Origin of the sequence: Prevotella conceptionensis 9403948 (assembly GCF_000312305.1) — a bacterium.
Lineage (GTDB): Bacteria > Bacteroidota > Bacteroidia > Bacteroidales > Bacteroidaceae > Prevotella > Prevotella conceptionensis.
Map to the genome: position 1 here is coordinate 243,505 of NZ_HE999447.1, position 43,573 is coordinate 287,077.

The 43,573-nt window shown below is 46.4% G+C and carries 31 protein-coding genes, 1 tRNA gene and 2 pseudogenes; 15 read left to right on the plus strand and 19 right to left on the minus strand.

Annotated elements, in window-relative coordinates; all coding sequences use genetic code 11:
• The 6 genes and pseudogenes from BN93_RS17950 to BN93_RS08905 form a co-directional block, all read right to left on the minus strand.
• Positions 1 to 268: pseudogene (locus tag BN93_RS17950) on the minus strand (hypothetical protein); the annotation flags it as partial.
• Positions 243 to 983, minus strand: coding sequence for a nucleotidyltransferase family protein (locus BN93_RS08885; protein WP_019187988.1), 741 nt, complete (start codon positions 981 to 983; stop codon positions 243 to 245). The pseudogene BN93_RS17950 and the gene BN93_RS08885, both read right to left, overlap by 26 nt.
• A 779-nt stretch (positions 984 to 1,762) precedes the next feature.
• Positions 1,763 to 4,078: a cytochrome c biogenesis protein CcsA gene (gene ccsA / locus BN93_RS08890; protein WP_019187989.1), complete on the minus strand. Its 2,316-nt coding sequence runs from the start codon at positions 4,076 to 4,078 to the stop codon at positions 1,763 to 1,765.
• Between the two features lie 90 nt (positions 4,079 to 4,168).
• On the minus strand, positions 4,169 to 5,884 hold the full coding sequence (locus BN93_RS08895) for a di-heme oxidoredictase family protein (protein ID WP_019187990.1): 1,716 nt from the start codon (positions 5,882 to 5,884) through the stop codon (positions 4,169 to 4,171).
• Positions 5,885 to 6,021: 137 nt separating this feature from the next.
• Positions 6,022 to 7,305, minus strand: a complete 1,284-nt coding sequence (locus BN93_RS08900) for an imelysin family protein (protein WP_019187991.1) — start codon at positions 7,303 to 7,305, stop codon at positions 6,022 to 6,024.
• Between the two features lie 82 nt (positions 7,306 to 7,387).
• Entirely contained in the window at positions 7,388 to 8,695 is a 1,308-nt protein-coding gene (locus BN93_RS08905) for a hypothetical protein (protein WP_044260249.1), read from the minus strand.
• A gap of 384 nt (positions 8,696 to 9,079) precedes the next feature.
• On the opposite strand from BN93_RS08905, the gene BN93_RS08910 reads away from it, so the two are divergent.
• From BN93_RS08910 to BN93_RS08925, 4 genes are all read left to right on the plus strand, one after another.
• Positions 9,080 to 10,036 (plus strand): helix-turn-helix transcriptional regulator, encoded by a 957-nt coding sequence (locus BN93_RS08910; RefSeq protein WP_044260250.1) that lies wholly within the window; start codon positions 9,080 to 9,082, stop codon positions 10,034 to 10,036.
• A gap of 11 nt (positions 10,037 to 10,047) precedes the next feature.
• Positions 10,048 to 10,668, plus strand: coding sequence for a response regulator transcription factor (locus BN93_RS08915; protein WP_019187994.1), 621 nt, complete (start codon positions 10,048 to 10,050; stop codon positions 10,666 to 10,668).
• Positions 10,669 to 10,931: 263 nt separating this feature from the next.
• Entirely contained in the window at positions 10,932 to 11,642 is a 711-nt protein-coding gene (locus BN93_RS08920; protein ID WP_019187995.1) for a tRNA1(Val) (adenine(37)-N6)-methyltransferase, read from the plus strand.
• Between the two features lie 17 nt (positions 11,643 to 11,659).
• The gene (locus BN93_RS08925) at positions 11,660 to 12,346 is read left to right on the plus strand and encodes an alpha/beta hydrolase-fold protein (protein WP_019187996.1); all 687 of its coding nucleotides are present in this window, start codon (positions 11,660 to 11,662) and stop codon (positions 12,344 to 12,346) included.
• Between the two features lie 1,425 nt (positions 12,347 to 13,771).
• Here BN93_RS08925 and uvrB read toward each other — a convergent pair.
• Positions 13,772 to 15,805, minus strand: coding sequence for an excinuclease ABC subunit UvrB (uvrB, locus tag BN93_RS08930; protein ID WP_019187997.1), 2,034 nt, complete (start codon positions 15,803 to 15,805; stop codon positions 13,772 to 13,774).
• A 112-nt stretch (positions 15,806 to 15,917) separates the two neighbouring features.
• On the opposite strand from uvrB, the gene BN93_RS08935 reads away from it, so the two are divergent.
• The 3 genes and pseudogenes from BN93_RS08935 (at position 15,918) to BN93_RS08945 (ending at position 17,567) form a co-directional block, all read left to right on the plus strand.
• Positions 15,918 to 16,742, plus strand: coding sequence for an outer membrane protein assembly factor BamD (locus tag BN93_RS08935; RefSeq protein WP_019187998.1), 825 nt, complete (start codon positions 15,918 to 15,920; stop codon positions 16,740 to 16,742).
• Positions 16,743 to 16,776: 34 nt separating this feature from the next.
• Positions 16,777 to 17,112 carry a DNA-directed RNA polymerase subunit omega gene (locus tag BN93_RS08940; RefSeq protein ID WP_009229423.1) on the plus strand — a complete coding sequence of 112 codons (336 nt, stop codon included), beginning with the start codon at positions 16,777 to 16,779 and terminating at the stop codon, positions 17,110 to 17,112.
• 27 nt (positions 17,113 to 17,139) lie between these two features.
• Positions 17,140 to 17,567: pseudogene (locus BN93_RS08945) on the plus strand (DUF4293 domain-containing protein).
• Between the two features lie 97 nt (positions 17,568 to 17,664).
• Here the strand turns inward: BN93_RS08945 and BN93_RS08950 are convergent.
• On the minus strand, positions 17,665 to 19,182 hold the full coding sequence (locus BN93_RS08950) for a DUF4301 family protein (RefSeq protein WP_019187999.1): 1,518 nt from the start codon (positions 19,180 to 19,182) through the stop codon (positions 17,665 to 17,667).
• A gap of 305 nt (positions 19,183 to 19,487) precedes the next feature.
• On the opposite strand from BN93_RS08950, the gene BN93_RS08955 reads away from it, so the two are divergent.
• The 6 genes from BN93_RS08955 (at position 19,488) to BN93_RS08980 (ending at position 28,250) form a co-directional block, all read left to right on the plus strand.
• Positions 19,488 to 21,698, plus strand: a complete 2,211-nt coding sequence (locus BN93_RS08955; RefSeq protein WP_019188000.1) for a RelA/SpoT family protein — start codon at positions 19,488 to 19,490, stop codon at positions 21,696 to 21,698.
• A 133-nt stretch (positions 21,699 to 21,831) separates the two neighbouring features.
• On the plus strand, positions 21,832 to 22,815 hold the full coding sequence (gene fmt / locus BN93_RS08960) for a methionyl-tRNA formyltransferase (RefSeq protein ID WP_019188001.1): 984 nt from the start codon (positions 21,832 to 21,834) through the stop codon (positions 22,813 to 22,815).
• A gap of 101 nt (positions 22,816 to 22,916) precedes the next feature.
• Positions 22,917 to 23,486 (plus strand): L-threonylcarbamoyladenylate synthase, encoded by a 570-nt coding sequence (locus tag BN93_RS08965; protein ID WP_009229418.1) that lies wholly within the window; start codon positions 22,917 to 22,919, stop codon positions 23,484 to 23,486.
• Positions 23,487 to 23,524: 38 nt separating this feature from the next.
• Positions 23,525 to 25,330 carry a chloride channel protein gene (locus BN93_RS08970; protein WP_019188002.1) on the plus strand — a complete coding sequence of 602 codons (1,806 nt, stop codon included), beginning with the start codon at positions 23,525 to 23,527 and terminating at the stop codon, positions 25,328 to 25,330.
• A 222-nt stretch (positions 25,331 to 25,552) separates the two neighbouring features.
• Positions 25,553 to 25,813, plus strand: a complete 261-nt coding sequence (locus tag BN93_RS08975; protein WP_009229416.1) for a SemiSWEET family transporter — start codon at positions 25,553 to 25,555, stop codon at positions 25,811 to 25,813.
• A 1,483-nt stretch (positions 25,814 to 27,296) separates the two neighbouring features.
• Positions 27,297 to 28,250, plus strand: coding sequence for a hypothetical protein (locus BN93_RS08980; RefSeq protein WP_232211150.1), 954 nt, complete (start codon positions 27,297 to 27,299; stop codon positions 28,248 to 28,250).
• 109 nt (positions 28,251 to 28,359) lie between these two features.
• Here the strand turns inward: BN93_RS08980 and BN93_RS08985 are convergent, their stop codons facing one another.
• From BN93_RS08985 to kdsA, 11 genes are all read right to left on the minus strand, one after another.
• On the minus strand, positions 28,360 to 30,360 hold the full coding sequence (locus BN93_RS08985; protein ID WP_019188004.1) for a fructose-bisphosphatase class III: 2,001 nt from the start codon (positions 30,358 to 30,360) through the stop codon (positions 28,360 to 28,362).
• The gene (locus tag BN93_RS08990; RefSeq protein WP_019188005.1) at positions 30,361 to 31,485 is read right to left on the minus strand and encodes a glycosyltransferase family protein; all 1,125 of its coding nucleotides are present in this window, start codon (positions 31,483 to 31,485) and stop codon (positions 30,361 to 30,363) included. It lies immediately after the preceding gene.
• Positions 31,486 to 31,490: 5 nt separating this feature from the next.
• Complete coding sequence (locus BN93_RS08995) at positions 31,491 to 32,669, minus strand: glycosyltransferase (protein ID WP_232211151.1); 1,179 nt, start codon at positions 32,667 to 32,669, stop codon at positions 31,491 to 31,493.
• 10 nt (positions 32,670 to 32,679) lie between these two features.
• Positions 32,680 to 33,843, minus strand: a complete 1,164-nt coding sequence (lysA, locus tag BN93_RS09000) for a diaminopimelate decarboxylase (protein WP_019188007.1) — start codon at positions 33,841 to 33,843, stop codon at positions 32,680 to 32,682.
• A gap of 131 nt (positions 33,844 to 33,974) precedes the next feature.
• On the minus strand, positions 33,975 to 35,294 hold the full coding sequence (locus tag BN93_RS09005; protein WP_019188008.1) for an aspartate kinase: 1,320 nt from the start codon (positions 35,292 to 35,294) through the stop codon (positions 33,975 to 33,977).
• 35 nt (positions 35,295 to 35,329) lie between these two features.
• Complete coding sequence (locus tag BN93_RS09010) at positions 35,330 to 36,040, minus strand: cell division ATP-binding protein FtsE (protein WP_019188009.1); 711 nt, start codon at positions 36,038 to 36,040, stop codon at positions 35,330 to 35,332.
• Positions 36,041 to 36,287: 247 nt separating this feature from the next.
• Positions 36,288 to 36,818: an FHA domain-containing protein gene (locus BN93_RS09015; protein WP_009229408.1), complete on the minus strand. Its 531-nt coding sequence runs from the start codon at positions 36,816 to 36,818 to the stop codon at positions 36,288 to 36,290.
• 42 nt (positions 36,819 to 36,860) lie between these two features.
• Positions 36,861 to 37,973, minus strand: coding sequence for an HU domain-containing protein (locus BN93_RS09020; RefSeq protein WP_019188010.1), 1,113 nt, complete (start codon positions 37,971 to 37,973; stop codon positions 36,861 to 36,863).
• A 540-nt stretch (positions 37,974 to 38,513) separates the two neighbouring features.
• Positions 38,514 to 39,785, minus strand: coding sequence for a phospholipase D-like domain-containing protein (locus tag BN93_RS09025; protein WP_019188011.1), 1,272 nt, complete (start codon positions 39,783 to 39,785; stop codon positions 38,514 to 38,516).
• Positions 39,786 to 39,809: 24 nt separating this feature from the next.
• The gene (locus BN93_RS09030; protein ID WP_019188012.1) at positions 39,810 to 40,796 is read right to left on the minus strand and encodes a KpsF/GutQ family sugar-phosphate isomerase; all 987 of its coding nucleotides are present in this window, start codon (positions 40,794 to 40,796) and stop codon (positions 39,810 to 39,812) included.
• Between the two features lie 40 nt (positions 40,797 to 40,836).
• Entirely contained in the window at positions 40,837 to 41,622 is a 786-nt protein-coding gene (gene kdsA, locus BN93_RS09035) for a 3-deoxy-8-phosphooctulonate synthase (RefSeq protein WP_084768745.1), read from the minus strand.
• A gap of 571 nt (positions 41,623 to 42,193) precedes the next feature.
• Between kdsA and BN93_RS09040 the strand changes: the two genes are divergently transcribed.
• Together BN93_RS09040 and BN93_RS17580 are read left to right on the plus strand one after the other, a co-directional pair.
• Positions 42,194 to 42,267: transfer RNA gene (locus BN93_RS09040), tRNA-Thr, on the plus strand.
• Positions 42,268 to 42,849: 582 nt separating this feature from the next.
• Positions 42,850 to 43,026, plus strand: coding sequence for a hypothetical protein (locus tag BN93_RS17580; RefSeq protein WP_157462784.1), 177 nt, complete (start codon positions 42,850 to 42,852; stop codon positions 43,024 to 43,026).
• The last annotated feature ends 547 nt before the right edge of the window (positions 43,027 to 43,573 follow it).

Consider the following 43,573-nt stretch of genomic DNA (forward strand, 5'->3'; position numbering starts at 1 on the left):
GCGAAAAGCGTTCTAACGCTGCGGCTTTGTTAATTACCAGGGCGTGATCTTGCTGCTCGCGCGCCCTCAAAAGCTGTATTGTGCGAGGAAGTCGGCCCATAGATAGAAACAAGTCTGCACGATGTTGTTCGCCTAGTTCGTGTTCGGCGATGGCCAACACTTGGTGTTGACTTAGTCGGTCTATCGTTGCATCCATTATAGAACGATCTGCCACTACCGAATTGGGCGAGAAACGCACGTCTCTATAAATGGCAATTACGCTGCTCATAAAGGAACCTCTCTGCTTTGTTGATGTCTGAAACGTGGTCGATGTCCAACACTTTGCCCATTACGTAAGCCTTTAATTTCATACCATTGGCAACCAATGCCCGCTGGAAATTGCGCATACGGCTTTCTCCACTCTCGATGCAAGCCTTCAACACGGGCAGACATTGGGGAGTTAAGCCATAGATACCAGCCGAGATATAGTGGCAGTTGGGGGCAGATTCGTCGTAAAAGCCCGATATATATGGTGGGTTGTTGGTTTGCACATACAATGGCTTTTCGTCGTCGACAAAGCCTGTTACAGCCATCATTCCGTTGTCGCCGGCCGCTAATGCCGTGTTCATCGAGTTGACGAAAAGGGCAAATTCGTCTTCATTAAAGACGGTATCTACCGTTGTAAGGACGAAAGGCGAAGCCTGAAGATAAGGGCTTAACTCGTAAAGGCTGTGCATTGAGCTGGGCGTACGCTTAACGATTATCCTCAACGGTACGCGTTTTCCCGCCAAGCCCTTGCGCTGCACATCCTTCAAATGGGCGGCAACGTCGGTCATCTGCTCGTTACAAATAACCACAATCTCGTCGGCTTTGTTGGCCAAGAATATTCTGATAAGCCTGTCAACAAGGTGTTCGCCCCCCACTCTGACCAGCGGTTTGGGCAATTGCACGCCTTCTTGCATAAGGCGCGAGCCTTCTCCTGCGGCTATAATTGCATACTTCATAACGTACTTTGCGTTGTAAAAACGAAGTTCGAGACTTATGGAAAAGCCCCTATAAATGCAGTTTACCACTGCATAAAAACATCGACTAGCCCTCTAACTTAACGTGTTTGGGAATACGATGAGTGGTTAGAACCAACTACAAAGATAAGTAATTGTTGGCGAACACGGAAACTTTTCAATCGCAAATCGCCACACCAGATGCAAACAAGAACACTGCTTACGAAAAAATAGGCCAAACAAAAGGGAGAGAAAAGCCTCAACGAAAAAGCCATGTATAAGGGAGAAATACAGAGATTGAGGAAGAAAACAACGACACCGAGGGGCTTTAAACGTACGCGTAACTTCATTTAACACCACACAGTAAAACTTAAAAGAGAACTTTTTCGTTGAGCAAAATGAACAACGTCGAGCTTGTTCGGACATTGTCATGGCGAGAAAACGCACTTTTCCTGGAACGAGAAAAGAACGTTTTCGTTAAGCCAAATGAACAACGTCGAGCTTGTTCGGACTTTGTCATGGTGGGAAAACGCACTTTTCGAGGAACGAAAAGAACGGCTAAGTGCAGCAAAGCACAAACGTCATAGGTACAAAAAAGCGACGACCTTCGCAGGCTATCGCTTCAGATCTTCAATAGGTATCAGTCCTCTTCTAAGGTAAAAAGATTGTTTTCAGGATAACGTGTGCAAAGATAATTCTTTTTTGGCAGCCGCCCAACTTTTAATAGAAATTTCCTCGATATTGTCCTATTAAAGTATTATAAATTGGTTTCTCTATAAAATTTAAGCATAACTATGCATTCCACCAAGAAAGAAGTTTACGCCCAAATAGGTCATTAACACCGTGAGAAAGGCAACAACCATGTACACATGGTAAGCCATGGCGTTGTTCAGGAAGGGTAACGAGCGGTTGTGAACAGCAACGGCATACACCATGAGGGTGATAAGAGCCCACACCTCCTTAGGGTCCCAACTCCAATATTGCCCCCAGCTAATGTTCGCCCATACGGCCCCGACAAATGTCCCAACAGACAATGTGACGAGGCCCGGATAAAGAAAGATGTGCGAAAGTACCCTTAATGCCGAAATCTGATTGACATACACCCCAGGCGACTGCTGCTTTGCCCGTTGAATAGAAGATAGTTTATCCACCAAGTACAGTACGATGGCACCTACCCCGCAAATGAATGTCAGCGAGAAAAGGGCGTAGCTCATCATGATAACACTTACATGCAGGCTTAACAATGGGCTGTTGAGTACGGGCATAATGTGGGTTATGGCAGGATTCATCTGCCCGATGTGGCTTACGAGTAGGAAAAAGCCACTAAGTAGAAAGCCAAAGAGCAATACGATGGAGGCCTTGCGTTGCATGACTATTACCAAAATCTGAACGAACCAGGCAACAACCAGCATGGTTTCGTATCCATTAGACATGGGTATATTGCCCGATATTATCCACCGGATAGCGAGGACAGCAGTTAAGACAATGAATGAAAGCCACATGAAACCAAGGCTCAGACGGCGAACCAGTTCTCCGCAAGAAAAGGAATTAACACGCTTGCCACCTTCTTCCCTCTCCTTCAACGAGGAGAACTGCTGCTTGTGCGATATTCTGTAAACAAACCAAGCCAACAAGAACAATCCCAGCGTGAGGTTGAAGACAAAAAGAATGGTGGTGAAAGGTATGGCATTGTATATTCGCTCGGCTCTTGTTCGAAACAAGGAGGGGATGCTGGAACCTCCATTGATTGCTTGGAACTTACGCAATCCGGTTACAAGTTCCTCTATGTGTGTATTGTTGCCTACCATTAGGTCTGCGTTCAGAACGTTAAACAGTTCGGCTATGTAGCGTTGATGAAGCGAGTCTATCATGTTCGGCAGTCTGTCGGTCGGTGCGTACCATCGGACTCCACCTTTCCCATCACTAAATGGAAACACTCTCAGCAACTTGCCCTGTCGCAATTGTAAGATAAGTTGTATCCGGTCGTCGATGTCACCCGCCTGTTTGTGAAACGCGTCATTGTTTCCTTTGTAGAATTCTTCAACATAGTGGGCTAGTCGATAAGAGTTGCCAAATTTGAAAAAGTCATTGGCCGAGCAGTAGTCTGGCAGCTGTAAGGTCGTCTTCAACTCGCCATGCTTAACTTTTATTATTGGCTCGTTGCTCCATTCTCGTCCCCAAAACACAAACCCCAGCAGAACTTGTTCGGCAGAATAGTCCCTATACTTGGCTTTACCATACAGTTTCTTGGTGAAATCAATGGCCAAGGTTTGTAGGGGGCAGATACGATTGTTATAGTTAACGTAAACTCTTCCGAACTTCTCGGCCAAAGGTTTAGGAAAGCTGTGCGGTGAAGTTTGGCTGTAAACAGGGTGAGCGACAATGAAAACTGCCGCAACGGCTAAGGCTTTGTTGATAAGCGGATTGCGGAGAGCCTGCCTGAATGTCCCCTTGGGATTAATCAGGAGCCAGAATAAAGAAACAAACAGCAGCGCATATCCCATGTAAGTAACAGGAATACCGTAAGGGTCGCTGTTAACAGCAAGCGTACATCCCTTTTGGTCGTTATCGTAAGTGCTTTGGTAAAGGCGTACTCCGCGGAAAGTCTTAATCTTGTTCATAGCCACAATAGCCTTCGATGTGTCGTTGTCGGTCCATAGGGTGATGTACGAGTGGTAGTCGGCAGCAGCCTCTGTGCCTTCATGGTTAATTACCTTGAAAGCGTTTAGCCGCACACAAAAAGGTAATTGGTGTTGGCCTCCGTCTTCGGACTGGACAACAAATGTGTTCGAGGTCTCACCAAGCCGGAGATGCATCGCACCCGTGAAAGCGAAAGTTCTAGTGAGCCATGCTCCACATAATATCACTACGAATGAGAGGTGAAGCAAGAGCAAATGCCAACGGCGCATACGGATACGAACGATGTAAGCTGTGCCCATTGCGGCCAAAATTGCCCATAGAAACGTGAACCATTGCGAGCCATAAATTGCCGAATGGGCATCTGCCGTGCCTCTGAGCCTTTCGTAAAATGTGGCGTAACCCATTACAACAACGAGAAGCGAATAAACGAAAATGATGATGTGTTTGTGCCTTGACATATTATACATAATAGGTGCAGCACCCGGGGTTGCCAAGATCCAGGGGCCGCACCTTGATTGAGTTGGTGTGTGAAATGTTGTGTTAGAGAGTTATATCGAGCGAAGGAACTTCACCACAGCGTCCCTATCGGCCTTTTTGAGGTGATAGAACCGCTCCGCCGACTTGTAGGCATCGCCCTCTTTACTGTAAGCATGCCACATAATGGCCTCTATCTCATTGCGTGCACGGCAGTCGTGCAGGCGGTCTTCGGCCCCCGTGTTGGCTCGTGAGAGTCCTCTACCCCACAGCGGTGTGGTACGACACCAAGAGCCATGAATGTCGTTCTTCATCTTCAGTCGATGTTGCACAAGGTCGGTGTAGGGATAAATAGTTTGGTTGGGATACTTAGGCAAGCTTAGATTATGGCTAACCAGCACTGCGGGTCGCCACATATTGTCATTTCCCGTCTTCCATTGTGGGCGATGGCAATGTGCGCAGCCGATAGCCATGAACACCTGCTTACCCCTTTGCACCACGGGGTTATGCAGATCACGTGCACGCGGAACGGCTAGTCCCCTGTGCCACACCATATACTGCCAGAAGTTGTTGTCGGTCATGTCGGGCTTAAAGTTGTGGTAGGGGTTGTTAAACTGGTTAGTTTTGGGGTCCAACAAGTTCCTAACGGCTTTCCTTATTCCCTCTTCTGTACCATCGGCATAATAAGGCGACTTCGGATCTCGCTTTATCGCGTTGATAACGCTTTGCGTCCTCGACATGGCCTCGGCCCAAGCAGAAGTGGTGTAAAGGTAAGGCCTGTCAGAACGGCTTACGTTAGTTATATTCCACATCGCATTTGCACCAGGCCCATCTTGTAACGAAGCGCGCGTCATGGCATAAGTAAATCGTTTAACTTTCATCGTTCCATCTTCCAGCCTGTAGTAGGCACCATTAGACTTGTCTAACGTAGGGTCACCGGCCCAAGTGTTCTTATCCTTGTTCCACATGGCGGGATTAAGTTCAACACCATGACTAGCCTCCAATTGGTATTGCTTCTTAATCTCTTCTTCAGGGATGGCATCTATCAAGCCCGTGCCGTAAAGGCCGATGGTAGATTCAAGTCGGAAGGCCAAGTTTGAGGGTTTGGGATATGTTCGAAATGCTGAGATGTCTACATTAACTTCAGGATAGATAAGGCTATACCTCTCCCCATCCTCGAATTGCATCTTCAAGCCGCTCTCCATAGCCGTTATTTCCTTCCATTCAATTTTAACGGCATCCTCATCGATGGGCGCAAGGAATGGTGACGTGGCATTGGTCTGAGGCATACCGGTAACTTCCGTGATGTAAGGCCCGTCGTTACTGTTAGCACCACCTGTCGGATGGTAGATTACAAGCAAGTAACCATTACCACTTTGTTTTGTGTAATAGCTATTTACACGTTTTCCATGTCCATATCCAGGATGACAATCAATACATTGAGAGCGCACGTAAGCAGGACCGAGACCCGTCAGAATGGGTGTCTTGCTGTTTAGTTGAAATCGGTGTTCAAACATATATTCACCTTTAAGAAAGGCTTCAACTAAGTCTGCTGCATCAATGGCGGGCGACTGGTCCTGGTAACAGGTGCTACCCGTGTTGTCCGTTGTGCCTAATCTTCCGCCAGGATACCACTCATCTGCCGACATATTGCCAATGGCTTGGCCTACATACTTGTAGTCGTCTTTGTCGTAAGCAACATCCACTTCATCGTCCTTCGAACATGAAGCAAACAAGGTGCACGTCAATGCAGCACCAATAAGCAGCCCATTTAGGCTAATTCGTTTCATAATGTTTCTCCTTTATCCCTAAGAATTTGTTGTATTTCACCTTATTCTGGCAGAAAACTCGTTATGTCAGAACAAACCATGACGTTGTGCAACCGCATTAAGCGATGGCACAACGTTCAAAGTTCGGGGTATTGTGTTTAGTTTTTCAGTATCCAGCTGCTGGCTTCGTTAAGAACCTTTGAAAGTTCTTCAATCTTGTCCATTGCAATTTTAACTTGCTGGTGAGAACGGTTCTTGACGAACGGATGAATGTTTTGCTGGCAATATTTCAATTGATCAAGAGCAGCCTTCAGCTTGGTTTGCAAGTTAGTGGCTAACTCAGGATTGTACTTCACAAGGTAGGCCATTATTGATGCACTCGAATAGTTCGTTTGATTCAAGTTGCCATAGAGTGCATTCTGAATGCTCATGATGTTGCCATAGAAGTCGATGAAAGAGTTGTAGCTATAAGGCGACTCTATATAGTTTTCGTCATCATCATACACCTTATTTCCCTTTTCGTCGATATGAAACTTTGCCTGCCCAGTGGTAGCACGATAAGCTTGTCCCATCTTTTGATCGTTAACCTCATCACAAATGTTGACACAACCTGAAACAAGAATGTCTTCAATCACTTTTCGCCATGTCGCGTAGTTACTCTTTGCTTCTCCCTTTCCTGCAGAAAGCATGTTTTCGCCGAAGCTCAACCCCGTTGCGGCAACGGTAGTTTTGAATATTCCCGGATATGCCTTTGCGCATTCAGCAACACGAGCGACGTGTGCTGCGCTAGCCTTATTACCTAGCCAGGATACTTCAAGCTGGAAACAGCGGTCGCGAAGATAAGCGGCAGCGGCTGTAGCAAAGACAAGTTCCTTATCGCCCGTTACAGGGTTTGCCTTAAATTCTTCTGCCGTTTCCACAGCTCCCTTCTTCAAAAGAGTTGCAATACGAGGCTGTCCGTCACGGGAGAACACAAACTCAATGCCATGGAAACCCTTGTTTGCATCCCCTAATTTATTTACTGCCTCAATGAATGCGGTTCCTTCCACATTCGATAACACTGCAAGTTTTTCTGCATCGTTGAGATCTTCAGCCAGAACATTTAGGTCAAGCGGCCATGTGTCAATGCTAGGGTCAATTTCAAAATTATCTGCCGGGCCATAAAGCCATGCCTCACTCTCTTCCCAATGCGCCCGAGCGCGCTTGTAAGTGCTGCAAACGTCATCCACTTCTTTTTGAGTGATGTCCTCCCCTGCCACCGATTTCTTTTTCAGAGCAGAGATTTGTTTGAACAGAACCTCCGTCTCGTTTGCGAGGTTTGTATAGGTCTTGGTAACCACCTCGTTGACATAGGTCTTCGTTAAAGCCTCTAGTGCATCATCTTTGCTCATGTTCACTGGCTCCGGATCTTCCTCGCTACAAGCCGTGAAGCCAGTAGCCATAATGCTTGCTGACACAAAGCACAGAGCAAATTTAAATAGTTTTTCATCGTTTTGTCTTTATAAAAATTTGGGTTCATTTAGTTTAAAGGAAAAAGCCCTCATAGGCGATGCCTATGTTGATGCTGGGCTCGTTGTTATATCCGCTCTTGAACATCCGGTTGGCATAGTTGGCCTTAATGGCAACCTGCGGAATGGGGAAATAATTTACCCCAAACACCATGCGCTGGCGGGCCGTATAGGCGTAAACGGGTTGCGACGGACCTTCAACATGCGAGTCGTAGGCTTCGTAACGGCCGAAAAGATAAAGTTTCTGATTTTCTGCACGCAACTTGGCAACTTGCGAAAACAGGTCGTAACCGGCCTCAATGCCGATGGCGTAGGCATTCTTACCCACGTTGGTCTTGTCCCAAGGAGAGTTCTTGTGCATGTTTGCCTTGGCCACGCTCAGCCTCTGGGCTCCCGAAATGTAACCGTAATCGGCCTGGCCGCGCACAATCCAATTGAAGCGATTAAAGGTAAAGTCAAACGAACTGATGTAAGTCATGGCCTTCACACCATCATAGGGTTTTCCCTTACCTTCCATCTCGTTGGGCGACGAATTGTGCATGGCCTGCCCAACATAGCCCGAAAGCCCAATGCGAAGGCCGGGAACGGAGTAATTGTCTAGCCTCAGAACAAAGCCGTACTTGTTGGCAGGCTTAAATTCGTACGCCGAACCAGCCCCTTTGTGCACCCAACTGTCTCGTCCGAACAACAAGGCGTTAAGTCCGGCAACCACTTGGAACTCGTATCTGAAATCCTTAGTGCGTCCCCAAAAGCTAATCCCTGTGTCGTGCCAAGTGCTTGGCAAAATGGTGTTTTCGCCTTCGGGGCGATATACGGTGAAGAAATGGAGGGGTTCGTTGTGGGCGTTGTTAAGACCAACTGGCACAACGATGTGGCCTAACCTAATGTTAGCCCATTTTGCAAACGACTTTTGTATCCAGAATTGTTCCAGTTCCACTTCGCCACCTTTTTCTATTTCAGTTTCATATTCGCCCCCTTCGTCGGCTTCCATTTCAACAGCACTGCCCGTACCAGTGTGTTCGAACTCGACTTCCGTACCCATTGTCCAGCCTTTCCCAAAGTCGTATCCCAGGTTAATCACGGCATGGGGAATGTCGAAACGCCCATTGCTAGGATCGTTTGAATAAAGATTGGGCCGCCTATAACGGTATTGGTTGTCGCTATAGAAGTTGCGCGAATACGCCACCTCGCCATAACCGCCAAGGCTTAAACGATTACCCTTGGCGTGGTTCATCACACTGTCTGCCGCATTGACCTGCGCCCGCACAGAAAAAGACGAGCAAGCCATTGCCAAAGCGACAAGCATGGAAGTAGAATTTCCCATAAAAATGTTTGCGATATATTAGTTTAAAGTAAAGGCGGCGCAGATTTCTGGTTACGTTCTTGTCTCCAATGTCCGGTGTAACTTGTAAGAATTGAATTGGGGATAACCAAATCCTTGACGATCAAGAGATGCAATCATCACCACGCCGCCTTATTTATCTGTGTGCAAAATTAAATGGTTTTCGATTATAAAGCAATACTTAAAAGTTGGTAATTATGGTTTCATCAGTAATAGGTATGTACACTGCTTATCTTTACATGCCCACAAAGTATTATTTGGTACGCGCGTGTAAAATACCTATAAATAACTATTGGCCGTCTCGTTTTTTTTTATTACTTTGCAAGTCGTTATAGCCCACATAATAACAAATAGGTAATCATTGGTATGAAGAATCATAAGATGTACGAACCCGACGATAAGATGATATTGCTTATCAAAGACAATTACAGCATCTTGCAGACGCTTAGCGCCTTCGGCATTAGCTTGGGTTTCGGCGACAAGACGGTGCGCGACGTGTGCGAAAGCCAAAGCGTAGACACCTATACCTTCTTGGCGGTGGTGAATTTCGCCATAAACGGCTATCGCGATTACGATGATGCCGATAAGCTTTCTATACCCACGCTTATCAAATACTTAAAGGCAAGCCACGAATACTTCCTCGATTTCCAACTACCCTTTATGCGTAAGGCTCTCGTTGCGGCCCTGGATGAGAAAGACAACCTAGCCCGACTCATACTTAAACTGTATGACGAGTATGCGCACAGCATACGTTCGCACATGAAGTACGAAGAGAAAATGGTTTTCCCATACGTAGACTCGCTGCTCAACAACAAGGCGCAGAACAACTACGACATCGAAACCTTCTCCAAACACCACGGCCAAACGGACGTGAAATTGCGCGAATTGAAGAACATCATCATCAAGTACCTGCCTTCCGACGGTCTTCGCAACAACCAACTGACTGCCGTTCTCTACGACATTTACAACAACGAGGAATGGCTTTTGCACCACGGGCAGGTGGAAGACGAAATATTTGTGCCTGCCATACGCCGCTTAGAGGCCAAGTCGAAACAAAACGACGTGTCGGTGAAGATTTCAAACATGATTAACCAAACCAACGACAACGTTGACAACCTAAGCGAACGCGAAAAAGAAGTAATTATCAGCTTGGTGCAAGGAATGACCAATAAGGAAATTGCCGACCACCTTTGCATATCCATCAATACGGTGATAACCCATCGGCGAAACATTGCGCGCAAGCTGCAAATACACTCGCCAGCTGGGCTGACCATCTACGCCATTGTGAACAACCTGGTAGACATTTCCGCCGTAAACCTCTAAAACGCCCGCAAATGATGCACAACAAACCTGAGCACATGCTCAAAGAACGCCCACGCATTGCCATCGTCGACCCAAACACGCTGGCCATTTTGGGACTGAAACAGATATTACAAAACGTGTTGCCCATCATGCAGGTAGACACTTTCAACACATTTGCCGAACTGAAAAGTGCCAATCCCGAAGTGTTTTTCCACTATTTCGTGGCCACTAGCGTTGTGATTGAAAACCGAACGTTCTTCCTTGAACATAAAAACAAGACCATCGTGCTGACCGCATCGACTGAGCCAAACAGTCAGATGGCGGGTTTTAACAGCCTTTGCATCAATGTCCCCGAAGAACAGTTGGTGCGTTCAATCCTACAATTAGAGCAATACGCCCACGCTCATGGGCGCAACTTGCCTCCCCTCCCCCATGCCTTGCAGATGAAAATACTATCCGACCGCGAGATTGAAGTGCTTTCGCTTATTGTGCAGGGGCTTATCAATAAGGAAATTGCCGACCGTTTGAACATCGGCTTAACAACGGTTATCACACATCGCAAGAACATTATGGACAAGCTAGGCATGAAAAGCGTATCGGCACTTACCATCTACGCCGTGATGCACGGCTATGTAGACATCAGCAAAATCTGATGTCGGCCACTTCCTTCTCATTTCCCTCTTCAATCCCATCGCATTTAGGCAGATTCTAAAATTACCTTTGCTGTATTTTTAGCTTTTAGCAGAGCTGGTTTTGCTTACTTCTTGAAGGAGCATAGTGAACTATGCTACTGAACAGAGAAAGCAAAAAATGCCAGATAAAAGCAAAAAGACAGTGAAGAGCAATACAAAGAACAACAATTGAATCTTTGCGGGGAATTTTTAGAACATCCCTTTAATACAACAACGTGTAAGCCATGCCCGACTTCTTCCAATTCAAGCAATTTACGATACACCAAGACCGCTGCGCAATGAAGGTGGGCACCGATGGCGTGTTGCTTGGAGCATGGGCCGAAGGCGGAAAGCACATTCTCGACATAGGAACAGGAACAGGACTTATCGCGCTGATGCTTGCACAACGATACCCCGATGCTGAAATTACGGGGGTTGAACTTGACGAACAAGCCGCACTGCAAGCACAAGAAAACGTTGTTGGCTCGCCGTTTGCCCACCAAGTAACGATAAACAACGCGCCGATACAGCGTTTTTCGCACCAACCACTCCTGCATGGGCGTTTTAGTTCAATCGTATCTAACCCGCCCTTTTATCACTCGTTAAAAAGCAAAAGCCACGAACGCACGCTGGCCCGACATACCGAAAGCCTTACTTTTACCGAACTCTTCCAGTGCGTTAGCCTGCTCCTCGCTCCCGATGGTTGTTTCAGTGCGGTTATTCCCACCGAACAGATGGACAGCTTTTTGGCCGAGGCTTGCATCAAAGGCCTTTTCGTCAGCCGACTTATAAAGGTGAAAACGGTGGAAACCAAGCCCGCCAAACGCTGCTTATTGGCCTTTTCCAAACAACGTCCCCCCCACTTCACGGAAGAAGAAGAGGCCACAATAAGAGATGCCCTTGGGCAATACACGGCCTGGTATTTGCAACTTACAGGCGACTTCTACTTAAAGTAATTGTCCACCCGTACACAATGAAACAACAAAACTACCGCATTTTGGGCGACAAGGATGCCGACTATTGCTTGATACAAGCCGTTGACGAGCACGACGAACAGCTGCTTGAAAAAGAGTTCGACGCCATTCGCCAACGCTGCAACGATAAGAAAGTGATGCTCGCTGCCTTTCTTGTAGACGATTGGTTTCACGACCTTAGCCCGTGGAAAGCCCCTGCTGTGTTCGGCAAAAATCATTTTGGCGACGGCGCTACCAACACATTAAATTTCGTTGTCAACACCTTTATCCCCCATCTTACGAACAAGGTATTGGCGAAACCCACCGAAACGCACTTCATCATCGGCGGTTATTCGCTCGCAGGTCTGTTTGCCCTTTGGACCGTTACCCAAACAAAGCATTTCAAAGCCTGTGCCGCGGCCTCGCCTTCGGTTTGGTTTCCCAACTGGACTACATACGCATCGACATGCCATTTTCATGCCGACACCATTTATCTAAGCTTAGGAAATAAGGAAACCAAGGCCAAAAATCAGCTGCTAGCCCATGTGGGCGAAGACATGGAGAGCCTTATGCACATACTTGAAAACAAGAAAACAACGTTTGAATGGAACGAAGGAAACCACTTCGCCGAAACGGATGTGCGCACAGCCAAGGCCTTTGCTTGGTGCATCAACCAATTAGAGACCAATTTGCCCAAAACAATTTGAGGCAAGTTCTAAAAATTACCTTTGCTGTATTTTTAGCTTTTAGCAGAGCAGGTTTTGCTTACTTCTTGAAAGAGCATAGTGAACTATACTACTGAAAGAGAAAGCAAAAGATGCCAGACAAAAACAAAAAGGCAGTGAAGAGCAATACAAGGAACATCAATTGAACCTTTGCGGGGATTTTTTAGAACATGCCTTAAACTTCCCCTTCACTGCTAGGCATGTAAACCAAACCGATTTGTTAGAACCATCTTTCAACCATTTTTCAACGGCTTGTTTTAGTTCAATACAGCATAAAGTCGTCCAGACTTTTAGTATCTCTACAAGTTGTGAGGTGCTTGTTATCTTTGGGATGCCAACACAAAATAAAAATAACTCTCATATACGAAGTGCAGGACAAAACAACTCACTGGCTTACAAACGCGCGAAAGCCCAACAACTCCCGAATGCAGCAACTCATCAACTTACAAACACATCAACTCACAAACTCTCAACCCCGCCAAACCATCAACTCATCAGCTCACAAAATCATAATTCCACAAGCTTATCAACTTACAAACCCAGCAACTCAAAACCTTAAAATTATTTATTTTGTTTTACAAAACTGCTCTGGTTTTCACTTCGTTCTAGCGAGAATATTGGCTATAAAGTAGGTAAATAGCTACTAATTCTAACCTTTCACGCCTTTAATTTTGTCTACTTTTAAGAACACAGCCTGCATTTTGCACCATTTAGCCTTTCTAGATTGGTTGCCAGCTCGCTATTTTTCAAGCCCGTTTTTCAGCATTCAGCTACCAAAAACGCACTTTTTAAGGTGTTTTTTGCCCACTTTGCGCCATGTATTTCATGGTTCAAAAGGGTTTTGTCTATACCGTTGCGGTGCATATTTATGCTTTTCGTCTCTCATTTAGCAGCATTTTGCCTTGCGTTTAGCACCAAAACGCAACGCGTTTAGCACCAAAATGCCTTGCGTTTTGCACCAAAATAGACCGCGTTTTGCACCAAAACACATCGCGTTTAGCACCAAAATGCGTTGAATTTAGCGAGAAACAGCCCCAAAACAAGTACGAATTGCGATTTTATGCAATGTGTATTCATTTTACTTGCATTTACAACTCACCACTTTTTGCACCAAAACAAACCTCCGCGAGAATCGATTTTTTGCGGCGTGGTGGACAATTGGTGGGCAGAAAGGGCACTCATAATGTTAAAATTCTTACTAGAAACTAGACAAAAGACGATTATACTGCATACACGCGCATAAGCAACGGCACGGAAAATACGTACAATTACAACCGCCAGCGCAAGCGGTTGCAGGGTATAACTCATGAACTTCAAAAACTCATGAACTCAAAAACTCATGAGCCTCAAAAACTCATGAACTTCAAAAACTCATGAACTCAAAAAACCATGAACTCAAAACTAAATTTACTTCAACTCCAATTGTTCTTGCAAGCGCGCAATTTCATCTCGATACTGAGCAGCCTGAATAAAGTCGAGTTCTTTGGCCGCCTGTTTCATCAAAGCCGTTGTGTTGGCGATACTCTTTTCCAATTGTTGGCGTGTCATCCTTTCTACAATGGGGTCGGCAGCAAAGGCAACAGCATCGGGTTCCACATATCCACCCGCTTGCGAGCGGTAACCCTTCGTTGTTTCCACGGTTGTGGTGTTCCCTGTTAACGCCCTCTTGATGTCTTTCACAATCTGTTGTGGGGTGATGTGGTGTTCAGCATTGTATTGCATCTGTATTGTACGCCGCCTTGCCGTTTCGTCAATGGTGCGTTGCATACTTTGCGTAATGGTATCGGCATACATAATCACCTTTCCGTTAACGTTTCGGGCAGCACGTCCGGCAGTCTGTGTCAGCGAACGATGACTGCGTAAAAAGCCCTCCTTGTCAGCATCTAGAATGGCAACAAGCGAAACTTCGGGCAAGTCTAGCCCCTCGCGCAAGAGGTTTACACCCACGAGCACATCGTATTCGCCTGCACGAAGTGCGTTCATGATACGCACACGGTCGAGCGTAGCCACATCACTGTGTATGTAATTGGTCTTTACGCCATGATCCAACAAATATTCCGTCAGTTCTTCGGCCATTCGTTTGGTAAGCGTTGTCACCAAAACACGTTCGTTTTTGTCACTTCGCTCCAATATTTCAGCCAAAAGATCGTCTATTTGGTTCTCGCTAGGACGCACAACAATCTCTGGGTCGAGCAGTCCTGTTGGTCTAATCAGCTGTTCTACCACCACGCCTTCGGCCTCTCCAAGTTCGTAGTCGGCAGGTGTTGCCGACACATATATCACTTGATTGATAAGGCTATGAAACTCTTCAAACCTAAGCGGACGATTGTCGAAAGCAGCAGGCAGCCGGAAACCAAACTCAACAAGGTTCTGCTTTCGCGCCCTATCGCCTCCGTACATGCCGCCAAGCTGAGGAACACTAACGTGACTTTCGTCGATAATCATCAGATAATCTTTTGGGAAAAAGTCGAGCAAACAGTACGGACGTTGACCAGGTTGGCGGCCATCGAAATAGCGGGAGTAGTTCTCGATGCCCGAACAGTGGCCCAACTCTTTCATCATCTCCATGTCATACTCCACCCTTTCCTTAATACGCTGGGCCTTAATGCTGTCGCCAAGCTCGTTAAAGAAATCGATTTGCTTAACCAAATCGTCTTGAATACAGCGTATGGCATGCTCCGTTTGGTCTTTCGTGGTGACGAAAAGGTTGGCGGGATATATCTTATAATCGTTAAAACTATCAATGCGATGATAAGTTAAGCTGTCCACTTCTTCAATGCTGTCTATCTCATCATCCCACCATGTGATGCGCAAAAGGTTGTCGCTATAAGCCATAGCCACGTCCACGGTATCACCTTTCACACGAAAGTTTCCGCGTTGCAGGTCGATGTCGTTACGAACATAGAGCGAGTCTACCAGCTTACGAAGAAACTCGTTACGGTCGATACGTTGCCCCTTCGACAGCGAAATAATTCCGCTTTCCATGGCGGTAGGGCCTCCCATGCCATAAATGCACGACACAGACGACACAACTACCACATCTTTACGCCCCGAAAGCAAAGCCGAAACCGCACGCAAACGCAGCTTATCAATCTCATCGTTGATGGCCAAGTCTTTCTCGATGTAGGTATCAGTGGTGGGCAAATAGGCTTCGGGCTGATAATAGTCGTAGTACGACACGTAATATTCAACTGCATTGTTGGGAAAGAACCCCTTCATTTCCTCGTAAAGCTGAGCCGCCAGGGTTTTGTTATGGCTCAGAACAAGTGTGGGCACGTTGTGCTGGGCAATAACATTGGCCATGGTAAACGTCTTACCCGACCCCGTAACGCCTAGCAAAACCTGCGCCTTGTCACCCCTTTCCAATCCTTCTGTAAGCTGCCTGATGGCTTCCGGTTGGTCGCCTGTCGGCTTATATTTCGACGTTAGTTTAAATTCCATAAGTGCAAAATTACAAAAAAACATCTGCTCAAATTGCTAAAAATAGCTTTTTAAACTTTGTAAATAAGCGAAATATGTGTATTTTTGCAGTTCAAAAACAAGAACAAAAATAATGAAGAAGCCACTGCTCATCATTTCTACGGCCGCTTTGCTGCTTTCTAGTTGCGCACACGAATTCAATCAGGTGTACAAAAGCGACAACGTACAATACAAGTACGAGTACGCAAAAGAATGTTTCGCAAAAGGAAAGTACGTGCGCGCCATAACGCTTTTACAAGAGCTTGTAACCCTACAGAAAGGTACCGAGAATGCACAGGAAAGCCTTTACATGCTGGCTATGGCCCAATATAACAGTAAAGACTACGAAACGGCTGCTCAATACTTCAAGAAGTATTACCAATCGTACCCCAAAGGACGCTACGCAGAGATGGCACAGTTCTACGTGGGGCAAAGCTTGTTCATGAGCACCCCCGAGCCTCGCTTGGACCAATCGAGGACTATCCAGGCCATAACCGACTTCCAAACCTTCTTAGACCTGTACCCCGACTCGAAATTAAAGCCACAGGCTCAACAAAGACTCTTCGACCTGCAAGACAAGCTGGTTGAAAAGGAATTGTACACAGCCAAATTGTATTACGACTTGGGCACTTACTTTGGCAATTGCAACTTTGGCGGCAACAACTATGAGGCTTGTATCATCACTTCGCAAAACGCTTTGAAGGATTATCCTTATAGTCGACTTCGCGAAGACTTTGCCGTGTTGCTGATGAAAAGCAAGTTTGAACTGGCACAACAAAGCGTAGAAACAAAGAAGTTGGAACGCTTTCAGGATGCCGAAGACGAGTGCTACGGCTTCATCAACGAATATCCTGACTCGAAAGAGCGCGTGCTGGCAGAGAAATACATTGCCAAATGCAAGGAGATAACGAAAAATTGAATTAGTAATTAAACAGAATAGGAACATTAAATTTATGGATTACAAAAAGTCGAAGGCACCGCTAAACACTGTCACAAGAGACATTATGGACTTGTGCAACGAAACGAACAACATCTACGAAAGCGTTGCCATCATTGCCAAGCGGGCCAACCAAATAAGCATCGAGATTAAACAAGACTTGAACAAGAAGTTGCAAGAGTTCGCCTCGTACAACGACACGCTGGAAGAGGTTTTCGAAAACCGTGAGCAAATTGAGATTTCGCGTTACTACGAAAAACTGCCCAAACCCACTTTGTTGGCCACGCAAGAGTTTATTGACAACAGCATTTATTGGCGCGACCCGTCGAAAGAGGGACAACAGGTAGACTAAATGTGGCAACGTAAACAAACCGTATTCATGGCGTTGGCCATCGCCATCACCATTGCTTGCCTATGCTTGCCGCTGGGATATTTCGAGCCTAAGGGCATGGGACTGAATGCAGAAATGTTTAACCTGTGGATTAAACAACCGGAAGGGGGAGTAAGCATGACGTCGAGCGTGCTTTTAGCCATTCAAGTACTTACGGCATCCATCGGCGTATGGGCGATTGTGGGCTTCGTAACAGGCCACGCCAGGCCAAACTGTGTGTTGTTAACATGCTGCTGCTGATTGTTTGGTATGCACTTGCAGCCTTTTATACGCTACATGTTGGGTATCGCGACTACACTTTCCACGCCGACCTCGCCATTTGCTTTCCTCTCATTGCCATCATTCTTTATTGGATGGCACGCAGGGGCGTGCTTGCCGATGAAAAATTGGTGAGGGCAGCAGACCGGATTAGATAAGGCATTTAAGCAAGAAGTTAGTATTCGCTTAAATAAAGAAAGGGGAAACTCCGTTGCGGCGTTTCCCCTTTCTTGTTTCTGTTCACAGGCAAAAAGCTTATTGGTGTTCGGGCCTTAACAGGTCGTTTACAGTCTTTACAGGGTTGAACGTAGACAACGGCACCTCAACAAACACCGTGTTCCAATCGCTCATGGCACCATTCCACAAGCCAGGAAGTTCCAAAGCTTTCAGCTGTTTGCCATTCTTGCTCTTCGAACTGATAAATCCAGTGTTGTGATCTACGAAGTCGGGCAAATGGAAAGCCTTGCCACAGTAGTCGCGGATGCCGCAAACAAGGTCAACAGGATTGAAGTGTGTGCCATCCTTAAAGGCCTTAACATACTCGGCATTGTTGCTGTCTATTTGGCTACTTTCAAGAATTTGCAAGCTAACCGTTCCGTCTTCGTTGTAAGTAAGGAACGGTCCGCCGCCTGGTTCGCCCACATTCTTAACCATACCACAAACACGCATGGGTCTGTTAAGTTTCTTGTGGAGGTATTCGGCAAGTGCCTTATCATCGAGTTCGCTTACACCCTCGCGCTTACAACACAGTTCCTCTTCAAGGAAGTGCATCATTTCATCAAGCTCTTTGCGCGAATATCCGCCTTCATCAAGCATCGACAAATAGGCGAACGCACGCTTTTGCAAATGCACAAGAATGCCGCCAAGCAATTTTTTATAGGTAACAGTGTCGTCTTTCAGTCTATCGGGCACCACGTTATCAATGTTCTTAATAAACACCACGTCGCCTTCTACATCGTTCAAGTTTTGAATTAGCGCGCCATGACCGCCCGGACGGAAAAGCAACGAGCCGTCTTCGTTTCTGAAAGGCGTGTTGTCGGGGTTCACAGCAAGCGTGTCGGTAGAGGGCTTTTGCTCAGAGAACGAGATGTTCAGGCGCGTATTGTACGCCTTTTCGTACTTCCCTGCCTTTTCAGCCACCTTGTCTTTGAAGAGTTGCAGATGGTCGTGCGACACAGTGAAGTGAACATTTGCCTCGCCATTAGATGCCGCATAGAGAGCCGCCTCAACAAGATGTTCTTCCAAAGGCGTGCGCGGTTCGTCGTCGTAGTTGTGGAAGAGCAACAACCCTTTGGGCAAATTGCCATAGTTCAGCCCTTCTTCGCCCAACAAATGCGCCACAATCTCCTTATAACGGCCAGCCTCTTTCAAGTCGCAAACACTGCTTTGCGTGTCGGTCTTGCAGCTTTTGCAAAGCTGTTTCCTAAATGCAAACAGCTTAATGTTGTCAAAAAACTCTTTCTCAAACGCGCTTGTGGGTTCGTTGTAGGGAGCATCGAGAAATGCGAAGAGGTCTTTGAACATCCTACTAGCCGCCCCCGACGCAGGAACAAACTTCACAACCTTGCGCCCTTCGGCCTGATAACGCTCCCATTCGGCCAAAAACGCATCGCGTTCTTTTGCTGTTGGCGCCATAATTCCATTGCCTATTGATGCCGCGGCTTGCAGTTTAAGATAAGGGAAACCCTTGCGGTGCTGTTCCATTTGGTGCTCAACCGTCGCCTCACTGATGCCTAGGCTCTCAATCTGTTGTAGGTCTTGTTTTGTTAACATAATATCTAGGTTTTATATTATATGTGTAAAGTGCTGAACAAATGTAACAACTTTTCTGCTAAACAAGAAATTATTGGGCTATTTTTTGTATCTTTGCAATAATCGGAGTAGCCAATCTACTCCTTATTTATTATATATATAGGCAAAGATGGAGCAGGTAAACGGATGCCCATTGCTAACGTTCAGGGTAACCCATCGATATGGTGAACAGGGTATTATGTCACAACACATATCGCCAAACACTAAGAAAGGCGTACCCCGTCCTTAACAAAGCCTATGAGGTTGACTAAGAAAAAAGACAGCGTATGGAAGAAAAACTCGTTTTCAGTACAGAGGAACAAGACACTGCTAACGGCCTCTTGTCTAAGCTGTTGGCCAACGATGCCAACGGCTTTCAACCTAACGATGCAGAAAAACTACGCCAACGCATTGACCAATACGTTCATTCGGGAACACTACAACGCAACATCTTCGGTCTTAATCCCATTGTCTACGCCCTAGAAACAGCCGAAATAGCTTTCGACGAAATAGGATTGAAACGCGATGCGATAATAGCCATCGTGCTATACACGGGCGTTGTGGCTGGACTTAGCGACACAACACAGATAGAAAAAGACTTTGGCCGAGGCGTAGCGCAAATCATTCACGGGCTTGTTAAGGTGCAAGAGCTATACAAAAGAACGCCTGTGGTGGAGAGCGAGAATTTTAGAAACCTGCTCATCTCGTTCGCCGAAGACATGCGTGTGATACTGATCATGATTGCCGACCGCGTTAATCTGATGCGACAAGTGCGCGACACCGACAACGAAGAGGCGCGATTGGAGGTGGCACAAGAGGCTAGTTACCTGTACGCACCGCTTGCTCACAAGCTGGGACTGTACAAGTTGAAGAGCGAATTGGAAGATTTGAGCCTGAAATACTTGGAGCACGACGCCTATTACATGATTAAAGACAAGCTCAACGCCACCAAAAAGTCGCGCGACAGCTATATCGAACGTTTCATAACGCCCATACAACAACGGCTGGAAGAGGCCGGATTGCACTTTCACATGAAAGGCCGAACGAAGAGTATCCACTCTATTTGGCAGAAGATGAAGAAACAAAAGTGCAACTTCGAGGGCATTTACGACCTCTTTGCCATACGTATCATCATCGATTCGCCCATAGATAAGGAGAAGATGCAATGCTGGCAGGCCTACTCTATCGTAACAGACATGTACATGCCCAACCCAAAACGCCTGCGCGATTGGCTCAGTGTGCCCAAAAGCAACGGCTACGAAAGTCTACACATCACGGTGTTGGGCCCCGAAAACAAATGGGTTGAAGTACAGATACGCACCGAACGGATGGACGAAATAGCCGAAAAAGGACTGGCTGCACACTGGCGTTACAAAGGAATTAAGGGAGAAAGCGGCATAGACGAATGGCTTTCGAACATCAGGGCAGCCTTGGAGAACAACGACGACTTGCAGTTGATGGACCAATTCAAGATGGGGCTGTACGAAGACGAAGTGTTCGTGTTCACACCCAAAGGCGAATTGCTCAAGTTTCCCAAGGGAGCCAACATCCTCGACTTTGCCTACCGCATCCATTCGGGCGTAGGAAACAAGTGTGTGGGCGGCAAAATCAATGGCAAGAACGTATCGTTCAGAGCCGAATTGAAGTCGGGCGACGAGGTGGAAGTCATTACGCAGAGCAACCAAACGCCCAAACAAGAATGGATAAACATCGTTAAAACCCCACGGGCGAAGGCTAAAATAAAGCTGGCACTCAAAGATACCATCGCCAAAGACACCGTCTATGCCAAGGAACTGCTGGAAAGAAGGCTCAAAAACAGAAAGATTGAGTTCGACGAAAGCACCATGATGCACCTCATCAAGCGCATGGGCTTTAAGGTTGCAACCGACTTTTACAAGCAAATAGCCGACGAAAAGCTCGACGTTAACGAGGTTATCGAGAAGTATGTAGCGGTGCGCGACTACGATCAAAACCTTAATGCGCCCCAAATTACAAGGAGTGCAACCGAGTATAGCTATGACAATCCCGACGAAGAGATTGCCAGAAACAACGACGACGTTTTGGTTATCGACCGCAATTTAAAAGGAGTAGACTACTCGTTGGCCAAATGTTGCCAGCCCATATATGGCGATCCGGTTTTCGGTTTCGTTACGGTGAGCGGCGGAATTAAGATACATCGCGCCAATTGTCCTAACGCTCCCGAACTGCGCAAACGCTTTGGCTACCGCATTGTGAAAGCCAGATGGAGCGGAAAGAGTGCAGGACAATATAGCATCACCATCAAAGTGGTGGGCAACGACGACCTCGGCATTGTCAACAACATTACGAGCATCATCTCGAAAGAAGAGAAAATCGTGATGCGTTCCATCAATATCGACTCGCACGACGGCCTGTTCGACGGCACCATCGTTGTACAATTAGAAGACGTTACCAAGTTGGAGGCGCTGATGAAAAAGCTACGAACCGTTAAAGGCGTTAAGCACGTGTCGCGCCTGTAAGGCTAATCCCAGCAACAAAACCAAGGGGAACGAACAACAAGAACGCTCACAGCGCAGACTCATCCGCGCCAATAAAGACCGCATAAATGCCCCTTCGCCCTCCTTTACAACAACCAAAGTATAAAGCAACAGAATGAACAAACAAGATTTAAGAATAGTTTTCATGGGCACGCCCGAATTTGCAGTGCCATCGCTCAAGCTGCTTGTAGAAGGCGGTTACAACGTGGTGGCCGTGGTTACACAGCCCGATAAGCCCGTGGGCCGACACGGTTCCACCCTTCAAGCACCACCCGTTAAGCAGTATGCCCTGTCTAAATCCATACCCGTATTGCAGCCAGAGCGCATGAAAGACGAGGATTTTCTATGCCAACTCCGCGCTTTCGATGCCCATCTGCAAGTGGTTGTAGCCTTTCGCATGCTGCCCAAGCAGGTATGGAACCTGCCACCCTTCGGCACTTTCAACGTACATGCAGCCCTACTTCCACAATATCGTGGAGCCGCCCCCATCAATTGGGCCGTCATCAACGGCGAAACAGAAACGGGCGTTACCACTTTCTTCCTTGACGAAGACATCGACACGGGCCGAATTATCAGTCATAAACGCCTGCCCATACCCGATGATGCCAACGTGGAATGGGTGTATAACAACCTGATGAACCTTGGTGCAGAGCTGTGTATCGAAACCGTAGACCGCATTTTGCAAAACGACGGCAAGGTAGAGAGCACCGAACAACCCCAAGACCAACCCTTAAAACATGCGCCGAAGATATTTAAGGAAACCTGCCAAATAGATTGGAACCAACCTGCAAAGCGCATATACGACTTTATTCGCGGACTAAGCCCCTACCCTGGCGCGTGGACCGAGATACAAAAAACAGGCATCGAGGGCGAGAACAAACCCCAAGTGCTGAAAATTTTCAGTGCAACAAAAACCCAAATACCTGCAAATGCCCAGCCGGGAACATTTGTTGTAGAAGGCAATCGCCTGTTTGTAAACACTGCCGACAGCCTACTTGAATTGCAAGAAATACAGCTAGCAGGCAAGAAACGCATCGCCAGCCGCGACTTTCTCAATGGCACTCGCGATGCAAACCTATATCGTGCCATCAGCCAATGAACCTTGCGCACACCACGTTTTAGCAACTAAATAAAACGCCATTTGCTTGGGGCTAACGTATTTTTGTTATATATTTGCAAGTCGAACAGAAGAAAAACAACATGACAAGAGAAGAAGACATCAAGAAAGCCGTTGAGGTATTAAGGAAAGGCGGCATCATACTCTACCCCACAGACACCATTTGGGGTATCGGATGCGATGCTACCAATGCCGAGGCGGTGGCCAAAGTGTACCAAATAAAACAGCGCGACGACTCCAAGGCAATGATATGCCTTGTAGATTCGGCCACGCGCATGCAACGATATGTGCGTAACGTGCCCAACGTGGCATGGGATTTGGTGGAGCTTGCCACCAAACCCACAACGCTAATACTCGACGATGCCGTTAACCTTGCACCCAATCTCATTGCCGAAGACGGCTCGGTGGCCTTGCGGGTAACTGACGAACCATTCTCAAAAGAACTATGTTACCGCTTTCAAAAGGCTTTGGTTAGCACTAGTGCCAACATTAGCGGACAGCCCGCAGCACAAAATTACAAGGACATTAGCGAAGAATTGCTCAACGCCGTCGACTACGTGTGCTGGTCCAGACGGCAAGAACACAAGCCGCATACGCCTAGCTGCATCATCAAGTTGAACAAAGACGGAGAAGTAACCGTAATACGCAAGTAACGCCAACACGCTTAGAACAACACAGACAAGCCTAAGAAATGGATACGACAATAGAGATTGAAGACAAAACCCCGATTGGCAGGTTTACCAAATGGCGCACCCAACACCTTTCAACAAGGCAATTCACGCTCATCCTCTCGTTCTTCGTGGGGTTGTTCGCTGCCATTGCGGCCTATTCTCTGCATTGGATTATCAAGCAGATACAAATGCTCCTCACCGAAGGGTTCACCATATCTTCCATCAACTGGCTGTATCTTGTTTTCCCCGTTGTAGGTATTTATCTCACGTCCCTATTCATTAGGCATGTCGTTAAAGACAACATCTCGCACGGAATCACCCGTGTGCTCTATGCCATATCCACCAAGCAAGCGCGTTTAAAGGGGCACAACTGCTGGTCGTCTGTCATCGCATCGGCCATCACCATCGGGTTCGGAGGCTCGGTAGGAGCAGAGGCACCCATCGTATTAACGGGGTCGGCCATCGGCTCTAACCTCGGGCAACTCTTCAAACTCGACAATCGCACCATGATATTGCTTGTTGGTTGTGGTGCATCTGCCGCCATTGCAGGCATTTATAAGGCGCCAATTGCAGGCCTGGTGTTCACCTTAGAGGTGCTCATGGTCGACCTAACCATGGCCTCTTTGCTGCCCATACTCATCGCTTGCGTAACGGCCACATGCTTTACTTACATCTTTGTGGGCACCGATTCGATGTTCACCTTTCACCTCGACGGCGAATGGATGATAGAACGTGTGCCTGCAAGCGTGTTGTTCGGCATCTTCTGCGGTATGATTAGCCTTTACTTCATGCGCACCATGACCGCTTGCGAAAACGTATTCGGAAAGATGAAGAACCGCCCATACCAACGATTAGTTTTGGGCGGTATCATTCTCAGTTCGCTTATTTTCCTTTTCCCTTCGCTCTATGGCGAGGGTTTAAGTTCGGTAAACACCCTACTCAACGGCAATACCGAAACCGATTGGAGTCAGATACTCAACAATTCGCTGTTCTATGGCCACGACAACCTGCTGGTTGTGTACGTTGGTCTGGTGCTTTTCACCAAGGTATTCGCCACATCGGCCACCAATGGCAGCGGCGGTTGTGGCGGAACGTTCGCCCCCTCGCTGTTTATCGGCGGCTTTGGCGGCTTTTTCTTCGCCCGTTTGTGGAACATGTACAACATCGGTGTGTACATTCCAGAAAAGAATTTCACGCTACTGGGCATGGCAGGCGTAATGACTGCCGTGATGCACGCGCCGCTTACGGGCATATTTCTCATTGCCGAGATAACCGGGGGCTACCAATTATTGTTGCCACTGATGATTGTTTGCATCAGTTCTTACCTCACCATCAACATTTTCGAGCCGCATAGCATTTATAGCATGCGTCTTGCACGCGAGGGAAAACTCATCACCCACCACACGGATAAGTCCATCCTTACGCTGATGAGCATGGAAAGCATCATCGACAAGAACTACATTGCCGTTAATCCCGAAATGCCTTTGGGCAAGTTGGTGTATGCCATCAGCCGCAGCCACACCAGCTTTATCCCCGTACTAGACCATGCGGGAAGGCTCATTGGCGAGATAGACGTTACCAAGATAAGGCATATCATGTTCCGAACAGAGTTGTATCAGAAGTTTAGTGTGGCGCAAATAATGATTCCCACGCCTGCCGTGCTTGGACGTAACGACCCAATGGAAGAGGTAATGAATAAGTTCGACAAGACAGATGCCACCTATCTGCCCGTTGTCGATGCCAATAACGAACTACAAGGATTCATTTCGCGCACACGTATGTACGCCATGTATCGTAAGATGGTGGCCGACTTCTCCACCGAATAAAGGGAATGGTAAGCGTGTGCGTTTTTCAGTTAGTGAGATTATGAGGTTGTGAGTTGATAAGATTGTGAGTTGTTGATATTCATAAGTTTTTAGCTTGTGGCCGAATGTAATAAAAACTCATAAACGCATGCACCCATCATACTAGTTCACTCATTAACTGGTCAAATCGTCAACCGGTCAACCCATTTATAGTTTCACACAACGTTAAATAGCTAATTAGAGATGAAGAAAGAAAAGTTTTTTGGTTATGTAGGATGGGTGGGTATGTGTACCTCCATCCTTATGTACGTGTTTTATTTTCCACAAATACAGGAGAATTTAAACGGCAACAAAGGCTCGTTTATTCAGCCTTTCATGGCAGGCATCAACTGCACGCTATGGGTTTGCTACGGTTTGTTTAAAGAAAAGCGCGACCTTCCTTTGGTTCTAGCCAATTCGCCAGGCGTTATTTTCGGGTTCTTCGCTGCGTTCACCGCGCTATAAGCCAATCCTAGTTTTGTTATGAGCTTGTAAGTTGATGAGTTTATGATGCTGTGAAGTTTCTCGCAAGCCAAAACCGCTAAACCCATTAACTTACCAACTCATAACGCTTACCCAATTATCTATTCACCAACTTGTTAACGTAACCACTTGTCGACTTCATCCACTTGTCAGCTCGTCAACTTGTTAACTCGTCAGCTCATAAACCATTTAACCCATCAACTTGTTAACCTGTCATCACATAAAGTAGCGAACCCTCCACCCTTGTCAACTCGTTTGCTGGTTAACTCATCAACTAACCAACTCAAAACCCATCAACTCACAAACTCATAGGTTTATAAACCCACAAACTTAAATCGTTGCTTTTATTTTACAAAACCACTCCTTTCTTCACTCCATTCTAGCGGAAGTATTGGTTAAAAAGTTGGCAAAAGACCACTATTTCTCGCTTTTCACACCTTGAGGTTTGTCTATTTTTAAGCACAAAACCTGCATTTTGCACCATTTTGCCTTTCTAGTTTGGATGCCAGCTCGTATTTTTTCACCCCCAATTTCCCACTTTTAGCCCCTAAAACCCCACTTTTTAACTGTTGTTTCGCTCCTTTTGACCATGTGTTTCATGAATCTAAAAGGTTTTGTTTATACATTTACTGTGGATGTTTATGCTTTTCGTCTTGCATTTAGCAGCATTTAGCACTGCGTTTAGCACCATTTTACATTGCGTTTAGCACCAAAATGCACTGCATTTAGCACCAAAACGCACTGCGTTTAGCGGCATATTGCACTGCATTTAGCGGCAAAACGCACTTCATTTTACTACAAATAGCCCGAAAAATGGTGTAAATGGCGGTTTAGGAGAATATATATTCATTTTGCCTGCATGTACAACGTCCCCCTTTTTGCATCAAAACCAACCTTCGCGAGAATCGATTTTTTGCGGCAAGGTTGGCGGTTGGTGAGCAGAAAGGGCACTCATAATGTTAAAAAAAGCAGTAAAAACATTACAAAATCCGAGTTGATAAGGCCATAAATGAACCAGTTGACAAGTTTATAAGTCGGCGAGAACAGATTCAACTTACTTCCTATAGATGTGTATAGTGAATGGTGTTAGTGAAGGAATAAACCAAAGATACCAGATAAAATCGAGAAAAATCCCGAAGAGCAAATACATAAAAGCAATCCTACTGATTTGTAAACTTACTTTATTTATATCCAGAATGAAAAGCTTTTATCCAAACCATCAAACTAAATCGACACGACGTGGCATCCTAGCACTTGCGTTTGTTCGTTTTATCCATCATTATTATCAGTAAGTTATCTGACTAACAAAATAAAATATCATAAACAAATAATTATATTTATTTATCATAGTTAAAGGTAATTGGACATGCTTTATAACACATTAAGATATTGCAATCATTCAAAAAAAACGAAGTATATTTGCAGCATATTAATAACATTAGGTAGAATCTTAATTAATTAATTTATGATGCTAAGAAGACAACAATGTTTTTTTACCTTGACAAGGTGGCAAACTTTTAAACAAAGAATGGGCACTGTAGCAAAAATCGCTACTTGTGCCGTAGTAATGAGCCTTGCGGCTTGTGGTAACAATGATGACCCGAATGATGAGAGGCTAGGAGACATTAAGGTTATCGTAAAAGAGAACTTAGATGGCCAGCCCTACTCCGACCTAAACTCCGTTAGAGTTGGAGACTTTATACGTTATGATCTAGAAGTAACAGGATCAGGAGATGCTGAAAAGTATGATTACAAGTTCAATCCTTTTAGTTCAGGCAACATTCCACATCAACTTTTGGGAAAGGACTACGAAGCGTGGCTTTTCACCGATGTCAATTACAAGGCATACAATGACAAGAATACAGCTCCTGCTCAACGTAAAAAGATTATGCAAGAATCGAAACTAAAGGATGTGGAAACATTAATCCAACCTAACACGAAGTACGTCCTGCTTATTAGGCCACTGGTTCCTGGTACATTCAAATTAGATTCACGCTGTTCAAAATCTAAAAAGGGAGAAAGCTATTCAGTAATTGGTGATGTTCCAATAAACTTTAATTGCACAAAGCTTGAGGCTTGGTGGGTTGAGATAGAAGATCAAAGTGGTGGCCTTTTCCAAGAGTCACGTAGCCATAATGCTTTCTACTTCCAAGTGAACGACGGGACAGCCGAAACAGACAGATTCTTGGCTGAAAAGGAAAATAAGAAAATGACTTTTGAGATTATCTATGATGGAAACACATATACAGGAGATTTTGTTGAAGGGAAACCTATATGGTTTCACAATAGCGAACAAGGAAGAGGCGCACCCCCTGTGGATAACAAGATTATAAGTTATGTACGACTCAGTATTGCAGAGACAGGACAAGAGCCGATAAATATAGAATACCACAATATATATATGAACAAAAGAAATTAAGTTCTAAGATAGCATGAAGTTGTATCTTTGCTTGTAACTTACATTCTTCGTGTTATTTGTATAAAAGTATTAGCCCCAAGCAAGACAATGCTTGCTTGGGGCTAACCTTTTATTCTTGTTTCTTCCGTTCGGCCTCTTTTATTATACCGTGTCGGTAGGCATAGAGCAGTTCTTCCAAGTCGGCCACCTGCTTGTTCAGTTCAACGCCCTTGTCGGTATCGGCCACCAACATTCTATGCGACGACATTTCGATAATCTGCGTGGTACTCTTAATGTCCCTTCCTGTGCGAATGGCATCCATTGCACTGGCGAATGGTTCGTGCTGAACCAATTGGAAACCACGGCTATGATACACCAATGTGTAGCCTGCAATGCCCGTTTCCTTGTGATAAGCCTCAGAGAAACCACCATCAATGACCATCAGCTTGCCGTTGGCCTTTATTGGATTCTCGCCATTAGCCACGTGTACGGGTACGTGCCCATTGATGATGTGCCTATTTTCGCCCTTAACGTCGAAGGCATCAAGAATGCTGTCAACCACCGCCTCGTTGTCTCGCAGCATAAAATAGTTGCCCTTTCTCTCCTTATGCGTTTCTTTTTCGGCGATGAAATAACGTTCGAACGTGGCCATCTTCGATTTGTCGAAGAGGGGCGAGTCGGGTCCGCACCACAAATAAAGAAAGTAATCAATGGCATATTCGCGTTCTTCGGGCTCGGCATCCTTTTGGTAGGCAGTGCGAACAAGCATACCTATTTTGTGTAAGAGCTTTCGCCCCGAAAGGGTTTGCCCTGGAAACACCTCCACTTCTTTAAGTGAAGCATCATCGTTTAGCGGTACCGAGGCATGGAAAAGCAAGTTGTTGTTGTAGATAGCGTACATGCAACCATGCTGCAAAAGCAGGCGTACGTGGCGTTGCAACTTCTCACTCACCTTGAAAGAGTGGCGCAAACGCTTGGCCAACATCTTCTCTTCGGGCGTAAGTTCCAACGGATTGTTGGGGTCTATCGTTGGGAACTCGTTGCTGGTGAGTTGGTACTCCTTTCCATCGAGCGTGATAACACCTCTTGTATAGTCGATGTGGCGCAACACGGCTCGGTTGGTCATCTGCCAATGGGGATGCTTTTCAAAGAGTTGTGCCTCCACCTTAAACTGTATTACGGCAATGGCCTTGTGCATAAGTGCCGTAAGCCGCATTGTTTTTTCATCGAGTTTCATTGACTCGCCACTGCTCTTCGGAATGAACTCCTTGCATGCGGTGTCGCCATAAGTCTCCATTGCAAAAGTGGCAAGCGGCACAAGGTTGATGCCATAGCCTTCTTCGAGCGTGGTGAGGTTGGCATAGCGTAACGACAGACGTATCACATTGCAGATACATGCCACGTTGCCGGCAGCAGCTCCCATCCAAAGCATATCGTGATTGCCCCACTGTATGTCCCAGCTGTGGTAGCGTTCCATCGTGTCCATGATGACATGCGCCCCTGGACCGCGATCGTATATGTCGCCAAGTATGTGTAGCTGGTCGATGGCCAAACGCTGAATAACGTTGCAAATGGCCACAATAAAGTCGTCGGCACGCCCTGTGCTGATAATCGTTTCGATAATACCGTTTACATAAGCGGCCTTGTTCGAGTCGTCAACACGTTCGTGCAGCAACTCTTGTATAATATATTTGAAATCGGTAGGCAACGACTTGCGTACCTTCGAACGCGTGTATTTGCTCGAAACGTCTCTGCATACGCTCACAAGTTGGTGAATGGTGATGTGATACCAGTCGTTAATGTCGGTTTCGCTCTCCTTAACTAGCTCCAGTTTTTGTTCAGGATAGTATATCAGCGTGCACAGTTCGCGTTTCTCGGCCTCGCGCAACGTGGTTCCAAAAATCTCGTTTACCTTGCGTTTGATGTTTCCCGATGCGTTTTTCAGCACATGCTGAAAGGCCTCGTACTCGCCATGCAGGTCGGCCAAGAAGTGTTCTGTGCCCTTGGGCAGGTTAAGTATGGCCTGCAAGTTGATAATCTCTGTGCTGGCCTCGGCCACAGTTGGGAACGATTGCGCCAAGAGTGTAAGGTAGCGCAAGTCGCGTTCTATTTCGTATTTCTTCTTTTTCATCTAATTGTAAACCTTAGTTATCTTGTTCGTTAAGCTTTTTGTTTGTTTGTCGTCGAGCGGAAGAATGGGCATGAACCCTTCGGGCAGTTTGAACAAATGGTGCATAACGCTTTCTACCCGCCTGAAAAAGGGCAACAGCTTAACCTTGTTTAGTGCTTGCACAAGTGCCTGTTCGTCGTAATCGGTGAGCCTTAAATTGGCGTAAAGCGTTGCCAACAATTGCAGGTGCGCCGTGTCTTTGGGCAGGGCATCGTACAAAGTGCGCACAATTTCGACGATACCATCTACCGTGGAATTGTCGTCTGGGTTGTCCGTTTCTTCTTGTTGTTCGTCCTCGGCCTCTTGTTCTTCGCCTTCGGCAAGGTTGTCGTCTTCGGGAATGGGGTCGAAACAGAAGGTTTCGAACTTAGAAAGGTCGGTTGAAGGCGTTTCGGTTTGCAGCCTTTCCAGTCCTTTTCTCACCAAGTCGAGCACGCGTTCTTGTGCGGCATACATCAATACGTACCGCCATTGGGGCGTTGTAAGCGCGTCGATGGTTTCGAGGCGCAAGTCCATTGCGGCGAACATTTCGGCATCTATGCCGGCAAGCACCAACGCGCCCACTAGTTCGAGGTCGGCCGCAGTGAGCATCGTGGCAGGCCAAGTGTTAAGCGTTTTATGATAAAGGCGCACAAACTGGGCAGCCATGTCCGCGGTGTCAATGGCTCCGCTGATACGTGGATTGTCTATACGCACGATGTTTGCGGTGGCGTTTAGGCTTTTTAGTGTGTCGCTTTCGAACTGTCCGCAAGCGTGAACCACCTCTACCCTACTCAACATTCGTTGCACTGGTATGTTGAGCAGCATGCGTTTTACTTTTAGAAGATTGTGTATTCGCCAAGGGTTTAGTTCGCCAAAGGGCGACAACACCACGGGCGTATGCGTGCGGAATGCCATGTTGTATAGGCGTAATGCCTTGGCATCCCAGCAACCAAAGATATGAAATAGGGAGAAATCGTGTCGCCACAGGGGCGCATCGTATGTTATTTCAATGTCGGGGTTGGTTTCTAAAAGGGCAAAAAGCGTTGTCAGATATTGCCTGTCAACATCTGATACACCTTTTGATATGTACACCAACACGTTCATCTAATTTAGAGTTTATGGCTTGTAAATTCGTATTTGTCGGCCTTCATGTATTTAAGATACGACCGCATCTTGCGCCAAGGCACCATCAATTCGAACCCGATTACGCGCCACGCAGGTATGCCGGCCTTGAATATCTTAATGGCTCTGTGGGCAAACAAAATGCGCAACACGATGGTGAGCAACAGATTGGCCGATGCCAATGATAGGATGAACCACCTTTCTTCTATCAATCCGTAGGCCAAACATGTGGCGGCAACGATGTAGTTGAGGTAAAGCATGATGTTGTCTAGGTTGAACAAGAACCTAACAAGCCATCCCCTTTGCAGGGTTTTGCGTGTTTCCCAAAAGAAAAGTTGCTGTGTGCGCCACTCTTTTAGCGTGGGAGCCTTAGTCTGCGTATGTGCATCGGGATGCAATGCCACCGCAACAGAGCCTTCGTCGCCAAATTTATTCACCAAGAAATCGTACTCGCCGCGCAACAGATTGAGGTTTCCAGAAAAGCCGTCGCGTTTCATAAAGTCGTCTTTTCTTATGGCCACCACTCCACCTGCGTGGCAATAAGGCTTACCTTTGATGGTTCGGGTAAGTGTGTAAAAGCCAGATCTAAACTGTTGCATGCGCCAGGAGGTCTTGGCATCGGTGTCGAGTGCGGTGTAACCAACAACCAGGCGTTTGTCGTCTGTGAGACTTTGGGTAAAGGCGGCAAGCCATTTGCAAGACGTTGGCACGCATGTGGGCTCCATGATAACGACCCAATCGGTTTCGGCAGCCTTTACGCCAATGGTTAACGTCAGTTTCTTACGGCTCATGTAGCGCGAAGAATTGGGCACGAATGTACAATACAAGTGCTTATCTCCTTTGTGTTCGGCCGACAACCGCTCTACTAGGGCATTGCCTTTATCGGCAACCAATATCACGCGGAAAGGCGCGGCGTATTCTTGTTGCAGCACCGTTTCTACCATAGTAGCCAGTTCGGGAGCGTCTTCCAATATGGGTATGACAATTGATACGGGTGTGGCGGAGGCGTCGGTAACGTCTACTTCGATTTCAGCATTCGCCAAAGCCAACTTCTTCAAGCGTCTGCCCCGCAAGAAAGGATTGCAGAACAGGGAGATGAAAAACAGCATAATTAACGATACACAGCAGACTATCGTTATTGCATCAATATATAAGGTTAAAACCATAAGGCTTGTTTTAAATGTTTAAATCGTTACTAAAATAACTCTTAGGCAACTGGCGGCAATTGTATTGCGATGCCATCGCCTCGCCATAAGCGCCTGCCGAACATATCGCTACCAAGTGGCCACGATGACTTGCAGGAAGAACAACATCGCTGCCAAATACGTCGCTCGACTCGCAAACGGGGCCAACCACATCATACACTTCGCTTGGAGCTGATGGGTTGGACAGGTTTAGGATTTGATGCCGAGCATGGTAAAGGGCTGGACGGAGCAAATCGTTCATTCCTGCATCGAGGATGAGGAAACGTTTGCTTTGTCCTTGCTTGACATAGAGCACTCGCGAAACCAGCCAACCACATTGCCCAACCAACGCCCTACCTAACTCGAAATGCACCTTTTGTTTCTCATTAAGTTGCAAATGCCGAGCATAGGTGTCGAAATAGGCCTTAAAGTCGGGTATGGCATGCGTGTCGGGATTGTCGTAGTCTATTCCTAACCCACCGCCCACGTTTATATGTTCGGGTTCGATGCCATGCTGTTTCAAAAGGTTCAACAAGCTGTTCACGCTCGTACAGACTTCGCGAAAGTCGTTCATATCTACAATCTGCGACCCAATGTGGAAGTGCAGACCGATAAAACGAATGTGTTTCAAAACTTGTAGCCTTTCGATGGTTGGCCAAACTTGGTCTATGGGAATGCCAAACTTGTTCTCGGCCAAACCCGTTGTTATCTTCGCATGCGTGTGGGCAGCCACGTTGGGGTTGACACGCAGGCACACATCGGCCGTTCGGTTCAGTTCGTTGCAAAGTTGCTCAATAACTTCCAGTTCTTCTATGCTTTCCACATTAAAGCAGAAAATGCCGCTTTCCAAGGCCAGCTTTATTTCCCAGTCGTTCTTACCCACACCTGCAAATACAATGCTGTCGCCCTTAAAGCCAGCACGCAATGCCGCCTCTATTTCGCCACCGCTTACACAATCCACTCCCAAACCAGCCGCTTTCATCGTCTGCAAAATGCGTTTGTTGGCGTTGGCCTTCACTGCATAATGCACGATAAAGTTTGGATGTTGAGCCAATTGTTCGTTCAGTGCATCGAGCGTGGCGCGCAACATGCCTTCATCGTAATAGTAAAAAGGTGTTGTCAGGTGCTTAAATGCGTGTGTAGGTAAACTAATCATTGTTAATGAAATTACAACCAAGAGTGTTATACAATTGTGTGCAGGGTGCAACCAGATGCAACGCGCGGTGCCTAAATAACAGCCAGCGGCCTGCCTTACAAGGCATCGTGCTGGCGCCGCAGCTCACATTGTTAGGAATTGAAAAGCTTGTGGCTAAGGCTTTGCAGAGCCCTTTGCTTGTCTTCTTCTTTGATTAGGAAGGAGATGTTGTAGTTAGAACCGCCATACGAAATCATCCTTACAGGGATGTTTTTCATCGCATCGGTCACCAATGTTTCAAATCCAACGTTGTTCCAATCAAGGTCGCCTACCACACAAACGATGCACATATCCGTGTCTACGGTAACTGTGCCATACTTTTTGAGTTCGTCAACGATTTCTTCAAGATGCGAGTCGTTGTCGATACTCATCGAGACGCCCACCTCGGAAGTTACAATCATGTCGATGGGCGTTTGGTAACTCTCGAATATTTCGAACACCTTGCGCAAGAAACCCGTGGCAAGCAACATGCGACTAGACTTTATCTTAATGGCCGTTATCTTGTCTTTGGCGGCGATGGCCTTTATCTTGTTGTGCAATACCTCGTTGTTGATGATGGTTCCCTCGGCATCTGGGTCCAAGGTGTTCTTCAATCGCACGGGGATGCCTGCATACTTGGCCGGCTGCACGCATGTGGGGTGCAATATCTTCGCGCCAAAGTAGGCCAACTCGGCAGCCTCTTCAAAGTTCAGTTGCCTAACGGCCTCGGTCTTATCTACCACACGTGGGTCGTTGTTGTGCATGCCGTCGATGTCTGTCCAAATCTGAATTTCATCGGCAGGCAATACTGCGCCCACTAGTGAGGCCGTGTAATCAGAACCTCCACGCAATAGGTTGTCTGTTTCGCCATACGCGTTCTTGCAAATAAATCCCTGCGTGATGTATATCTGATAGCCCTGATTCTCTTCCATCAGTCGGGCAAGATTTTCTCTGATGAAAGCCATATCGGGTTCGTTGTTCTTGTCTGTCCGCATGAAATCCAAGGCATCAAGCAACACGGCCTTAACGCCAATTTCCTGCAAATAGCTAACCATCATGTTGGTGCTTATCACTTCGCCTTGCGCCACAATGGTCTTTTCTTCAAAGCTAGTGAAGAGATCTTTGGTGAACGAACGAAGGTAATTGAACTCATCTACTAGGAAAGCACGCAACTTTTCCCTGTGTTGAGGTTCTGCAAGCAGTTCGTCAACATGCTTTACATATTGCTTTTCCAGGTTGTTTATCACCTCGTTGGCCCCTTCGGGGTTTTTCTTATAAAGGTAGTCGGCCACTTCCACAAGCGAATTTGTGGTGCCCGACATGGCCGAGAGCACCACAAATGTGGGTTCACCCGATGCCGTTATGAGCGACGCCACGTTCTTCATACGGTTGGGGGAGCCAACGGAAGTGCCTCCAAATTTCATCACTTTCATACCCAATGTAAGCTAAAAGTAAGTGTAACTATTGTTTAAATATCGTCTTCGGTGAGGTCTATCTTACTGTACTCGTCGGTAACCTCTTTTATTTTTCCGTCTCCGCAACGGTACACAATGCCAGGATACTTGCTCAGCATCGACAAATTGTGGGTAGACATCACCACGGCAGTACCGCTTTGGGTGATGTCGCGCAACAAGGCAACGATGTTCGTGGCCGTGTCGAGGTCGAGGTTGCCCGTTGGTTCGTCGGCAATAATCACCTTCGGATTATTCAAGATGGCCCGCGCAATGGCGATACGCTGCTGCTCTCCACCCGATAGCTCGTAGGGCATGTTGTGCTTCTTGTCGCTCATTCCCACGTCGGCCAGCACCTTCTCGATACGTTCGGTACGCTCAGCCTTGTCTTTCCATCCCGTAGATTTAAGCACGAACTGCAAGTTTTCCCATACACTTCGGTCGTGAAGTAGTTGAAAGTCTTGGAATATCACACCCAACTCTTTCCTTAGTGCGGGGACTTCTCGCCTACGCAAGGTCTTCAAGTTGCGCCCCAACACCTCTGCCGTGTCGGCGTCTTCTTCGTCAATGTCCAGTTCGCAGTAGATGGTTTTGAGGAAAGAACTCTTGCCAGTCCCCACCTTACCTATAATGTAGATGAACTCGCCTTCGTCTACATGAAAATCAACGCCGCGTAACACTTCGCGGTCGTCTTGGTAAACATTTACGTTTTTATATTCTATAAGCATTGGCCATCTCGTTTTGTTATGAAATACAATAGCCCGCGCCAATTAATTGCTTGCACGGTACAAGTTGTGCAAAGTTAGTGATTTTATTGCGATAAGTTCAACAAAATCGAAATAAAATGGGGGTTATTATCGCGTGTTCTGCAATTTGTTTGCATCTACGAACGTGCGCTTTACTTTTCTTCACATTATTTGTTTAGAAGAGAACTAGCCTGAAACATAAAATAACGAGCACAAAAAAAGGACTGAATCAGTCCTCTTCGTCTAGTGTTCGCAAGATAATGCTTGTTGCGCCGATGGTGAACAGCGAACCGTTTTCGAGCAAACGCCGCTCTCGGTCGCCCAATATTTCATTGTCAACGAATGTCCCCGTGTAGCTTGGGCCATCGCTTAACACATATTTCAAGCGCCCACGTTTATCTCTGCTCACCTCAATAGCGCAGTGATTCATGTCGATGCTTGGGTCGTTTGTTTCTATGGGGCAGTTTATTCCACTATTCTTCATGTACCGTCCAATAACGTTTCTACCCATACGGAGGGGCAAAACCTGCTTATAATGAAACACGTTCTCGATAACGGTTAGCGTGCCGCAGTGGTCTTTGCAGTCTAGTTCGTCGGCGTTTGTTTCCTTTTGACGGTTATGTAACTTCGAAACGCCAATGCGTATGCCGAACTCCTTACCACAATCTGGACACTGAAAAAAGAGCGATTGCCCTTCTTGGTAACGTGTTTCGTCGAAAGTTATGTAATTGTCGCACTTCGGACATCTTACTCTCTTCATGCTTTGCTAGTGTGTTTAATTCTACATGTAAGACGATTATGCTCAACGAACCTCGCTGCGCATCACCCAACAATCCTTAAATTCGGCCTTGCCATGCAATTTTCCAAAAGCCAAATAAGCTTCGTTCTTTGTCTCGTAACGACCATAAGTAACTTTCACGTCCTTATCATCAACCAACACTTCGGTCTTATCGTAGCCCTTATCCTTCAACATTTGGGCATAACGGTTGGCGTTGCGTTTAGTTATTTTGCTAGCCAGCACCAAACAATAAAACGTCTGGTTGGCGTGTTTGGTCTCGGTTGGCTTGGTCTGTTCGCATTTTGGTGCCGTTTGTTTAGCAACAGAAGGAGCAGGCGCCTTTATCTCGGCTATGCTCTCTGTGCCCTTTATCATCTCTTTGGGCATCACAGATGTAAGCAGACCTGTATCTACTACGCTATGCGACACAGTGTTCACTTCGCCCTCGGTGACGGTAGAGGGGAAAAGCAAGAAAGCAACGACAGCCACACAAACGGCAACTGCGTTTCGAACCCAAGCAACGGGAATGATAAGGTCGCTATTGTTGGGTTCATCGTCGTTATCCTCTTCCGCATCGCTATTGGAAAGTGACTTAGCCGCTTCGTCCATTTCTAACAGAATGGGCTTAGACTCGCGTTGTTGAACTCTTGCCGTTTCGATTTCTTGCACATTGCCGACTGATTCTACAGCAGGAACTTCGCTGAAAGCATCCTGAACAGAAAGACGAACAATATCAATGGAACCCAACCCATAAAGCGTTGGCGTGAGGATGCCCGACTCGCAAGGTTCAAAAGTGTACGTGCCATTATCTGCATAATAAAGCACTCCAAGGTCGTTCAATTCGTAATACCCCTCGTTGTGCAAGTGCTGCCGCATCTCTTCAACCTCGCTCGCAATACGCGTCAAGGCCTCAGGATAGCTCAAATCGTAGGCCTCAACATACGATTGTGCAAGCAAAGAATCGTTCAAACGGAGTTGGCGATTGAACCCAAGCGTCCTCGTCGGCGGCAGAAACGTATGGTCGCCGTCGTCGTACCTAGCCTCAACATGGTGCGCCATAAATCCCCCAAAGTCGGGAATGATGACGCAGTCGTTATCCAGCAGTAAGATTTCGATATGTCTATGTAGTTCAATCACGAATGCAAAGTTACGATTTTTCCCCCATAGTTCAAACGTATAAAGTTATTTTTTGGATAATATTTTACTGAAATATAATGATAATTTAACTCTATTACATCCAACAATATGTAAATGAATTTCGCTAAGCTTTACGCTAACCGCTCACAACCAAGCATCTACCACGACTTGCAACCAACTCCACATCCATAACATTAAGCAACGCGCCCTACTTCGTTCTCTCTATATTTATGCACACCTCATTAAGAGAAGACTGCGATATGTCGGTAAAACCAGCCACAATAAAGGACTTTTCAGCAAACAACATACATATCACAACAGGTACTCCACATAGATATTCATCCAGTTATTTAAATGCTTACCTTTTATATTCTACCCTCCATTCAAACAAGAGCCCCTCTTACCTAACACTTCCAAAATTGATACAAAGACACTAAACACCGCTAAACGTGCGTAAACATTTATTACCATATAATATAGTGTGCGATGACAAGAAATAACAAATCGCGCTAAGACCTGCTACTGATGTAATGAACAGTGCTATAACCACGGAGCCAACAAGTGTGCAAACCAGCCAACGAACTTCTGCCAAGGGGTTCTGAACTTGTTCCACGATTCGGGCGTCAGCTTAAAGCAGTCGGACTTATCCTTATCAAACAAGTCAGACAGCTGTTGCGTTGTCTCCTTATCCACAATAACGGCATTCTCTTCGTAATCAAAACGCAGGCTACGCGCATTAAGGTTGGCACTGCCCACAGTACAAAACTTACCATCAACCATAATCACCTTGGTATGATGAAAGCCCGGCTCGTACATCCAAACCGTTACGCCGCGTTTCATTAGCTTATGAACATTGTAGAAAACGCAATCGGGCGTTAAAGGAATATCACTGTGGGTAGATACCATTATTTCTACTTTCACTCCACGCTTAACCGCGTTGCGTAAAGCTTTCTTCAACGCCCTATTCAACGTGAGGTAAGGGTTGATGAGCTTAATGCTATCCTGGCTATCATTGATTGCCTTAGTATAAAAACTACGGATAATCTTATTTGATATGCGTGGTTCGCGGTTTATGATGCCCACCATCTTCTTTCCTGCCGATTGACAAGTGTCGGGCTTTAAGTTGTCAAAGTACCCAAGGTTATCGTTTCCGCGGTAATATTCTACCCCATGCACGTTCTGTTTGGCCACCTTATTCCACATTTTCAAGAAGATAGCCTGCAAGGTATTCACCTCCTGCCCCTCAATTCGGCAGTGCATATCGCGCCAACTCCCCACCACTTCTGTGCCCTTGATGTAATAGTCGGCCACATTCATGCCGCCAGTATAGGCCACATTGCCGTCTACGACAACAATTTTGCGGTGGTCGCGATGGAAAACATGGTTCACCCAAGGAAACTGAACAGGGTCGAACTCAAAGATTTCGATACCCCTTTCGCGCAAGGTGCGCAGGTGTTTCTTCTTCAATGGGCGGTTGTTCGAGTCGTTTCCAAATCCGTCGAACAAGGCGCGTACCTGCACACCTTCGCTTGCCTTCTCTTCAAGCAGCTCGAAAAGGCGGTCGGCAATGGAGTCGTTTCTAAAATTAAAGTATTCTAAATGTACGCTATGTCGCGCCCTTGATATGGCCGAAAACATGTCGTCGAACTTCTCCTGCCCCGTGGTGAGCAGCACCACCGAGTTGTTATGGGAGAACTTAACCCCCTCGTCGCGCATCTGTTGCACGATAAGCGAGTCGCTACCTTGCGACAAGGCAGCCAACGATATAAGGAGCGATAAAAGGAGCGAGCGTATTCTCGATGGTTCAATCATAATTCGTTAAGTGTTGCAGAGACCTTACAGCATGCATCGGTAATGGTCTACAATGCCAACAAGCCTTTCATTTTCATCTGCTACGAGTACCGTGTGTATTTTATATTTTTGCATTATCTGTTGTATATCGGCAATCTTTGTCGTTGGCAACACAATTTTAGGATTGGTGGTCATGATGTCGTTAACCGTCTTGTTAAAGAACTCGGCCTGCCATTTTTCCATCGCCCGACGGATGTCGCCGTCGGTAATCAGCCCAACAATCTTGCCGTTTTCTACCGACACCCCAAGCCCCAACTTGCCTTTGCTCACTTGTATGATGGCGTCGCCAAGGTGCATTTGGCGTGGTATGATGGGCAAATCGTCTACACGCATCACGTCGGCGGCTGTGGTAAGCAAACGTTTCCCCAACTCGCCACCAGGATGAAACCTCGCGAAATCCGTGGGTTTGAAGTTGCGCACCTGCATCAATGCCACCGCCAAGGCATCGCCCATAGCCAATGCTGCCGTGGTACTGCTTGTAGGGGCAAGGTTCAGGGGACACGCCTCCTTGTCTACCTTCACCGTAATATGGGCCACGCTGTATTTGGCCAGCAACGAATGGGGGTTGCGACTCATGCCAATAAGCGGCACGCCACGATGCAATATGGCAGGAATAAAGCGCAGCAACTCGTCGGTTTGCCCCGAATTGCTAAGTGCCAACACCACATCATCGGCCGTCATCACGCCTAAGTCGCCGTGATATACGTCCAATGGATTAATAAAAAAGGCAGGAGTACCCGTACTAGAAAGCGTTGCGGCAATCTTTGCACCGATGTTTCCACTTTTTCCAACGCCCGTTACAATCACCTTACCCTTGCAGTTGAACATCATTTCCACAGCCTTGTCGAAATGATGGTCTAGTTGCGGAATAAGGTCGAGCAGTGCTTGCGCCTCGTCTTTCAGGCATTGCGTGGCGTATGCCCTCACATTGTTAAGCCTGTTTTCTGTCGAATCTGTTGCCAATGTAGACATAAGTGTTTCTTCTCCGTATATGTTCTCGATGAACGTATTTTTATATTAGGTTCGCAATCAAGCTTTCAAGCTTGTCTAGTTCAAGCATGTTGGGGCCGTCGCTCAAACCTTTGTCGGGATTGGGGTGCACCTCAAAGAAGTAGCCTGTTGCGCCAAAAGCTTTTGCGGCAAGGGCCATCGACGGCACAAATCGGCGATCGCCACCCGTTTTTCCGCCCATAGCTCCAGGCCGTTGCACGCTGTGCGTACAGTCCATGATAACCGTTGGAACGATTTCTTTCATGTCGGGGATGTTCCGAAAATCCACAACAAGGTTGTTATAGCCAAAGGTATTGCCGCGTTCGGTGAGCCACACCTCGGCTGCGCCAGCCTCTTTTGCCTTTTCCACGGGGTATTTCATGTCGGGCCCACTCAAAAACTGGGCCTTCTTTATGTTCACAATCTTGCCCGTTTTGGCAGCGGCCACCAGCAAATCTGTTTGTCTGCACAAAAAAGCAGGTATTTGCAACACGTCTACCACCTGCCCCACAGCCTCGGCTTGATAGCTTTCGTGAATGTCGGTAAGCAACTTCAATCCGTATTTGGATTTCACATTAGCCAACATTTCGAGTCCCCTTTCTAGTCCAGGACCGCGAAAAGAGCTGATGGACGTTCGGTTAGCCTTGTCGAAAGAGGCTTTAAAGATAATGTCAACCTCTAACTTTTGGTTTATCTCCACCAGCTTTTCTGCAACCGTGTACAACAGTTCTTGGCTTTCTATTACGCATGGCCCTGCGATAAATGTTGTTTTCATACTTCGTCCAATCAATGGCTTTCGCCCGTGCATCCGCGTTCTTGTCGCGGAGAATGCGCCACGGGCTTAGCTGTGAGTTATGCTTATTGTTTACGCAAAGGTACAATAAAAAATGTATTATGCAGACCTTTTATGTCCACTTTTTGTGTAAAAGACCGAACAAAGAGCACCAACTGCACCATATACAAAGCAACTTACAACTACGTCTTCACTAATAGTAAGGCTGCAACGCCCCTGCTTTTATCTAATAAGACAGGCATAAGTAGCTCCCAACAAAACCTACCGATGGGGGGGTGCAGCATAAAGAAATCGTGGCATTAGGTTCTTTTTCGTTCTTTGAAAAGTGCGTTTTCTCGCCATGACAATGTCCGAGCAAGCTCGACGTTGTTCATTTGGCTTAACGAAAACGTTCTATTTACAGCCTTATAGCGTTAAAATATGTATAAAAACAATCTATCCCTTGCTGTTTTTGATGGAAAAGTATTACCTTTGCACCGCAAAACGGGTAAGTCTTGCACGGCCAGCTCCCTTCGAACCCTCCAGGACGGGAACGTAGCAAAGGTAGTTGGTTGTAGCGGCGCGATGTAAGTAGCTTACCCACCCCGCCTCTTTAGCTCAGCTGGTCAGAGCGCATGATTTGTAATCTTGAGGTCGTTGGTTCGAATCCGACAAGAGGCTCAATAAAGAAGTGTCGTTATCGACACTTCTTTTTTTTATTCCCTCATCTCCAAAAACCAAGATGTCTTCTGCGTTGCCATAATGCAGTCTCCGTTGCCCGTGAGCAGCATGCCCTGCAACCGCTCGCGTTGGTGGTCGTAAGCGTACGTGTTTTCCGGGCCATTGCCCACGCATGTGCATACGGCACAACTACCTTTTGTCTCGTTTTCAGTAAGAAATTTAACATTATGAGTGCCCTTTCCGTCCACCAATCGCCCACCTTGCCGCAAAAAATCGATTCTCGCGGAGGTTTGTTTTGGTGCAAAAAGGGGTTAGTTGTACATGCAGGCAAAATGAATATTTATTTAAACAGACCATCACTAACACCCGTTTTTGAGTGATTTATAGCAAAATGAAGTGCGTTTTGGTGCAAAACGCGGTGCAATATGCCGCAAAACGCAGTGCGTTTTGGTGCTAAATGCAGTGCGATTTGCTGCAAAACGCAAGGTAAAATGGTGCTAAACGCAGTGCAAAATGCTGCTAAATGCAAGACAAAAAGCATAAAAATACACCGCAATGGTATAAACAAAACCTTTTTGAACCATGAAACACATGGTTAAAAAGGCCAAAACAGCCGCTAAAAAGTGGAATTTTAGGGGTAAAAAGGGTGTAAGTGGGAGTAAAAAAATATGGGCTGGCAACCAAACTAGAAAGGCTAAATGGTGCAAAATGCAGGTTCTTTTCTTAAAAACAGACAAACCAAAGAGCGTGAATATCTAGAAATAGTAGTTATTTACCTACTTTATGGCCTATATTTTCGCTAGAACGGAGTGAAAATTAAAACGGTATTGTAAAATAAAGAGCAATAAATTAAGGTTTTGATTTGATGAGTTGGTGGGGTTGTGAGTTGATAAGTTTTTGAGTTTGTAAGTTGAGGAGCTTTTGAGTTTGTAAATTGATGGGGTGGTAAGTTTGTAAGTTGATGCAATGATGTATTCGGGAGTTGTTGGGTTATCGTGAGTTATTGGGCTTTCGCAAGTTGACAAACCAGTGCGTTGATTTGTCCTGCACTCCGTATATGAGAGGGGTGTTTATCTTGTGTTGGCATCTCAAAGACAATAAACTCCGCTCAACTTATAAAATATTAAAAGTCAAGACAGCCTCATTGTCTTAGAAAGACTAACACAATAAACCGAAATTCGGCCATTACGAATTTTCAAAAGCAAAGTATTAGGAAAGTCTTCATCTGACATTTGAAGTACGACCAGCGAGTTAACTATTTGCGCGTGCTCAGTATTTCCTTTGGTAAAATGAAAGGTAAGCATCC

What these genes read in the sequence shown, in the direction of transcription:
- BN93_RS08970 (WP_019188002.1), top strand. Translation starts at nt 23,525, where the DNA reads ATGGATACGACAATAGAGATTGAAGACAAAACCCCGATTGGCAGGTTT.
- BN93_RS08955 (WP_019188000.1), top strand. Translation starts at nt 19,488, where the DNA reads ATGGAAGAAAAACTCGTTTTCAGTACAGAGGAACAAGACACTGCTAAC.
- BN93_RS08925 (WP_019187996.1), top strand. Translation starts at nt 11,660, where the DNA reads ATGAAACAACAAAACTACCGCATTTTGGGCGACAAGGATGCCGACTAT.
- BN93_RS08950 (WP_019187999.1), bottom strand. Translation starts at nt 19,182, where the DNA reads ATGTTAACAAAACAAGACCTACAACAGATTGAGAGCCTAGGCATCAGT.
- BN93_RS09005 (WP_019188008.1), bottom strand. Translation starts at nt 35,294, where the DNA reads ATGAAAGTGATGAAATTTGGAGGCACTTCCGTTGGCTCCCCCAACCGT.
- BN93_RS08915 (WP_019187994.1), top strand. Translation starts at nt 10,048, where the DNA reads ATGATGCACAACAAACCTGAGCACATGCTCAAAGAACGCCCACGCATT.
- BN93_RS09015 (WP_009229408.1), bottom strand. Translation starts at nt 36,818, where the DNA reads ATGAAGAGAGTAAGATGTCCGAAGTGCGACAATTACATAACTTTCGAC.
- BN93_RS09025 (WP_019188011.1), bottom strand. Translation starts at nt 39,785, where the DNA reads ATGATTGAACCATCGAGAATACGCTCGCTCCTTTTATCGCTCCTTATA.
- BN93_RS08920 (WP_019187995.1), top strand. Translation starts at nt 10,932, where the DNA reads ATGCCCGACTTCTTCCAATTCAAGCAATTTACGATACACCAAGACCGC.
- BN93_RS08985 (WP_019188004.1), bottom strand. Translation starts at nt 30,360, where the DNA reads ATGAAAAAGAAGAAATACGAAATAGAACGCGACTTGCGCTACCTTACA.
- BN93_RS17580 (WP_157462784.1), top strand. Translation starts at nt 42,850, where the DNA reads ATGAAACACATGGTTAAAAAGGCCAAAACAGCCGCTAAAAAGTGGAAT.
- BN93_RS08995 (WP_232211151.1), bottom strand. Translation starts at nt 32,669, where the DNA reads ATGGTTTTAACCTTATATATTGATGCAATAACGATAGTCTGCTGTGTA.
- BN93_RS08940 (WP_009229423.1), top strand. Translation starts at nt 16,777, where the DNA reads ATGGATTACAAAAAGTCGAAGGCACCGCTAAACACTGTCACAAGAGAC.
- lysA (WP_019188007.1), bottom strand. Translation starts at nt 33,843, where the DNA reads ATGATTAGTTTACCTACACACGCATTTAAGCACCTGACAACACCTTTT.
- BN93_RS08885 (WP_019187988.1), bottom strand. Translation starts at nt 983, where the DNA reads ATGAAGTATGCAATTATAGCCGCAGGAGAAGGCTCGCGCCTTATGCAA.
- BN93_RS08895 (WP_019187990.1), bottom strand. Translation starts at nt 5,884, where the DNA reads ATGAAACGAATTAGCCTAAATGGGCTGCTTATTGGTGCTGCATTGACG.
- BN93_RS08910 (WP_044260250.1), top strand. Translation starts at nt 9,080, where the DNA reads ATGAAGAATCATAAGATGTACGAACCCGACGATAAGATGATATTGCTT.
- uvrB (WP_019187997.1), bottom strand. Translation starts at nt 15,805, where the DNA reads ATGGAATTTAAACTAACGTCGAAATATAAGCCGACAGGCGACCAACCG.
- BN93_RS08975 (WP_009229416.1), top strand. Translation starts at nt 25,553, where the DNA reads ATGAAGAAAGAAAAGTTTTTTGGTTATGTAGGATGGGTGGGTATGTGT.
- BN93_RS08905 (WP_044260249.1), bottom strand. Translation starts at nt 8,695, where the DNA reads ATGGGAAATTCTACTTCCATGCTTGTCGCTTTGGCAATGGCTTGCTCG.
- BN93_RS08900 (WP_019187991.1), bottom strand. Translation starts at nt 7,305, where the DNA reads ATGGCTACTGGCTTCACGGCTTGTAGCGAGGAAGATCCGGAGCCAGTG.
- fmt (WP_019188001.1), top strand. Translation starts at nt 21,832, where the DNA reads ATGAACAAACAAGATTTAAGAATAGTTTTCATGGGCACGCCCGAATTT.
- ccsA (WP_019187989.1), bottom strand. Translation starts at nt 4,078, where the DNA reads ATGTCAAGGCACAAACACATCATCATTTTCGTTTATTCGCTTCTCGTT.
- BN93_RS09030 (WP_019188012.1), bottom strand. Translation starts at nt 40,796, where the DNA reads ATGTCTACATTGGCAACAGATTCGACAGAAAACAGGCTTAACAATGTG.
- kdsA (WP_084768745.1), bottom strand. Translation starts at nt 41,622, where the DNA reads ATGCACGGGCGAAAGCCATTGATTGGACGAAGTATGAAAACAACATTT.
- BN93_RS08935 (WP_019187998.1), top strand. Translation starts at nt 15,918, where the DNA reads ATGAAGAAGCCACTGCTCATCATTTCTACGGCCGCTTTGCTGCTTTCT.
- BN93_RS09010 (WP_019188009.1), bottom strand. Translation starts at nt 36,040, where the DNA reads ATGCTTATAGAATATAAAAACGTAAATGTTTACCAAGACGACCGCGAA.
- BN93_RS08990 (WP_019188005.1), bottom strand. Translation starts at nt 31,485, where the DNA reads ATGAACGTGTTGGTGTACATATCAAAAGGTGTATCAGATGTTGACAGG.
- BN93_RS08965 (WP_009229418.1), top strand. Translation starts at nt 22,917, where the DNA reads ATGACAAGAGAAGAAGACATCAAGAAAGCCGTTGAGGTATTAAGGAAA.
- BN93_RS08980 (WP_232211150.1), top strand. Translation starts at nt 27,297, where the DNA reads ATGATGCTAAGAAGACAACAATGTTTTTTTACCTTGACAAGGTGGCAA.